58 protein-coding genes (2 of these 58 cut by a window edge) are annotated in these 57,671 nt (G+C 32.6%); 36 read left to right on the forward strand and 22 right to left on the reverse strand.

Annotated features, from left to right (window positions below; genetic code table 11):
• Positions 1-129, forward strand: the 3' portion of a protein-coding gene (locus tag F1Z66_RS02440; RefSeq protein ID WP_149862014.1) for a hypothetical protein. It extends 126 nt beyond the left edge of the window; 129 of the gene's 255 nt are visible here — the last part of the coding sequence; its start codon lies beyond the left edge, outside the window; the stop codon is at positions 127-129.
• Positions 130-201: 72 nt separating this feature from the next.
• On the opposite strand, the gene F1Z66_RS02445 is transcribed toward F1Z66_RS02440, so the two are convergent.
• The 3 genes from F1Z66_RS02445 to F1Z66_RS02450 all read right to left on the reverse strand — a co-directional run bounded on the left by F1Z66_RS02445 (position 202) and on the right by F1Z66_RS02450 (position 1,356).
• Positions 202-519 carry a hypothetical protein gene (locus F1Z66_RS02445; protein ID WP_149862015.1) on the reverse strand — a complete coding sequence of 106 codons (318 nt, stop codon included), beginning with the start codon at positions 517-519 and terminating at the stop codon, positions 202-204.
• Entirely contained in the window at positions 519-665 is a 147-nt protein-coding gene (locus tag F1Z66_RS15190; RefSeq protein ID WP_154670471.1) for a hypothetical protein, read from the reverse strand. The genes F1Z66_RS02445 and F1Z66_RS15190 overlap by 1 nt, the downstream gene beginning before the upstream one ends.
• Positions 666-1,170: 505 nt before the next feature.
• Entirely contained in the window at positions 1,171-1,356 is a 186-nt protein-coding gene (locus tag F1Z66_RS02450) for a hypothetical protein (protein WP_149862016.1), read from the reverse strand.
• 59 nt (positions 1,357-1,415) lie between these two features.
• Between F1Z66_RS02450 and F1Z66_RS02455 the strand changes: the two genes are divergently transcribed.
• Together F1Z66_RS02455 and F1Z66_RS02465 are read left to right on the forward strand one after the other, a co-directional pair.
• Complete coding sequence (locus tag F1Z66_RS02455) at positions 1,416-1,739, forward strand: hypothetical protein (protein WP_149862017.1); 324 nt, start codon at positions 1,416-1,418, stop codon at positions 1,737-1,739.
• A 575-nt stretch (positions 1,740-2,314) separates the two neighbouring features.
• Positions 2,315-2,710: a hypothetical protein gene (locus tag F1Z66_RS02465; protein WP_149862018.1), complete on the forward strand. Its 396-nt coding sequence runs from the start codon at positions 2,315-2,317 to the stop codon at positions 2,708-2,710.
• A gap of 61 nt (positions 2,711-2,771) precedes the next feature.
• On the opposite strand, the gene F1Z66_RS02470 is transcribed toward F1Z66_RS02465, so the two are convergent.
• The 3 genes from F1Z66_RS02470 to F1Z66_RS15195 form a co-directional block, all read right to left on the reverse strand.
• Complete coding sequence (locus tag F1Z66_RS02470) at positions 2,772-3,248, reverse strand: hypothetical protein (RefSeq protein ID WP_149862019.1); 477 nt, start codon at positions 3,246-3,248, stop codon at positions 2,772-2,774.
• Between the two features lie 42 nt (positions 3,249-3,290).
• Positions 3,291-5,105 (reverse strand): hypothetical protein, encoded by a 1,815-nt coding sequence (locus F1Z66_RS02475; RefSeq protein WP_149862020.1) that lies wholly within the window; start codon positions 5,103-5,105, stop codon positions 3,291-3,293.
• A 105-nt stretch (positions 5,106-5,210) separates the two neighbouring features.
• On the reverse strand, positions 5,211-5,387 hold the full coding sequence (locus F1Z66_RS15195) for a hypothetical protein (protein ID WP_154670472.1): 177 nt from the start codon (positions 5,385-5,387) through the stop codon (positions 5,211-5,213).
• A gap of 233 nt (positions 5,388-5,620) precedes the next feature.
• Here F1Z66_RS15195 and F1Z66_RS02480 point away from each other — a divergent pair, with 233 nt between their 5' ends.
• Entirely contained in the window at positions 5,621-5,908 is a 288-nt protein-coding gene (locus F1Z66_RS02480) for an AbrB/MazE/SpoVT family DNA-binding domain-containing protein (protein ID WP_149862021.1), read from the forward strand.
• Positions 5,909-5,943: 35 nt separating this feature from the next.
• On the opposite strand, the gene F1Z66_RS02485 is transcribed toward F1Z66_RS02480, so the two are convergent.
• A complete protein-coding gene (locus F1Z66_RS02485; RefSeq protein WP_149862022.1) occupies positions 5,944-6,879 on the reverse strand; it encodes an integrase in 936 nt (311 codons plus the stop codon).
• Between the two features lie 346 nt (positions 6,880-7,225).
• Between F1Z66_RS02485 and F1Z66_RS02490 the strand changes: the two genes are divergently transcribed.
• Together F1Z66_RS02490 and F1Z66_RS02495 are read left to right on the forward strand one after the other, a co-directional pair.
• On the forward strand, positions 7,226-7,504 hold the full coding sequence (locus F1Z66_RS02490; RefSeq protein ID WP_149862023.1) for a hypothetical protein: 279 nt from the start codon (positions 7,226-7,228) through the stop codon (positions 7,502-7,504).
• Positions 7,505-8,076: 572 nt separating this feature from the next.
• A complete protein-coding gene (locus F1Z66_RS02495; protein ID WP_159357508.1) occupies positions 8,077-8,406 on the forward strand; it encodes a hypothetical protein in 330 nt (109 codons plus the stop codon).
• Between the two features lie 297 nt (positions 8,407-8,703).
• On the opposite strand, the gene F1Z66_RS02500 is transcribed toward F1Z66_RS02495, so the two are convergent.
• Both F1Z66_RS02500 and F1Z66_RS02505 read right to left on the reverse strand, forming a co-directional pair.
• On the reverse strand, positions 8,704-8,967 hold the full coding sequence (locus tag F1Z66_RS02500) for a hypothetical protein (RefSeq protein WP_149862025.1): 264 nt from the start codon (positions 8,965-8,967) through the stop codon (positions 8,704-8,706).
• Positions 8,968-9,024: 57 nt separating this feature from the next.
• Positions 9,025-9,597, reverse strand: coding sequence for a winged helix-turn-helix transcriptional regulator (locus tag F1Z66_RS02505; protein WP_149862026.1), 573 nt, complete (start codon positions 9,595-9,597; stop codon positions 9,025-9,027).
• A 177-nt stretch (positions 9,598-9,774) separates the two neighbouring features.
• Here F1Z66_RS02505 and F1Z66_RS02510 point away from each other — a divergent pair, with 177 nt between their 5' ends.
• The 3 genes from F1Z66_RS02510 to F1Z66_RS02520 all read left to right on the forward strand — a co-directional run bounded on the left by F1Z66_RS02510 (position 9,775) and on the right by F1Z66_RS02520 (position 11,779).
• Entirely contained in the window at positions 9,775-10,047 is a 273-nt protein-coding gene (locus tag F1Z66_RS02510) for a winged helix-turn-helix domain-containing protein (RefSeq protein WP_149862027.1), read from the forward strand.
• A 214-nt stretch (positions 10,048-10,261) separates the two neighbouring features.
• Positions 10,262-10,840, forward strand: coding sequence for a DDE-type integrase/transposase/recombinase (locus F1Z66_RS02515; protein ID WP_195907451.1), 579 nt, complete (start codon positions 10,262-10,264; stop codon positions 10,838-10,840).
• Positions 10,841-11,248: 408 nt separating this feature from the next.
• Positions 11,249-11,779, forward strand: coding sequence for a hypothetical protein (locus tag F1Z66_RS02520; protein ID WP_149862029.1), 531 nt, complete (start codon positions 11,249-11,251; stop codon positions 11,777-11,779).
• Positions 11,780-12,346: 567 nt separating this feature from the next.
• On the opposite strand, the gene F1Z66_RS02525 is transcribed toward F1Z66_RS02520, so the two are convergent.
• Entirely contained in the window at positions 12,347-12,760 is a 414-nt protein-coding gene (locus F1Z66_RS02525; RefSeq protein WP_149862030.1) for a hypothetical protein, read from the reverse strand.
• A 103-nt stretch (positions 12,761-12,863) separates the two neighbouring features.
• On the reverse strand, positions 12,864-13,433 hold the full coding sequence (locus tag F1Z66_RS02530) for a hypothetical protein (RefSeq protein ID WP_149862031.1): 570 nt from the start codon (positions 13,431-13,433) through the stop codon (positions 12,864-12,866).
• Positions 13,434-13,814: 381 nt separating this feature from the next.
• Between F1Z66_RS02530 and F1Z66_RS02535 the strand changes: the two genes are divergently transcribed.
• Together F1Z66_RS02535 and F1Z66_RS02540 are read left to right on the forward strand one after the other, a co-directional pair.
• A complete protein-coding gene (locus tag F1Z66_RS02535; RefSeq protein ID WP_149862032.1) occupies positions 13,815-14,039 on the forward strand; it encodes a hypothetical protein in 225 nt (74 codons plus the stop codon).
• 265 nt (positions 14,040-14,304) lie between these two features.
• Positions 14,305-15,315, forward strand: coding sequence for a UDP-3-O-(3-hydroxymyristoyl)glucosamine N-acyltransferase (locus tag F1Z66_RS02540; protein WP_149862033.1), 1,011 nt, complete (start codon positions 14,305-14,307; stop codon positions 15,313-15,315).
• 158 nt (positions 15,316-15,473) lie between these two features.
• On the opposite strand, the gene F1Z66_RS02545 is transcribed toward F1Z66_RS02540, so the two are convergent.
• Positions 15,474-15,944 (reverse strand): MgtC/SapB family protein, encoded by a 471-nt coding sequence (locus F1Z66_RS02545; RefSeq protein ID WP_149862034.1) that lies wholly within the window; start codon positions 15,942-15,944, stop codon positions 15,474-15,476.
• Between the two features lie 228 nt (positions 15,945-16,172).
• On the opposite strand from F1Z66_RS02545, the gene F1Z66_RS02550 reads away from it, so the two are divergent.
• Positions 16,173-16,598, forward strand: a complete 426-nt coding sequence (locus tag F1Z66_RS02550; RefSeq protein WP_149862035.1) for a hypothetical protein — start codon at positions 16,173-16,175, stop codon at positions 16,596-16,598.
• Positions 16,599-16,684: 86 nt separating this feature from the next.
• On the opposite strand, the gene F1Z66_RS02555 is transcribed toward F1Z66_RS02550, so the two are convergent.
• Entirely contained in the window at positions 16,685-17,311 is a 627-nt protein-coding gene (locus F1Z66_RS02555; RefSeq protein ID WP_149862036.1) for an HNH endonuclease, read from the reverse strand.
• Positions 17,312-17,654: 343 nt separating this feature from the next.
• Here F1Z66_RS02555 and F1Z66_RS02560 point away from each other — a divergent pair, with 343 nt between their 5' ends.
• A complete protein-coding gene (locus F1Z66_RS02560; RefSeq protein ID WP_149862037.1) occupies positions 17,655-17,921 on the forward strand; it encodes a hypothetical protein in 267 nt (88 codons plus the stop codon).
• Between the two features lie 269 nt (positions 17,922-18,190).
• On the opposite strand, the gene F1Z66_RS02565 is transcribed toward F1Z66_RS02560, so the two are convergent.
• Positions 18,191-18,739, reverse strand: a complete 549-nt coding sequence (locus F1Z66_RS02565) for a hypothetical protein (RefSeq protein ID WP_149862038.1) — start codon at positions 18,737-18,739, stop codon at positions 18,191-18,193.
• Between the two features lie 1,085 nt (positions 18,740-19,824).
• Between F1Z66_RS02565 and F1Z66_RS02570 the strand changes: the two genes are divergently transcribed.
• From F1Z66_RS02570 to F1Z66_RS02590, 5 genes are all read left to right on the forward strand, one after another.
• The gene (locus F1Z66_RS02570; protein ID WP_195907452.1) at positions 19,825-20,535 is read left to right on the forward strand and encodes a hypothetical protein; all 711 of its coding nucleotides are present in this window, start codon (positions 19,825-19,827) and stop codon (positions 20,533-20,535) included.
• 235 nt (positions 20,536-20,770) lie between these two features.
• The gene (locus F1Z66_RS02575; protein ID WP_149862040.1) at positions 20,771-21,100 is read left to right on the forward strand and encodes a hypothetical protein; all 330 of its coding nucleotides are present in this window, start codon (positions 20,771-20,773) and stop codon (positions 21,098-21,100) included.
• 620 nt (positions 21,101-21,720) lie between these two features.
• On the forward strand, positions 21,721-22,899 hold the full coding sequence (locus tag F1Z66_RS02580) for a response regulator (RefSeq protein ID WP_149862041.1): 1,179 nt from the start codon (positions 21,721-21,723) through the stop codon (positions 22,897-22,899).
• A gap of 201 nt (positions 22,900-23,100) precedes the next feature.
• The gene (locus F1Z66_RS02585) at positions 23,101-24,789 is read left to right on the forward strand and encodes a sensor histidine kinase (protein WP_149862042.1); all 1,689 of its coding nucleotides are present in this window, start codon (positions 23,101-23,103) and stop codon (positions 24,787-24,789) included.
• Positions 24,790-24,954: 165 nt separating this feature from the next.
• Entirely contained in the window at positions 24,955-25,161 is a 207-nt protein-coding gene (locus F1Z66_RS02590) for a hypothetical protein (protein ID WP_195907453.1), read from the forward strand.
• Positions 25,162-25,435: 274 nt separating this feature from the next.
• Here F1Z66_RS02590 and F1Z66_RS02595 read toward each other — a convergent pair whose 3' ends face one another.
• Positions 25,436-25,771, reverse strand: a complete 336-nt coding sequence (locus tag F1Z66_RS02595; protein WP_149862044.1) for a hypothetical protein — start codon at positions 25,769-25,771, stop codon at positions 25,436-25,438.
• 490 nt (positions 25,772-26,261) lie between these two features.
• Between F1Z66_RS02595 and F1Z66_RS02600 the strand changes: the two genes are divergently transcribed.
• Positions 26,262-28,133, forward strand: coding sequence for a hypothetical protein (locus F1Z66_RS02600; RefSeq protein ID WP_149862045.1), 1,872 nt, complete (start codon positions 26,262-26,264; stop codon positions 28,131-28,133).
• A 614-nt stretch (positions 28,134-28,747) separates the two neighbouring features.
• Here the strand turns inward: F1Z66_RS02600 and F1Z66_RS02610 are convergent.
• Positions 28,748-29,401 carry a matrixin family metalloprotease gene (locus F1Z66_RS02610; RefSeq protein WP_149862047.1) on the reverse strand — a complete coding sequence of 218 codons (654 nt, stop codon included), beginning with the start codon at positions 29,399-29,401 and terminating at the stop codon, positions 28,748-28,750.
• A 329-nt stretch (positions 29,402-29,730) separates the two neighbouring features.
• Positions 29,731-30,534, reverse strand: coding sequence for an alpha/beta fold hydrolase (locus F1Z66_RS02615; RefSeq protein WP_159357504.1), 804 nt, complete (start codon positions 30,532-30,534; stop codon positions 29,731-29,733).
• A 426-nt stretch (positions 30,535-30,960) separates the two neighbouring features.
• On the opposite strand from F1Z66_RS02615, the gene F1Z66_RS02620 reads away from it, so the two are divergent.
• The 7 genes from F1Z66_RS02620 to trxA all read left to right on the forward strand — a co-directional run bounded on the left by F1Z66_RS02620 (position 30,961) and on the right by trxA (position 37,766).
• Positions 30,961-31,221: a hypothetical protein gene (locus F1Z66_RS02620; protein WP_149862049.1), complete on the forward strand. Its 261-nt coding sequence runs from the start codon at positions 30,961-30,963 to the stop codon at positions 31,219-31,221.
• A gap of 97 nt (positions 31,222-31,318) precedes the next feature.
• Positions 31,319-31,933: a hypothetical protein gene (locus F1Z66_RS02625; protein WP_149862050.1), complete on the forward strand. Its 615-nt coding sequence runs from the start codon at positions 31,319-31,321 to the stop codon at positions 31,931-31,933.
• 124 nt (positions 31,934-32,057) lie between these two features.
• A complete protein-coding gene (locus F1Z66_RS02630) occupies positions 32,058-33,035 on the forward strand; it encodes an NAD(P)-dependent oxidoreductase (protein WP_149862051.1) in 978 nt (325 codons plus the stop codon).
• A gap of 141 nt (positions 33,036-33,176) precedes the next feature.
• On the forward strand, positions 33,177-34,796 hold the full coding sequence (locus F1Z66_RS02635) for a cation diffusion facilitator family transporter (protein WP_149862052.1): 1,620 nt from the start codon (positions 33,177-33,179) through the stop codon (positions 34,794-34,796).
• 354 nt (positions 34,797-35,150) lie between these two features.
• Positions 35,151-35,765, forward strand: coding sequence for a DDE-type integrase/transposase/recombinase (locus F1Z66_RS02640; RefSeq protein WP_149862053.1), 615 nt, complete (start codon positions 35,151-35,153; stop codon positions 35,763-35,765).
• A gap of 159 nt (positions 35,766-35,924) precedes the next feature.
• Positions 35,925-37,100, forward strand: a complete 1,176-nt coding sequence (locus tag F1Z66_RS02645; RefSeq protein WP_149862054.1) for a hypothetical protein — start codon at positions 35,925-35,927, stop codon at positions 37,098-37,100.
• Between the two features lie 231 nt (positions 37,101-37,331).
• The gene (gene trxA / locus F1Z66_RS02650; protein WP_149862055.1) at positions 37,332-37,766 is read left to right on the forward strand and encodes a thioredoxin; all 435 of its coding nucleotides are present in this window, start codon (positions 37,332-37,334) and stop codon (positions 37,764-37,766) included.
• Between the two features lie 298 nt (positions 37,767-38,064).
• On the opposite strand, the gene F1Z66_RS02655 is transcribed toward trxA, so the two are convergent.
• Positions 38,065-39,285, reverse strand: coding sequence for a CBS domain-containing protein (locus tag F1Z66_RS02655; protein ID WP_149862056.1), 1,221 nt, complete (start codon positions 39,283-39,285; stop codon positions 38,065-38,067).
• Between the two features lie 1,247 nt (positions 39,286-40,532).
• Here F1Z66_RS02655 and F1Z66_RS02665 point away from each other — a divergent pair.
• Positions 40,533-40,847 carry a P-II family nitrogen regulator gene (locus F1Z66_RS02665; protein ID WP_159357502.1) on the forward strand — a complete coding sequence of 105 codons (315 nt, stop codon included), beginning with the start codon at positions 40,533-40,535 and terminating at the stop codon, positions 40,845-40,847.
• Between the two features lie 423 nt (positions 40,848-41,270).
• Positions 41,271-41,816, forward strand: a complete 546-nt coding sequence (locus F1Z66_RS02670; protein ID WP_149862059.1) for an RDD family protein — start codon at positions 41,271-41,273, stop codon at positions 41,814-41,816.
• 56 nt (positions 41,817-41,872) lie between these two features.
• Here F1Z66_RS02670 and F1Z66_RS02675 read toward each other — a convergent pair whose 3' ends face one another.
• Positions 41,873-42,409 (reverse strand): hypothetical protein, encoded by a 537-nt coding sequence (locus tag F1Z66_RS02675; protein ID WP_149862060.1) that lies wholly within the window; start codon positions 42,407-42,409, stop codon positions 41,873-41,875.
• 150 nt (positions 42,410-42,559) lie between these two features.
• Here F1Z66_RS02675 and F1Z66_RS02680 point away from each other — a divergent pair, with 150 nt between their 5' ends.
• Positions 42,560-42,868, forward strand: a complete 309-nt coding sequence (locus tag F1Z66_RS02680; protein WP_149862061.1) for a hypothetical protein — start codon at positions 42,560-42,562, stop codon at positions 42,866-42,868.
• A gap of 1,177 nt (positions 42,869-44,045) precedes the next feature.
• On the opposite strand, the gene F1Z66_RS02685 is transcribed toward F1Z66_RS02680, so the two are convergent.
• Entirely contained in the window at positions 44,046-44,420 is a 375-nt protein-coding gene (locus F1Z66_RS02685) for a hypothetical protein (RefSeq protein ID WP_149862062.1), read from the reverse strand.
• Positions 44,421-45,063: 643 nt separating this feature from the next.
• On the opposite strand from F1Z66_RS02685, the gene wecB reads away from it, so the two are divergent.
• The 7 genes from wecB to F1Z66_RS02720 all read left to right on the forward strand — a co-directional run bounded on the left by wecB (position 45,064) and on the right by F1Z66_RS02720 (position 55,046).
• Positions 45,064-46,098, forward strand: coding sequence for a non-hydrolyzing UDP-N-acetylglucosamine 2-epimerase (gene wecB, locus F1Z66_RS02690; protein ID WP_149862063.1), 1,035 nt, complete (start codon positions 45,064-45,066; stop codon positions 46,096-46,098).
• 976 nt (positions 46,099-47,074) lie between these two features.
• Positions 47,075-48,178 (forward strand): Vgb family protein, encoded by a 1,104-nt coding sequence (locus F1Z66_RS02695; RefSeq protein WP_149862064.1) that lies wholly within the window; start codon positions 47,075-47,077, stop codon positions 48,176-48,178.
• 6 nt (positions 48,179-48,184) lie between these two features.
• Complete coding sequence (locus tag F1Z66_RS02700; RefSeq protein ID WP_149862065.1) at positions 48,185-48,589, forward strand: hypothetical protein; 405 nt, start codon at positions 48,185-48,187, stop codon at positions 48,587-48,589.
• Positions 48,590-49,370: 781 nt separating this feature from the next.
• Positions 49,371-50,552: a N,N-dimethylformamidase beta subunit family domain-containing protein gene (locus F1Z66_RS02705; RefSeq protein ID WP_149862066.1), complete on the forward strand. Its 1,182-nt coding sequence runs from the start codon at positions 49,371-49,373 to the stop codon at positions 50,550-50,552.
• Between the two features lie 457 nt (positions 50,553-51,009).
• Positions 51,010-51,525 (forward strand): hypothetical protein, encoded by a 516-nt coding sequence (locus F1Z66_RS02710; RefSeq protein WP_149862067.1) that lies wholly within the window; start codon positions 51,010-51,012, stop codon positions 51,523-51,525.
• Complete coding sequence (locus F1Z66_RS02715; RefSeq protein ID WP_149862068.1) at positions 51,522-52,844, forward strand: glycosyltransferase; 1,323 nt, start codon at positions 51,522-51,524, stop codon at positions 52,842-52,844. Before F1Z66_RS02710 ends, F1Z66_RS02715 begins: the two co-directional genes overlap by 4 nt.
• Before the next feature lie 1,098 nt (positions 52,845-53,942).
• Positions 53,943-55,046: a N,N-dimethylformamidase beta subunit family domain-containing protein gene (locus tag F1Z66_RS02720; protein WP_159357500.1), complete on the forward strand. Its 1,104-nt coding sequence runs from the start codon at positions 53,943-53,945 to the stop codon at positions 55,044-55,046.
• Positions 55,047-56,064: 1,018 nt separating this feature from the next.
• Here the strand turns inward: F1Z66_RS02720 and F1Z66_RS02725 are convergent.
• Positions 56,065-56,811 (reverse strand): hypothetical protein, encoded by a 747-nt coding sequence (locus F1Z66_RS02725; RefSeq protein WP_149862070.1) that lies wholly within the window; start codon positions 56,809-56,811, stop codon positions 56,065-56,067.
• Positions 56,812-57,621: 810 nt separating this feature from the next.
• On the reverse strand, positions 57,622-57,671 hold the 3' portion of the coding sequence (locus tag F1Z66_RS02730; protein ID WP_159357498.1) for a glycoside hydrolase family 26 protein. The gene runs 1,078 nt beyond the window's last position; only the last 50 of its 1,128 coding nucleotides appear in the window; the start codon falls outside the window, past its right edge — the gene reads right to left on this strand; it ends in the stop codon at positions 57,622-57,624.

Below are 57,671 nucleotides of genomic sequence, written 5' to 3' on the forward strand. Positions count from 1 at the left end.
GAATTAATCTTGGCCGAAATTCAAGCATGTGAGAGGTTATTAAAGTATTCAAAGGACGAGGAAGAAATGCAGCTTCTCAAGGATGAAATAACTAAATTAAGGATAGCATTGGATCTAGTACGATACTAAGATAAGAAATGGAATATCAAATAAGTACTGCTTAAGATATTATACTCATCGACGCACTAAAAAGACTACCACTTATCTTAAATTTTTTGATTCACCAATTGCTTCTTCAATCTTGTCAACATAATCCTTGACATAAAATTTGATATTATCAATTTGTTTTGGAGATAGTTCAGTTTCTAGTAGTAAGGCCTTTTCAATTGCGTTTGGAAGTTCTTCTATTTTTCTAGGATAAGGAATTCTAACACTAATCTCTCCTCTTATAAAATCAATTTCTAAATAAGTTTTTGTTCCTGTTATTTGTGAGATTCCTCTGCTTCTCAGGTAACCGTTAATTCGTAGTCTAAAAGATTTACCTGAATCGCTTACTATAATATTGTCTAATTCGGACATTACTGGTTTCCTCCATCTTTAAAGTTCTTTACCAGTTTACCAATTATCAAATTAAACGTATCACCAGTTTTACCCATTTCTTTTAATATCTCGTAGTTGTCAGAGTCAATCAGAATTTGTTTGTATCTTTTGTTACCTATTCTCATAACATAATTAATACATCGATGATATTTAAATGTTACTTATATGAAGTAATAGTTTAACTATACTCAGTTTTTGTCCAAAAGAATGTTATTAAAAAATGAGAAATGGTTAATAAAAAAGGAGAGACATCTACCTCCCGTATGAGACTCTTTTTGGTTTTTTTAATTTGAAGATACCTAAATCATCTTAGATAGTCATCGCAGTTCCTCCCAAATGAAACATGTCCGATATTTATGACAGATTAATTTATTATCTTGATTTTTTTCATATTGAATTCAAATTCTTTTTAAAAATACAAAAATTACACGAATAGAAGGTAAGAGTATTATATATTCAATTGTAAATTGACATGATAATAAAATATTTCTGTTTGTAGATAAGTTTAATATAAATTATTTAATTTTTTCATATATAGAATTATCGAAATACAGAATGAGTCATAGCGAATTTGATAGATGGAGAAATTCATTATGCAATCCAACTTGTATTTGCTTTTTATCTTAAAGCCTATCCTAAAATTAACTTTCTATAGATTATTATACAACATGAGAACTGTATCGGACTAAGATAGTTTTCATCCTTCTTTTCATATCTTGCGGAGTTTCGTAAACCTGTTATGCCATGAGTTTGTCCTTTCCACAACCCATTTTTTAGGGAAGTGTATCTTACGATTTGGTACTGCAATTTCTTCACTATCATCGCCTTTCTTCTTTTTCTTCTTCTTGATTGGTACGTGTAAGATGTAGTCTCGTTTGATTAATTCCTGTTCTGCTTCTGCAGAATTATATCATTTATCAAGACATAGATGTTGCAATCATCCTCGTCGTCTAGATCTGGATAACGATTTCGGCCTTTTGATGACTGTATTATCAACTACCTCTGTTACGCATTTGGTGTCATGGGTGCTAGCTGGTAATAATACAACAGAAAAGAGGATACCATGCTTATTGGTTAAAATATGTCTTTTTGTTCAGCCTTGTTTGCTCCTATCTGCAGTGGGATTATTTCCTGCGGTCTTTTCTCGGCCTAAAGGTGATTTTATTGATATAGAATCTATTGATTCTATGACCAGTTGATACCATTTGTAGCATCATAGATTTTCAATGGTCTGCTCCACATCTTTTCAAAGACATCCAGTTTATTCCATGCCTGGAATCTCCTATGACGAGTAGATCCAGAACAGCATTCTTTTGGAAGCCGTCTCCACTAGCATCCTGTTCTCAGGATGTAGATGATACCGTCAAGAGGCCTTCTGTATTGTTAAACTGGTCGACCAACAGTCTTTGGAGGCTTTTCTTTAGACATTATCCTCTTAAACTCATCTCCTAACCTTTCTGGAATCCTTGTAATGGCAGGATGAGCGATATTTATTGCTTCCACTTCTTTCTTCCTTCTGAATGCAGATACCGTCTACAAGGAAAGAAAAGTAGGTAAAACCCAATCGTATTTTAGGATAGGCTCTTGGAATGTCTGACATGATTCATAGAAAAATGAGATGAATTTGACATATTATAATTCACAATTAAATTTGTAATATAAATAATATGTAAAATTGTATTTCATTTTGAAATATTTGCAACTTATCTACATTATCTCTTTTTCTTCTTGCTCTTATCAATATAGTTATATGAAACTGCGAAGTTAACTTTTCATGAAATTATTAACCAATCCAAATAATAAAAAGTATAAAAACAAACAAGTTTACAATCAAGTATTTTATGTGACCTTGATAGCATTTTTGTCATTTGTTCTTATTTCAGGGATTACAACGTCGCATGCATTTGCATTAAAAAGCGTTTCAGACTTGGGAGGTGTTAACCAAAATCCAACTAAGCTAGAAAGAGGTGGTTCAGACTTGGGAGGTGTTAACCAAAATCCAACTAAACAAGGAGGAGAAGGCGAAGGAGGTTCTTCTAACTTTCAATGTGATAGTAAAACCCATACATGCTCATGTGATCTAACCAAGGAAGATTGCTTTGATTTAGGTGCATCGGGTCTATGTAAGGATAGAATAGATAACAACGGAGAATGTACATTTAAATATTAAAAGTTTAATTTTGATTGATTTTTAACTATTATTTTGGTTACTACTGTTCTAATCCATATTTTCAAGTGTTTAAAACAGTTTGTGGATTAGAACAGGTAGTTGGAAAGATGATATCGTTTGATAGAGGAATCATGTCACTAAATATCTTATTTTTTTCCTGCTCTTCAGTAAACTGAAAAAGGCTCCCTAGCTTTGTATTGCTTTCATACCTCTTTATGAATTTGCATATACAGATCTTACTATCCTCATCATCTGCCTCATAGTCTATTAATTGGAATACTTTTGTTTCTCCAATCCCGTATTTTAACAGCTCTAAAATTTCAACTTTTAACCATTCTTCAGCAATTAACTTGAATTTTTTTGGTAAATTCAGCTTAATGAAATGTAAATTATTATCATTTTCTTCTGTATTCGTGTAATTTTTGTATTTAGTCTGTTGGAATAAAGAAACATCCACAATAGGGTAGTATGCTTTTTTACGTCTATCAATTTTAGATTCAAATTCATCTATTAATCCGTTATTTCGTAATTCTTCCAAGTACGTCTTTTTAATTGCATCAACTGTTATTGATTTTCCCTTTCATTCTTTGAATGAATCGGCCAGTTCATTAGTATATACTGCCACCCTGTCCTCTCTAGTTGTACCATCTTCCTTTTCTTCTGGACCCTCTTTTGATTGAAACAGAGGGACAAACACTTCCCTAAAGAAATCTAATTTGTAAGAGGGGATTCCAGTGATATTTTGAGTTAGTTTCAAGACCTCTCTTAAATCTTCTAGTGAGGATATAGACATTATTTCATTTCCGAATTTTAATTTAAAACGGTTAAAGGAGTTACTCTTTGTGACTATATTCAATAAGGAAAATATCCTGTTTGCTATCCTAACATCAGTTCCTTTCTCTGATGGCAAAGAATGAGTGAGTATCTTCTGATATGGTATCCATACCCCATTTTCATAGCTTGCTAACAGTTCATCTTTAATTATACTTATGCAATCTTTGGCAATCTGCGTCTCATCTTGGGAAACTATGAGCTGTTCCTGCACCAATGAAGGTAACCCAGATCTCTGTCCAATCAGGATGGTAGATTCAAGATATTTTTGCTTTATCATGTTAGGAGGAGTTATAAGAAACCTACTTTGAATCTCAGGCCACATCGGCCAATTGGACTCATCTTTAGCACTGCAAAAGATACAGGCAGGCCATCCTCTTGTTACAATGTGTTTTACCTCCATTCCCTTAGTTTCTGTTTTGTATACGTATGGATGTTCGATTTCATATGTATAGTGTGAAAGTATTGGTTTTAAAATATCCCAAGTTTCTTTATGTGGAGGTTCAAGAAAAACTAAGACTTTTCCTGACAAATCTATCAAAACTTTGGAATTTTTATGTATTTCTTTGAGCTGCTGAGTTAAATTGCTTTCTTCATCTTTGTTACTATTTTTTTGTGATTTCTTTAACTGTTCTGTCAAATCTTGCACTTTCTGCTCAATTGGTTTATTATTTTCATCTACCAGGATTCCTCTATCTCGTATTATTACCTTGGGAGACATGCTTCCAATCATCCAGACATCTTTTGTTGGGAGAAACTTTGTCATCTCCGTTACTGGATAGGTTTTGCCTTCGCTTGTCGGAGCAATTATTCCTAAGTTGAGTGGGTTTTTTGTATAGGTGCTTAATCCTGTATAAAGTAATAGATTGACAAGTGAATGCTCTTGCTTTATTGTTTTTTTGGCTATTTTATTTACATATTCTACCAAGTTCTTGCCAGCTATTTTTTCAAAGATTACTTGTTTATCTAAATCTTCTCCGTTAAACACATTTTCCGAATATGAATTTACATCGCTCTTACTCAGTTTACTTCCTGTATTAGTAATAGAATTCGATTTCAAAGTCATAGACTGTTTCGTTATTCCTGGTTCAAGAACGTGAGGTCCGTTAGAATCATACTCATTTTTTAAAAATTCTTTGATAGAGTCCAGAGCATAATTATTAGATATACCGTTTATGAAAATCCGCATTCTATCTTCATTTGAATATAGGATTGAGAATAAGGTTTGTTTAATTAGCCTTGCTTCTTCCGATGTTCGGTCTTTTATCTGTGAATCTATTTCTCTTTCTAAAATACTCCAGTCGATCTCTATTTCCCCATTTTTATCCTTATATTGAATTCTGGATTTGATTATTCCATGTCTTCTAGTCTCAATAATAGTATCAAATCGGTTTGTTATATCCACGGAAAAAATTATATCTAGACTGGACCTTGGAATAGGAAGCCATAATATTACACTAGGTGGTATATATTCAATATCATGGTTGATAAGTTCATTATCAGGTGAACTGGCTTCTATGGTCAATCCCTCAAATAGTTCGTCAAAAGATTTTTTTATTGACATCTTTATTCATGGCCTCCGTTTGGTCCAAAGGTAATGTATACATCGAAATGGTTATTAGTGAACTTTGTGTTAATTACAATATTAGTAGTTAAAATCGTTCAACTCCTAATTCGTCACAGCTGAGGAGATTGCACTCTCCTCAACTGCATTTGCTATTACCATGTTCTTTCTAATGCTTACCGATGTTTTAGATACGATACAAGAAGTTGCAAAGTTGTTGCTACCAGTATGGATCCAATTATTCCTGCCCTTAGCGCAGGATAAAATAATGCTACTCGTCATTAGTTTTATCATGTTGGCTAACTAAAATAATCGTTACTAATACTATAAAGTAGTATTAATATAGTTACCACTACAAATTAAATATATATAGCTAATTCTAACATTATTAGAATTAAGCGCCTTAATAAATGCTTCTTTGTTTTTGACTGGCCGTAAAAAATTTATTAGTTTGTGATACTGTGTCGTGAATCTTGATTAACTTCATATTTTTCTGCCTTCTTTTATTATCTGTTATGATTAGAGGCAAAGTAATAGGAGACTCCAGGATTTTAAAGAGAGGCATGGTTACAATTCCAGTTAAAGTGCGAGAAAAATTACGAGTTAAGGAAGGAGATTTCCTAACATATATTGAGACAAGTAATGGACAGATTAGAATAATCAAGTCCGAGTTTGATATTGATGAGATGGTAAAACAGATAGAGCAATTAAGAAAAAAGAACTTATTATCAATTGACGAGAAAGTCGATATAAGAAAGTCATTTGAAAACTTTATGCGCAACCTTCCAGATAAGTATGATTAGACCTAAGTTGGGTAATACAGATAGTGATTTTTCAATTAGTCTATTAACTCTTTCATCAACTCATCCAATAGTGGCCTTATCCTCTTTGTAATTATTTCGTTTATGTCTGGCCTGTAATAATGTCTGAGAAACATGGATTTTGGAATTCTTCCCTGTGACAAATCTATTATTTCAGGCTCGATTCCCTTGTCTCTTAAGTAAGTAGCAAAAATTTTTCTGCAGTAATACATATTCATCGAAAGATTCATAGCTCTAAAAATTTTACACAATTGAGGATACGGCTTTTTAATATCTGCTCTCTCTGCAATTACAATAATCTGTTCTGAGACCAAACTGATGAAAACCTTTTTAGTTCTTCTTAGGAAGGTGTCTGGATATTGATAGTGAAGGAGCTTGTCCTTGCTAACATAATGGTCTTTATTATTCTGAATTAATCTTATACTATGCCAGCATTCAGAAGGTCTTAATCCGGTTAATGTAGCAAACAATAGAATATTGCTATACTTATTGGGTAACTGTCTAATCGTGTCTTTTAACCAGTGAATCATTTTATTCATGTCTGCCGCTTCAGGGTTAAAGATCTTAAAGAAAGTGTTATTTGTGTAGTTGCTGTTGGTCCATTTTAGGTCAAACTTCTCAATTAGTTTTTTCCATTCGTCGTGAGTTCCATGAAACTTGGATAATGATGATAAAGCTTTCATTACATGAATACTTTTTTCCTGAGTTAGTAGTTGAAGATCAGATGCATTTTTTGTCTCTAAAATGTAATGATATTGCTTAGCATATCTGAATAGATTGGAAGCAGTAGTCTTGCTGACTCTTGATAACAAATATTTCTTGTAGCTGTCCCATTTCACTTCATTTTCTTGGGACTTTTTAGATTCTTTGTTTTCTGTAGATATTTGATTTGCTGGTAATGTTTGTTTATCAAATTCTTTATCAATTATATTAAGATCGTTACCATTGTCCATGTCAAGGCGGTATCTTAACCAGGCTAGACCACCGGCCCCAATTTGATATTTAGTGAGTTCTTCTTTGTCTTTTATATATAATTGTTGATTATGATTTGTCTCTCGATATTACATTTACATTACTTTGCTCTTGATTAATTGTAGTGATGTCTAACATATATTGATTTTATTTTTATCTTCTAATCTATAATTATGGATTACATATATCCTTTGGAAATTTATATAACGAAATTAATTCAATAAATTTAATAATTCGACATAACATATTACTCGAACAAAATCTTCTCAGATATTTTTGTGCAATAGTAACATAATCTCGATATAACATACTGCAATTTGATAATTAATGTTCAGTAAGTCTCTAAAAAAACCTACTATAGGATATTCAATAGCAATGCTCCTTTTGATTACTGTTGCACTTTCCGCAAACGGTATGTCGTATGGGTTTATGGGTTTCAATTTAGGTGGAAGTGATACTAGCCAAGACCGCTCAATCACCAGCACACAAAGTTCTTCTCAAGGTTCATATTGTTATGCCCCTCCTAATGCAACGATAATCAATTCTTGCAATTCAGGTGATCTCTCGACAAGCCAAAATACTGGACTTAATCTGTTAGGGCAATAATACAATCAACTTTTTTATCCTAATCTTAAAGTATTTGCTCTGTTACTTCATTGCTATTTCAAAAACCATTATTTTTTTTACACATACTATATTCTAATCGTATGCCTGTTTGCTCCTGACATCTTTAAAGTATTTTGCTTAGTTAAATGAAATGTTGTTATTCTTTAATTAAATCATAATTATCAAAAGAAGATGGTATAGCGTATTTTCTTTGTGATACTTTCAAATAGTGAAAGTAACTTGAATTCAAATAGGATTAATGTTATTATAACCTTCTTTGATGTGTTTAGAATGTGCAAAAACATGTCGCTGTAATTTTTGATTCTTATTTTGTAGTTTTTTACTTATAGACTTTATGATAATGATATTCTCCTCGTGAGTCATAGGATTAATGTGTATAGTTTTTATACTATTAATTTATTTGTTTGAAATAATAATGCCAATATATAGTTACTTTTAGAATTAGTTCTCTTATGGAGGAATATTAATACTTAATTATGGCGCAGAAAAATATTATAGTTAGAACTTAACAAATTCTAATATATTTATACTCCATATTTTCAATGAAATAAATGTTATCTGAGAAAAGGAATACATCAATAATGGTAACAATTGCTATTGCATCACTAGTGGTAGCAATTATCCCTGCAATCGTCACCTCTGATTCCTATTTTGCATTCGCACATTCATGTCATAATCATGATCACGATGATGATGATGACGACCATGATCACGATGACGACAATAGTAAATCTAATGAAGCAGAACAAAGTATATCTCAAGGGCAATTTTCAGTTCAAAGTAGTCAAGTCGTATCCGGCGGAGATTCAATTGGATCCGGAAATAACGTTGGCTTATTCTTTAACGACAACATTGGCAATTTGGCATTAGGCCAACAATAAACTTTTTTTGTGTCAAATTTCTCTTTTCAATCCATTCGTTCTTGCAAATCTTAATATTTAATTAATAATTTTATTTTTGTAGTTGCATTCTTCTGCTGTAGGAACAAAGGAATTATGGCCTAAGAGGTTGTGCCTGTAATATGGGGAAAATTTTGAGGAAATGATTTGTAAGAAAACTACATTTCATAAATGATTCAAATAAACTTGGATTACTTTTATTTACACAGGCTCCTAACATTGAGTCAAGCATAAGAAATTAATAAAATGTTCAAAAGTGATGACTTTACTAAAAAAAGTTTATTGTTGGCCTAATGCCAAATTGCCTAATTGTTCTTGCAATTGCAAGTTAAAGTTATTTCCACATAATGCAGTAAATTCTCCAGAAACACATTGGCCGTTTTGTTCATTACCTTGTCCCTGTTCAATTTCTTGTTCTGCATCATTGTGTTTGCCTGTGGCAAATGCCATGTTATCTCCAAATGAGACAATCGATCCGACGAGTGCAGCTGCAACAAAAATTGCAACTATCCCAACCTTATAGTTCTTTGTTATGTAACTCATTATAATCATTATGTATTATCGAAATTAATCATATCAAAGTTTGGATACTTGTTACTGTTATTCTTTTTCAGAGTTATTTTTAGGATCATAATTAGTAAACTTGATCCTGTTATTTAATTTGTTATGGTTTTTATACTCTAAAGTAGCGTTACCAAAATCTAGCCTGTTTCCATACTCACAAATCATTGCCTCGGCCTCACCCTCAGAAAACATCTCATCCAGTTTCCTTGGCTTTTTATCTTCAAATACATAGTGGGCGTACCACTTTGATCCAAAAGCCGTTAACATTAGTAGAATTGGTAAAATGTCTTTTCCTTTTTCGGTCAGACTCCAAATAACCATCAACTGGTCGCCTTTGATTTGCTTGCATTTAATCATGCCCTCTTTTTCAAGTTCCCTTAGACGCATTGATAAAACTCTAGGTGTTAATCCGGGTATAGATTCTAATATTCTATTAAACCTGTTAATTTTAAGAAATCCAATATCTCTTATTATAAGCATTGTCCATTTTTTACCAAGCACTCCTAAAGTAGTTCTTATTGGACAATTCAATATCTTGACTCGTGGTTTTATTGAAGTCCCTTCTTTTTCATTTTGGTTCTCCACCATCCGATTGTTCTTAGGGTTCAACTATACTTTTATTCCCTTACTTGCTCTTATACTGTTTTTTCTTTACTTAACCTACTGTAGTACAGACACATCAAGTCTCATAGAATGAATACAACCAACAATCCCTACTACGAAATAAGATGGGGATTTATCCTATACAATGTAGCGGTTATATACTAGTAACTATATATTAATAATATGAAGTATAGAAGTCGGACCGAAATTGTAGCCATGATTTTGGATGCAGCTAATGGTGGAGCTACAAAAACCAAGATTATGTACAAGGCTTTCCTTAGCTACGCACAACTCAAGGAATACCTTTCGGTGTTGATTGAAAACGATTTGATAGAATATATAGAAGGTTCAGAATACAAGACTACTCAAAAAGGATTGGTATTCTTAAAGATGAATAATGAAATAGAGGAATTACTGGCAACACCTACAAGAAATTATAAAACTACCAGTAATTAAAATCATTTTTTATTTCACCCAAGTTATATATTCACCTTAAGACAATACTGTTTGTTTTTAGATTCGACCCATGTATGAATGTGAATCGTTATTGATGTGTTAGAATTATAATTATATTCAATTGGCTAATTAGGCTCTGTAAAGTTAACGAAAAATCCATAGCTTTGATTTGCACTTACTATTCATGATTTACCAAATAAGACATAGAACTTCTATGGAAGATATCGTATTTGCTGTTAATCTATATTTTGACGGTTTGTCCTTAAGAAAAACTTCCAAAGCATTGTCCAGATTCGTCAGCAGAAGCCATACCACAGCAATAAGGGATTGGATAGAAAAGTACAAACCACAGCGATTATTATCAAAAAGCAAAAAGATTGCAGAATTCATTGTCGATGAAACTCTGATAAAGGTAGGATCAGAATATGTGTGGCTATGGATTGCAATAGAGCCTGAAACTAGGCAAATTCTCGCAGTAACCGTATCCAGAGAAAGAAACATGCTGATAACAGAGAGATTCTTGTCAGGCTTGATTAAAGACTATGGGAAACATCCGGTATCCACTGATGGTGGTACATGGTATCCACAAGGTTGTGAATTCCTTAAACTCAAACACCATATTCATTCTTCTCTGGAAAAAAGCCTGATAGAAAGAACAATTCAATACGTCAAGGACCGAACCGAAAGCTTTGATGATTACTTTCCCTGTAGAAAACAAAACTGCAAACTAGAACATATCAAACAATGGATTACGGTATTCGCTTGGCATCATAACAATAACATTAGAGATTAACTTTACAGAGCCGCTAATTAATCGGACGTTGTTATAATTTTGTATAATAATTGCCTTACTGTTGATATGTGTTCTGTCTAACCTTAATTTTATAATTATTTGTATTTCCAACTTTAACATGTGATTGATATCATTAAATAATCCAGCTTTAGTAATCTAAAAACAAGAAGAAATTTTGAAGCCTTGATTAATCCATGTTTTAGGCAAAAGATGCTTGATATTGTTGTGTTTTCATATTCAAAAATATCCTATTAAACCTAATTGGGTAACACTGTCTGACTAAATTTTTCTTTCATGTTAAAAAATTTTTTAAAAAATTATTCTGAAATTAAGTAGTAGAACTAAATATGCTAATTATCTTGATAAATTGTTATAACGTATTTCCATATTATAAAAAATAAGACAAAAATGTACAAGTATAATAACACCAAAAATGCTGCAGTAATATTAGCAGCTGCGATTGCAACCGCTATAGTAATGGGTCCAATAATAAACAATATTGGAGAAGTTCTCGCAAAACAAAAGTATGATGACTGGGATGATTGCAGAGATGATCACAGCAAGAACTGGTGTAAAAAATACTTTAAGCATCACCATGATAACGATGATGACTATGATGATGATGGCAACAGAGCATCTCAAGGAATTGGACAGTCACAATCATCGAGTCAAAATAGTCAAGTAGTATCAGGTGGCGACAGCATTGGTTCAGGTAACAACTTTAGTTTCCAAAACCAAGTAAATACAGGAAATAACGCCTTAGCACAAGATGACGATGATGACGATGATGGCAACAGAGCATCTCAAGGAATTGGACAGTCACAATCATCGAGTCAAAATAGTCAAGTAGTATCAGGTGGCGACAGCATTGGTTCAGGTAACAACTTTAGTTTCCAAAACCAAGTAAATACAGGAAATAACGCCTTAGCACAGCAGTAAGTCAACAAACCTTAATTTCTATATCTTTTTTAGTGTATTTACATTATCAGCGATCAAGAAATTTAATCACTTCAATCATAGGTTTCAGTATTAAGAATATCTAAAAATGTTATAACTTTCAACTTGCTAAAGAATCCCTGAAAACAACAAAATATCCATTTCTTCAGAAATAAAGAGAGAAATGAATTAAACGTCTTAAATTAAAGACAAATCAATCACTAACCGCAATAAAGAATGAAAAACATCATAATTGAGCCAAAATTGAATTCTTATGTGAATCCATGTATTTTTCCTAAAAATGTTGCCAGAAGATTTCTTCTTGACTGCGAAAAGATTAGTTATAATTTTATCAAAAAAAGTGGTCGTACTATTTGTGCATTTATTTTTATATACAAGCAATCATTCTATCTTCCTGCAAAATTATTGCCAAACCTGTATAATTTTGATATCATTTTGCTTTCGCTTTAATTTAGTCCAATTAAACTGATTTATTTCGCTGATGAAAGAAAAAAAATGCATAAATTACAAACGTGAGTTCAAGGAAATTTTTTCTACAAAATTATATTATTAAATTCCTTTTCTCATTTTAAAGATCCCAAGACCCATTATGACATAACCTATTACAACAATAGCGATGAATTGTGGTAAAGGAGGGGTTACCACCTTTACTCCTTCATAACTATTTAGTAATTGGGGGCTTATGAAAGTTGAAAACAAAACTGCTGTTCCAATAACCGCTCCCCCTATTATGAGTAATGTGGATAAGACCTTTGAAGGCATGCGTATGGCTACAACAAACGATATTAAGAAAAGTGAAATAGATGCACCGCCAAAAATCCATCCCCTATCTTTTGAGGAGAGTGGTAATAAACTTGATTGACCTAATACAATGGCTGTAAGAACGTCTATGATATATATGACAAGTAATATTATTGCAATTGAAGCTATAATTTCAGAGATTGTTTTTCTAGCTTGATTCATAGTGTAAGTTGCCTTACAAAGTTAATAACGATAATATATGCTGATACAATAAATAAAGTGCTAAAACAGTAAGTATTTAAAATAATCTTGGGGTTAAAAAAAATTAAGCTGTGGATTTGTTGTCTGTATCTACTGAATCATAGATACTGACACTTCTTTTTCCAATTTCTGCAAGTTGTTTTGATTGTTCTTTTGTGTTGCTAATTACGTTTTTGAACAATTCTACATTTGAGAATGCAATATTGTTTATTATTCTACTTACAGCTACGCTATTTTCAGCATAGTTATTGGCAAATTTTGAATAGATTTCAGGCAATTTTCTGTACAAATCTTGATTGTTCCACAGTTGGTTGTTTGCATTTTCCACATATGGTCTAAAAGCAGATTGGAATGAATCGATTGCCTGTTTTTGATATTCTAGATAGTTTTCTGCGATATCTCTTGTTGCTTGAACTGCTTGCTCTTGAACTTCATTTATGGTTTGGGTGTATCGAGGAATTTGACTTCTTGCTTCTGTTATGTTCTTTTCAATATTTTTCTTTGATTCGTTGAATACCTGGTTTAATGCTTGTGTGGTTTCTTGAATGGCTTTATTGAATAACTGGTTATTGTTATTAACTACCTGATCGAAACTTTCTTTGGTTAAATTTTCTTTTTTATCTTGTTTAGACATTATCCATAGTTAACCATCGCCTTATATAAACATTGGTATAAAATGGTATGTATTACCATGCAATGAATTTGACATGTTCGTTTTAACGGTAGTGATTCTAATAGGTGATTACAATGCAACTTAGACTTCACAGTATTTATCTATGTCGACTTTACATAAATCGATTAAATTATTTTTATCTTTCTTAACCAGCATTTCAGTCTGGTCCGTTTAGTCAATGCTGGTGCAGTAAATCGAGAGCAGATACAATTCGTATTTGTAATAAAATGAATTATTTTCCCAATAGAGTTAGATTTGATCCAATATGATCAAAACTTCATCAAAAAACTTCCGTAACAATTGTCGAATAAGTTTTTTTACATCATTGGCTTTATATTTAATGTGTCTGATAACAATAATTATACATACAAGACACATTTTAGGCAAGTACCAGGTTTAGGCTTAACCGCAGTGGTTCCAAGGGAATGGTTAAATAAAAAAGTAAAATTTGAATATGCTGAAAGAGAGTTTGAAAGTTTAGTTATGTACCGCGGAAAAAGATCCATAATAAGGTTAGAGCAAAAATCCCTAAGTGGTGGTCCTGTAACTATTAAACTGATGGAATAACGCTGTAAATTTCTGGATTTTCTCAAAATTTATCATAATGCAACATTAATCGTGTTCAGTATTTACAACCATTTGTGGCAGGATAACTGAGAACTAATAAAAAGTCACTAGATCAGTGGTACATACATCCATTTTTGCAATTGATTTTTGTAGAATCCATATAAGCAGTTCATATTGAATTGAAATTTTCTGTCATCTACAATATAACCAGTTGAAACTGCGTATATTCTCAAATAAATTCTGATAAAAAAACAGTTATATTAAAATGAAATCTAAAATTGATGTGGTTCAATGGACTATTGAATCCATATTGAGATTCTTAAATGATTCAGACTATGTAGTTGAGGGTCACCAATCTAAAACAAAGTCTAAATCGATAAGTGATATATCTTCATTAAATTCTGCTATGGAATCTGATATTTCATTCTGTTCGGCCGATGAATATAAAGGCCTATTTTCAATTTCACATTCTAATGCAGGTGTAATACTTTGTAAGAAAAGCCTGGAAGGACAGGTTTACCCAAATCAAAAGAAAGATCAATATTTAATCTTTGTCGAAAATCCTCGCCTCGAATTTACCCGGATTGCAAAGAAGATCAAAGTAATACCTCCTAAAGTGGGAATATCTTCAAAATCCGTAATTTCTGAATCAGCAAAATTAGGTAGGGATTGCTACATTGGAGACTTTGTTGTTATCGGAGACGATTGCAAAATTGGTGACAATACATTCATTGATTCTAAAGTAAATTTGCAGAATTGTAAAATAGGGGATAACTGTATCATTCAACCAAACGTCGTCATTGGCTCTGATGGATTCGCATATGAGCGCGAAAATGAAAATCTGAAATTAGAAAAATTTCCACACTTTGGCAAGGTAATCATAGAAAATGATGTTGAGATATGTTCGAATTGTTCAATAGCAAGGGGCTCTTTAAGCGATACAGTAATAGAACAAGGAACAAAAATAGATGCTCTCTGTCATGTGGCACACAACGTACACGTAGGAAAAAATACCGAACTCACTGCTGGAACAATAATAGGTGGAAGCACCAATATTGGCGAGAACTGTTGGTTAGGACTAAATAGTACTGTAAAAAACAAGCTCCATATAGGCAATAACGTGATTGTAGGCTCTGGAAGTTCAGTGATTTATAATATCGATGACGAAGATATTGTCGCAGGTGTTCCTGCTAGGTCAATAAAGAAAAAAATCACGGCAAATAAAGAGAAATTATCCTTGATGGCAGGACAAGTGAATCATGATTTGACAAATTAGGTTTTCCGTGCAATACATTGTCATCAAAGTGGGAAATCCAACCATATCTAAGTTTCTATTTTATCACAATGCAGTTTGAAAGGGATTTTCCTTTGTTTAGGGTACAGTTATTGTATGCCAACTTTTAGAAATGTATAATATTTATAATTTGAAAACGTTTACTCATAAGAGTCTTCTTGACGCCTTTTCCCGACCTTTGGAATACGCGGTACAACCAATGCAAATATTATTGATATTATTGCAATAAAATACAAATTAAACCCTATTGCCATCCCAATAGACCCTGAAAACCAGATACTGGCCGCAGTAGTGAGATTGACTACCTTTTTTTTCGTCGGATCATTTGATTCCTTATTATCAAATAACTCGCCTTTTAGGATTATTCCTGCTCCAAGAAATCCGATTCCAGTAACAATTTGAGCAGCTATTCTTGATGTTGAATTAGGATCAACCAAAGCTGAAATATAAGTAAAAATCATGGAGCCTCCAATGACAAAACAATGTGTACCTATTCCAGCAGCTTTGCCTTTGGATTCTCTCTCTGCTCCTATCAGAAAGCCTGCCAATAGGGACAAACCCGTGCCAATAGAAAAATCAATTTCATCGATATTAAATACCCCTGGAATCATGTGTCTTATTTTTTAAGATACAGCATCAAATATAGGCTTGTGATTTTTATATTTATAAACAAGTTCCTTTTCTTAAATTAAGTTAAATAAAATTTGATTCGATGTAGTTTGATTAGTTCCTGTACATCGCAGTCTTTAGTCCGTCACATTAATCTAAAGTTCGTCATTATTTTCAATTCTTTGCACATAAAAAAAACAATATATGATTTATTAAAATAAATAAAATCTGTGGTTTTTGATAGTCCAAATAATAAATATCTAAAATATACTGACATTTTACATTGTGCCTTTGAATATTATAGGGATAGGATTAGAAAAGAAGTCAAACACGAACGCGAAAATAACAATAATTTTGTAATCATTGATTTTTTCGATAGACTTGATAAATCACTTAATAAAACAAAGGACTATTATATTCAGCAGATAGGCAAACTGATGGAAAATTCAGATCCAAATAGCCTACCCCATATTGCTGTTCTTAGAAGTGTACTTTTTGTTTATGATAAAGATTTAAATCGATGCAGGGAATTATTAAACAATCAATTCAATTTATATCCTGTAGGCGAAGGATCTGTTAAAGAAAAGTCTGACCTCGTAAAAGATCTGATAAGTAGAGTTTCAATAAAGACCAGATCAGAAACCAAAGTAAATTGATTGGCTAGTTTAAAGCCCTGTTTTTACAGATAGAAAAATTGCCACATATCTGAACCCTTGTATTTGAATTGAACAATCTTTGACCTTCAAATCTTGCTTTCAATTGTTCTTTGTCGAGTCTTGATGGCATGACAGTTTGGGCATAGCGCTTGACAATTGACTTGCCTGTTGTCTGCCCTATTTCCATTCTTGTGATCAAAATCTACTACCACAAGAATTCTATTACAATGCGCACATCTGTTTTTCTGCTTTGTTAAAATGCGTTTTCTAGTTAATTGTGTGAAACTCTTTCTTTGGTTTTTGATCTTCCAAAATTTTTTCTCAAGAATTGCTGCGATTGGTCCAAATACTGTAATAACAAAAAGGAAAGTTGTTGATGTTATAGTTAAGTGAGATTTGAATATATTTGAAACCAAATACAATGATTCTTGATAAATATCTGAAGCTACTAGATTATTGCTCGAAGCAAAATATGTCCCAAGAGCGTTTGCTATGGAGATAGGGACACAATCAGATGGATATCTATGATTTAAATCGTTTGCAAAATGGGTCGGATTGTTAATGCTATTATAAATGTAGTTCAAATAATCTGATATATGATAATTTGACTCATTGTTGTTGCATACCTTGTAATAATCATTTGATAGTTCAAACTGGTTGTTGTCATCTATCAAAATACCATCTAATGCCAAGAACAATGTAATTATGCCCAAAATGACATATTTTTTTAGTTCTGGATTTTCACCTTTGCTTTGTATGAATATTTATTACAAATAATTACTAATATTGGTTGTACTACAACTTATCATAATATTTTACCATTACAAGATTTTTCTGGAAATGCGTTTAAATTGTAAATCAAAATTTGCTCTATGGCTTTTTAACTAAATACCATATAAACAGGGAAAAAAGTTCAATCGATTGGAATAAAAAAACTTTTTGAATAAAATTGGATCATAGAAAGTCGACGCTATGAAAAGTATTTTCATCTCTTTCTTATTAGAAGGTAGTTTTAATTGAGACTTATAAATACAATGAGTCTATTACATATCATACATGGGTAGATTATCGTCTTCTGGTACCAATAATGATGATCAAAAAGAAATTGAAAAACAAATACTTGCAACATTGTTCGAAAGGTATTCTCAGGATATTGCTTTGACAAATACAGAAGAATTAAAAAGTATTCTCAAAAGTTTTTCAGAATCAAGTCTATATGAGGAAGCACTAAATAACTTGATAATTCAAAACCTAGTCTCGAGAATAGGGGTTGACGAAATTAAGATCACAGAGTCAGGTATAGAGGAATACGAGAACAGATAGAACTTATCTGTTTTTTTTGGTATAGTTAGTACAATTCGTTCTTATTTTTGATTTTGTATTGCCATACACTGCGAAGATTAGTTAACTCTTTTTTCACTGCATTGTCCAAAACTTGAATGGATCACTTCTCATTGAATTCAAACCATGTGATATAGTCATTTAATAATAATTGGTCGTTATCAAAATGCAATATAAATATGATTATAGTATGGGAAGATTCATCTTTTTTTTAATAGGTTTAAACGGGCCAGTAAGTTGAAAAAAATGATTTATGGTTCTTCTGGTGAAGATCCCTCAGTAACACTTAGTGTATTTATGATTTCACACACTTGAGTTTGACCTTGCTCTATTGAACCCGTTGCTGTTTCAAAATCATCAACCTGGTTGAACTGTCCTACGCAATCTCCATTTGCATCAGTGTCAATTGTAACAATTGCGGTTTCACCTAATTGATTTTCAATATCCATTGTGTTAAAGGAATTTTCTTTCACCGTATAGTTTCCTTTATTTAAACTAATGATAGTACCATTTGAAGATCCTTGGAATGAATTTGTTTGTGATTGATTATCCGTAACTATCAAGTCGAACTGATTGGCATCAACATTATCTAAGACAAATTTACAAACAGATTCATCAGAAGGAATGCCCAAAGAAGAATCACATAGTACAGTCTTTGTCACATTTAATCTTGCTGTAGATTCTTTTGTATCAGTCGAATTAACCGACTTCCTATCGGATTCATTGGTAGAATTAATTTGGGCATACGATTCCATGCTCATTTGACCATAAGCTCCGATAGACACTGTATTGATTAACAAAAATATTGCAGTTAAAATACCTACTAATTTGATCAATTGTCTTTATATTTTAGGTTGGGGTTAATTAATTTTAATGTTTTAATTCAAACAGCCCTTTTTTGAGGCTATGAATTTACTTAGCACAATTATTGGGCATTAGAATCAGGTCTCTTTGCATTTAAGAAAAATTTTTTGGAAACTCCAACAACGCAGTTCTTTTGATTAGAAATGCTGAAATATGTTTCAAATCTGGAATATTTAAAATCTAAAGTGATATCTTGATTGTGCTTTAGTCGCTTAGTATACATCTTTTTTGAGCCGGTTAATGTAACACATTATTAATCTTAAGAAATCAATTTCGATTTGGATGGATTGGTTGCACCTGTAATCTTGAACTTCTAACGCTATTGCAATCGGTGTCCTAAAATATGTGTCACTAATGGATAGGATTTGAAAGTTTAATTATTTTGTTATGATTCGATGGTTGGTTACTTTAGCCTTTCATTAATTTATATATCTTTTTTTTGGATACATTTCATAATTTCGATAATTTATTATAAATGGTATATGTAAGCATTAATTATTTTGTCAAATACTGTCTTGCTAATTTGTCCTATATTTTTTCTTAAAAAAAATCCAAGTGCAATTAATCCTTGCAATTATGTCTGAGGTGCTACATTTATTTTCTAAATTCTTACAGGATTTGGCGACCGCCTTGGCTTTTTGACATCTAAGGTCTTCGGCTAACAAAAAACATAGGAAAGAGGTACATAGAATCAAAAACTGTTATGAATATCATCATTTGAACATTTTTTAAATTAAAATTTTATGGACTTAATGAATATTATGAATGTCTAATGCTAGATTTGACGATCAGTGCAATGGTCCACACCCCTGCATGTTAGAGGTAGAGTGGTGTGAATATTGCAATAATATTTAATACAATATTCTTTCTAAAGATGTGACCTAGATGAATCATAACCAAGACATACACTTTTAAGCCCATTGATGAGATTCTAGGAATGGCTATTTTGATCCTGAACACTTTATTGAAAGTGGGTAATAGCATTAAATTTCAGTATTTAGGGACCATCATAATTTTGATAATGTCATTTGTTTGTAACCTTGACGTTAAGCAGGGTCATTCGCATAATTTCGACACTGATGATAATTCCACTTTTTTGACATTGATAAATCAAATTTTAATAGAAACTAGATTGCTAAATAATAGCATCAATGGCCCACATTTCAACTTGACTAATTCAGAACTATCAGTAAATAATATCCTTGATTTAATTGATGAAATTACAATTAGCGAGGATTCTTTTATTGTCGATAGCGACCAGTTTTATAATAATACTATAATGGCTACTGTGGTTGCAAATTTGGCAGATGAAATACTACGAAGTTATGGATCTGCTCATGGTGTTCCATCTAACATTATGCTCAGTATGGATTTTGGAAATGTAATTAACCATTCAATGCACAATGTCAATCAATCCGTCATTCAGAATTCTTCTTTAACTGAGGATAAGACTAGTTTAAGCCCCAACAATCTTGATTACTCTAATATGAAACTAGTCGATCATAATAAGGCAAAAGCAATCTCTGAACGGATGGTAGAGATTTACCACAGGGAGTTGATAGGGCCCAAATCCAATTCAAGCGATATGACTCTAACGAATCTAGGGACTTCCTTGTTGGAATTGAATAACGCAGTAGGAAATATCACTTCACCTGTCGACATAATGAAAATAGTACACACAAAGATTCATCCTTATTTACAACTTGCATTCAATCTAACATTAAAAAGGTAAAGTCAGTTTAGTTGTTTTATAGTCTCTTCTTTTATTTTACAATGTGGATTTTTTGACGAGATTTTTTTCGCCGGGGATCTCCTATCATTCATGGAAAAATTTGGATAATTCTATCTAGATAGGCAAAAAAAGCAAAATAAAATTTCATTAATTTAATTGATTCAACTTGTTTAACTAATGGTGGAATTTATTTACATATTTGATTTATATAATACAAATAACACCGTAGGTACATATGAAGGAATCTTTACAATCTATATCCATTACTTTTGTTATTTCAATTTTAATAATTTCTATTTCGTCTCAAACTACATTTGCATCACCTCTTTCAGGAAATGAAACCCCAGATGACAGCAAAAATACAGCAAGTAAAGACTCTGCAATAGAAAAACTGGCACAGGCTCTGCAAAAGGATAAAGACAAAGGAGACGACAACGGAGGCAAAAATTGGGAAAAAGCTATAGATTCATTAGGCAAGGAAATGGGGTTCCCTGTGGATGAAGATGTCGAAGATGCTCTGCGCAATATCACTGAACTACATTTAGGTAACGTCATAAATGAGTAAATTATACGATCATGTGTTCAAATTTGCTCGAGAATCATCTGGAATTTCCTTCTCATTTTTTGAATCCTTCTTTTACAAATCTGAACTTTTTGGAAAACAAGACTACTAGTTTAATCAATATTTGTGCAGTTTCTCGCTTAACCAAAAGAAAGAATCAAGAAAATTCATAATATTTTCATGTAAATTTAGTATATCTCTTTATAGCTATCCTTTGAATCCGTACATATTTGTACATTCTCCTCAGATAAAAGAAGCAAATATTTTTGAAATCGTTTTAATAAATATTTACGTGAAGTTTGCATTATAGACTACAAATTTGAAAAAAAATTCTTTTTGACCATTTAAATGAAAAATATTCGAAAAAAAGTGGTTAGATAAAACTTATCTCTATAGTTAAAGAAGAGATTAGATTTTTAAAGAATTGTTAGAAAGAGTTAAATATGTTAATTGTATAGTATTGCCAATGTCAAACAATATCATGATATTGTGTGATAGGGATGAAGAATACATAGCCAATACAATATCGATGCACTTTACGACTTATCATTGTATCAGGTATTTTTGTCGCATTACTATCGCCATTTCTAATACACAATTCTATTATAAAGGAGGACTCTTGATTGAATAGACCAAATTTTGACTCACCTATTTATTATAAAAATATCGTCAGGAGAAATGAGATTCTTTCTGCTGACAAAAATACCGACAGACTAAATTCGAATCAAATTACCTTTATCAATCAAAGTCATGACTATTGTGTTTGTTTCGTAGATATGGTTGACTCTACCAAAAATATTAATGACATGATTAGCCCTGACAAAATTCAAGGTTTTTATTCGGTTTTCTTAAATACCATGTCTCGAATAATTAAACTTCATAGAGGGCGAGTTATAAAAAATTCTGGGGATGGATTGTTATATTACTTTCCAAGAACTAAGGATCCAGATGATTTCTCCGCATTCGCAGATGTTGTTGAATGTGGTTTGGCAATGATTGATACATATGATTCATTGAATTTGAATTTCCGAAGCAAGGGAATTTCGCCAGTCAATTATAGAGTCAGTGCTAATTATGGTAAAGTTGAATTGGCTATATCTCTAGATTCACAAAATGTTGATCTTTTCGGACCAACGGTTAATATCTGTTCCAAAATCAATCATTTGGCACAATCAAATCGCCTTATTATTCATGAAAATCTCTTTGCAAAAATCGAGGAAATTCCTGGTTATGCTGATCGTTATGAATTTAAGAATATCGATACCTCAAAATATAATGACTTAAATACCAAAAGTGGACCTGAATTCAAGACATATGTAGTTAGCCGTTCTAATAACAGTGGTGTAGAATCAAAGGGTCCAAATATTAGTAAGCATAAAAACCATGGTGATGCCAAGGATGCAGTATTTAACATACCCAAATCTTCATACAATATATTACTAATAGACGATGACGAAGACATACTCTTTGCATTCAATTCAATTCTCTCTAGTGAAGGATATAATGTTACTGTCTTCTCAAATGCAACATATGCTCTGGCAGACATTTTAGAAAAGAATACTCATTTCTACCATCTTATAATCATGGATATTAGAATGCCTGAAATAAATGGAATTAAATTGTATTCTCACTTGCGTGTATTAACCCCAGATACTAAAGTAATATTCCTATCTGCTTTGAATGCTTTGGATGAAGTCTTGAGCATATTTCCCGAAATCGAACATAATGATATCATTAGAAAGCCAGTCGAACCAGAGCATTTACTTTCAAGCATAAAAATGATTCTTCCAAGTACAAAATAATAAAGGAGTAGGTGAATAACCTGATTATCGAAATTAAGCGAAATGAACTTCGCAATTTATTTCGAATGGCATGTATGTTCACTTGTGTTGAGGTGAAGAGATTATTTTGTTGCGTCTATTATAAAATAAATATAAAAAAATTTTTAACGTTTCTAATATATCATAATGTTTCCAAAGAATTATTGGTGAAGGATCAATAAAATGATCTCGAATCATTCGCAGACTTCATTAGATGTTATATGTAATTTACTTGAATTTTTTACCAACAAGATTTTTGTAAAATATACTCTCATTCCTTGTATTCCACTGATCTTTCTAGTTATAGTATCAATCGATCCTTTCCTTTGGACTGGCTCAGAACTTCATCATTTTTATATTGAATTAATCGCTGTGATCCTCTCAGGAGTCATAGCTTTCTATTATATTCTACATGCTAGAAATCTTAATGATCGTTTTAGTCTCTTTATTGGACTCGGATTTTCAGTAAGCGCATGTATTGATCTTCTCCATGTTATAGTTTCATTCGGTTTAATGGAGAACATGGATTTTCTTAAATATTTTATCCCACAGACATGGTTTGCGGGAAGGATTTTTCTCAGTAGCATGCTGTTAATTGCAATTGCAAAATATTCTCATTTTTTTCCGGGTGAAAATACCTCGCAGGTTACAAAAAATGAAAGTGATTATCCATATCGGCCGAATGCAGTATCTGAATTGGATAAAAGTATTCAGAAAAAGAAAATTGGGATAAAGGTTCAGAGAAATCTTATTGTATATTTGATAGTCCTAGGCGGAGCTGCTTGTGGAATTGCAATTGGATCATTTTTTATTGTTTTTCCTGCTAGTGTGTTAGATGACTATACCATACACAGACCATATGAAATCCCGCCGTTAATATTGTTCTCTTTAGCATTATTATTCTTCTACAAAAAAAAATTGTATCTTAAAAATGACGTCATATACAAAGGGATTTTAATCTATTTGATAGTGGATATATTTTCTCAAATCATAATGTCTTACTCTTCTCAGTCCTTTGATACTGCACACAATATGGCACACGTACTTAAAGATGTGGGATATTTCGTTAATATAATTGCTCTTGCAATTTCAGGCATTAGATATACTATGAATCTCAGAGACAGGAATAAATTAATTCAAACCCAGTATGAAAAAATAAAAGCATCAGAAAAACTTAAAGACGAATTTATCAATATAGCTGCACATGAACTACGTACCCCGATCCAACCCATATTAGCTCTTTCTATTTTCTTATACAACAAGAACGGTCCTATTAAAGAGTACAGAGAACATATTGAAATCATAATAAAGAATTCGAAAAGACTTCAAAAATTATCTGAGGAGATTCTCGATGCGGCTCGAATAGAAAGTCATTCTCTTACCTTAAACACCGAACGTTTTGATATTATATCTGTAATCCGGGGAATAATTTTTGACTATGCTAATCAGTTGTACCCTGATCGCGTTAAATTACGCCTTATTTTCGAAGGCAATGAGATTGATATGATTCATAAATTTAAAGGGCATGAAATTACTCAATTTGTAAACGCAGATAAAAATAGAATAGTTCAGGTATTATCAAATATTTTGATCAACTCTATAAAATTTACTAAAAGTGGGGAAATTTGTGTTACTATTACGAAAGATATGAAATATTTATTGATCAAAGTGATTGATTCCGGCCCTGGAATTGATCAAGAGATTTTGCCAAGATTATTTGACAAATTTATTACTGGATCACCTTCAGGTACTGGTCTTGGGTTATATATCAGTCGGAATATAATCGAAGCACATGGTGGCAATATTTGGGCGGAAAACAATGAAGGAAAAAGTGGAGCTACCTTTGGCTTCGCTTTGCCACTGCCCGATTAGCAAGTGATTGTTTTTGAAACTTTAATCAATCAGTTGGGAAATTTGTTGAAACGTATCTATAATAATGCAAATTAAAATCCATCACTGCCCAATTCCGACAGACTTTTGCAAAATAAATTTTCCTAAACTGCTTTCCAATAAATGGTATTTAAATTGCCACACATCTTGCATTCTATCGTTTCCGGTATGGTGTCTCTATCTGGATATCTTACCGACCTTTTATGGGTGGAATCGGGAGGTTTTGAGGTAAATGATTCACCACATTTAGGACATGCAAATAATGCCATACTCTATACTATAAGACAACTATCCTATGTAAATATTTATGAAAATAAGAATGATATGGATATCTTATTGCAATTCAATAATTAATTGAAATTGATAGTATGTTATGACCATAGTCATGTTCTAGTTTTAAGCCGAACTATTTTCTTGTTACCTTATTACTTAATCTTTCTTTTATTCTTGTCGTAGTCATGATTAATGCACACAATGGTTGTGTATCAATGTCAATATTACAAGTCATTTTTCTTTTGTATATTATTTTATATTTTTAGCATTAATTTACCTGCGTTCATTTCTAAAATAAAAAAAATTTTAGTTAATTAAAATGAAATAAAGATTCAGACTTTTCCAAATCTTATATCTAATTTCCTTCGTTTGATTCGTCCCAGATCAATGAATTTGAGTTGTTAGATATCTGTACTAGCTCATTATAAATCTGATTCAGATTATTTTCTGCTTCTGCTGTATTGTTGTTTTCCAAAGAGTTCTGTGTTTCATTAACGAGTGATTTCATTTTTAGAATCGAATCGTCGAGTTGGAAGAACTCGTCACTTGCCATTCCAGAATTATTGCCGATATTTATCTGTGGATCTGTTTGGGCAGCCACGAATGTGGGACCAATGGACATGTATGCAAGCCCAGTGGTTGCGGCTATAACAATAGCGACAGCATAAAATTTTAGATTGATTTTATTCATTGGTTTTGTATATCTTTATCAGAGATGTTTTTAAATTTTCGCCTAGAGATAATATATGCTTCCATCCTCCCTAGACTAAAATTGCCATGGCTTTATCTTCTTTCGTTAAAATTTTGCTTATTTGGTTATTTCAAATTGGATGTAATAAAAAAACATTGCCTTACATAATTTTGATACAATCTGTTAGTCAGATCAAACTATATTGATAAATGAATTTATCGTATTGTTACCTTATTAAGATATTTTGTTATTTGTGGTAATGATAAGGCTGAAATTAATAAGGCAAAAGTTTCAATTAATTTTAAAACAATATTCTGATTGAAAGTAATGGTATGCGAATGCAATTTTCCCTAAATAACGATAATAATTGTTTTCCGAGAATATGCGAACAAATTATAATAAAATTTTTAACTACGAATGTTCTTGAATATTTTTGCGAATTATTTGAACAAAGTTTAAATAATGAAAATAAATATAGAAAACCACAATAATGAAATACCTAATAGCTATTTTACCAATATTCATTATGTTAACTTTGGCTCCGGCTTTAATGGCTGTGCCAAATAATGCATATGCTCAAAATAAAGCAATACAGTCAATAAGTCAAATACAGGGGGCAACTCAACTCGGTATTTGTTTATCGGGAATTGATACTTTTATTTCTTGTAATAATCTGAACTTACAAAACCAAATCAACACCGGTGATAATGCTTTGGCCCAAGATGGTGGCAATGGCAAGTACAGTGGTAACTCTGCAGTCCAAGCAATTGGTCAAGAGCAATCATCTGATCAAGTTGCAGTTTGTATAAGTGCTGAAGGTACTTTTCTCTCTTGTAACAACCTAAACTTACAAAACCAAATCAACACCGGTAGCAATCTCGCGTTACAAAACGGTGGCAATGGCAAGTACAGTGGTAACTCTGCAGTCCAAGCAATTGGTCAAGAGCAATCATCTTCTCAACGTGCATTAGTCCTTTCTGGCGGTGACATAGACCTTTCTGGAAATAATCTAAATGTACAAAACCAAATCAACACCGGTAGCAATGCTTTGGCCCAAGACGGTGGCAATAGCAAAGGTAGTGGTAATTCCGCAGCTCAAGGTATCGGCCAATCACAATCTTCAAGCCAAAGCGCTGGCTGTGTCTCTGGTGGCGATGTCAGCCAATCATGTAACAACTTGAACATTCAGAACCAAATCAACACCGGTAGCAATGCTTTGGCCCAAGACGGTGGCAATGGCAAAGGTAGTGGTAATTCCGCAGCTCAAGGTATCGGCCAATCACAATCTTCAAGCCAAAGAAGCCAATGTGTTGCAGGTGGCTCCTTAGATAATTCTTGCAATAACCTTAGCTTCCAAAACCAAGTAAATACTGGAAGTAACGCAGCAGCACAAAGTGGTGGCAATGGCAAAGGTAGTGGTAATTCCGCAGCTCAAGGTATCGGCCAATCACAATCTTCAAGCCAAAGAAGCCAATGTGTCTCTGGTGGCGATGTTAGTGATTCTTGCAATAACTTGAACATTCAGAACCAAATCAACACCGGTAGCAATGCTTTGGCCCAAGACGGTGGCAATGGCAAAGGTAGTGGTAATTCCGCAGCTCAAGGTATCGGCCAATCACAATCTTCAAGCCAAAGAAGCCAATGTGTTGCAGGTGGCTCCTTAGATAATTCTTGCAATAACCTTAGCTTCCAAAACCAAGTAAATACTGGAAGTAACGCAGCAGCACAAAGTGGTGGCAATAGCAAAGGTAGTGGTAATTCCGCAGCTCAAGGTATCGGCCAATCACAATCTTCAAGCCAGAACGCACAATGTGTCTCTGGTGAGGATGCAATAGTATCATGCAACAATGTAGAATTCCAAAACCAAGTAAATAGTGGAAGCAACGCCTTGGCACAATTTGGCCTTGATAATAATGGCAACCAAGGGGGAGCAAGACATGGTGGCAACAGCGAAGGTAGTGGTAATTCCGCAGCTCAAGGTATCGGACAATCTCAAGACTCTAGCCAAAGAAGCAGCGTATTCTCAGCAGGAGACTCCTTCCTATCTGGAAATAATCTGAACTTACAAAACCAAAATAACGAAGGTGACAACCTAGCAGCACAAAGTAGCGAAGGAAATGGTGATAGCACTGAAAATACAGGTGCCCAAAACTTAGCACAAACACAAGGTTCAGGTGATGATGATGAAGAAGGAGATGATGACCAAGATGTAAAGAACAGCAATAGCAACGAACCGAGCGGCAACAACAATAACCACAACAATAATAATCACCATGACGATGACGATGACGATGACGAAGATGATGATAAGAATGGTGAGGGAAACAATAACCAAGACCAAAACAACAGTGTTGTAGAGTAAACAAACGGTTTTTACCTCCACTTTTTATATTTTAGTTTGTTTAATTAAATTTTAGAAAAATTTTAAGGGTTATAATCTATTTACATAAAACTTGTGCACTAATTATTGATAAACATTACAGTGATAAAACTGATGGTGTTTGTTAATAATTGTAGCTAAATAAAAAGAACTAGTAGGTAACTGGTTTTTTACATTGTTCTCTCACATGATGGAGCCTTTCTTTTTCACTGATAAATAATTTTCTACACTTGTTGCATTTCAATACTACACTGTGATGAACCTTTCTACTATGTTCTATGAACTCGTCATATTTATCAAACTTTATGCCATCCTTTTCACATTTGAATTTTTTCTGGAGTATATTCACAAAATAACTAATTTTAAGATATTATTAAATTCATTGATATCTTTCCCAAAATATTGTTTATTATAATTTTTTTACAAAATACTTTGATAATTTTGTAAACACAGGTATAATTATTTTAAATTTTTTCTTTGCATAACCCAAGCTGTTTTTAAATGTAATAAAAATAGCTTTAGTCTAACCTAGCAATTTCTAAAGTGTACGTTTCGCTGAATTAATAATATGAAAAATGTTTCTAATTTGAAACCAGTTAGCATTCGATGTATTGTTTTTCAGGCAAATACATTGTATTTCCTCCATTTACCTTCCAGGCATTTGCAATATTTACGCCTTCGATCTCACAAGAGGAAATAGTGGGACTGCCTATATCTACTCTTTCTGTCATCAAATTACCTCTAAAATTTGCATGATCCAAACCCAAAACGTGACCTAGTTCATGCAAGGCAATCTGTTCTATCTGTGAAGAACTAAAATCTCTGTCGTATGATTCCTCAGATACCGTGATGTGAGACTGTCTGATAAAACCGTATCCATCAAAATAGTTAACTGTTTTTCCTGCAATTTTTTTTCCATCGTTTTTAAAAGATATTTTAATGTCCTCGTTGCCATCGTCGGTTTCCACCATCCTAATACCTGTCAAATCATCATTCCAAGAAGAAACTGCACTTCTTACAGCATCCTTAAGATCATCATCATCATCATCATCATCAAAGGCAAAGGTCAATACTCCATCTGCTAGTTCGTATCCCCAAGTACAACAGATCTGTATTATATCTTTGTCAGAAAAATCATCATCATCATCATCATCATCACCTCTTGCAACCATTGAATTTGTGTAGCCCACTGACACAATAAGAATAAATGCGAAAAATAATACAAATGGTAGATTCAGAGAACCCTTCATACTATACTATAACATAGTTGTTGTAGTATTTAACATATTTTTAGGTAAAAAATTGTAATAGTTTTATCTTATAGTAATTTCTTATGTAATAATTATCTCTTTTGTTTATTATATGAGCTGAATCGAATGGATGTTTGTGGGCACATAATTGAAATTGTAGATAATATGAATATTTTGTCTTCATATATATGGAAGAATTTCAAAAAGGATTTTAGCATTAACGAGAAAAGGGTGAGCAAGCGGAATTAGATAGCAGGCAACGCCTACTTTTAAACAACGCTAATTGTTTTTGTTTCTACAATTGATCAATCAAATTAAACCCTGTGAAATTAGGAAAGAAAATCTAATAATTTTTGATAAACAATAGCGGGTTTTTCTACAAAAGGTGAATGACCTGAATCCCTAATGGTAATTATTTGAGCATGGGGCAATATCTTTTTGAATTTGTCTAGGTAGGAAGGAGGAATTAGCTTATCACTTTCGCCCCAAACAATAAGCGTAGGTATTTTTGCTAATTTTGCTGCCTCTGCAGCGTTGATAGTGCTAGAAGTGCTGTTTTTAAATGCAGATTCAAATGCTTCTTTTGCTCCTTTGATTTCTATCACTGAAACAAAAATGTCTACAACAACCAATAGCAACCTGGTTGGATTTGCAAGTAGTGACCCAAACACTTGTACAAGTTTTTCTCTTCTTGATTGAGGTTCAGCAATTTTAACTGCATTCATATAATCATTAAGCAAAGGCGTCGGTTCATTTAACAATCCAGATGAATCAAACAAAATCATTTTTTTTACCCTATTCTTATTCTTAATTGCGAAATCTATTGATATGTAACCACCCAATGAATGGCCTACCAAAATGATTTTATCGTCCTTGTTTATGCCAACTTTGTCCAAGAAATCGCTCAAAAATTGACTAAAAAAACTGATTGTATAATCATATTCTGGTTTGTCGCTTCCTCCAAATCCTATCAAATCTACAACAATTGTGTGATACTTGCTTGACAATGCTTCTGGGATATCTCTCCATGCTATTGCGGAAGTTCCTAATCCGTGTATAAATAATACATGATCCTTATTATCAGTTCCGTATTCATCATATCTTATAGCATGGCCGTTTACATTTTGATACAAATTGACAATTAAAACGCCCTGATTCCTTAAATTATTTTGATTCTTTTTCTTTGCTTGAATTAAACATTATGGAATTTTATAGAAATAGTGATCAAATAGAATACCTATTGAGCATTATATCCCGTTTGTATGTGAAGCTTGATAAAATTACACTATATAAAAAGGTCAACCTGCGACGCTAAAATTAGCTAAAATACTCTGCTCTATAAAATAAAATATATTTAAACCTTTACTAGAATTTTGTAGTTTTTCATCGCTTTTGAGCCAATTCTTACTGATAATCAAAATGTCGTCCTATGCCAGGGACCACAAGTAGCCAGAAGGTCTTAGATACTAACCAACCAACCAATTAAATTCAGAGAGAAGGATATTTTGTATTAATATAATACATATATTTAATGGAATGAGAATATATTACATATTATCTTGACAGATAAACCTAGCTGCGATCCTCGAACAAGGGCTTACAAGAATGGTAAAACCTTTGATCAATGTAGAACAGAAGCTCAATTATTAGTTGAAAAGTTAGCAAATGAGACAGAACCGGGTCAAGAAATAACCTGGAATCAGATATTAAAAATCGCAAATCATGATGAAATTGTTTACAAACTCATTTTAAAATATTTTAGGCAGAGAGGATATGATATAGGCAACCATTTGATCCCTCGGGTCGTCAAGGCTAGCTGAATCAAAAATATAAAAAACAAGTTAATTCTAGACAAAACATACCTAAAAAAAGAATTAGCGACTCCCTTAAGTATTACTGGAAAGTGAATTATTATGAATGGGTATAACAAAATCAAAAAGTTTCTTTATTCTTGTTTCTCTTATTATTGGAGTATTTTTAACTCCTTTAATTCTTTCATATGATATAGTCCAAGGAACAGTTATTTCCGCGGGTGATGACTCGATTGATAGCTCAAATACTGATAGCAACAATTCTGGAGATAACGTTAATTCCGATACTTCATCATCAGATACTTCAAACTCTATTATGAAATCCGCAGCTAAAGGTTCGCACAGTCACGTACAGGCAAAAAACACTCAACAATCTATTTATAATTGTGCCACAGGTCAAAAAGGTGTAATTATTAATCCCGGGAGTTTTAAAATGAGTGCCGACAAGAAAAACGGAAAGTGGCATGGGATCATTTCTATTAAAGGGTCAACTGGCGAAAAAAGTGGCCATATTATAAGCGGTAAAAATAGTGGAGTTACCTACTCCTTTAAAGGCAATTTGGATACCAAAAATACTTTGTGTCATTTCCCTGGCCTTCAGCTGAGTGGAACTTCTTTTGATTTGGGTTCACTAACATGTGGAACTTTAAAAAATATTAAATACACAGAACTATCCTCTGGAAATGCCAATTACTTTAAGGTTCTCATAACGTGCAGTTAATATACCCATTTATTTTACACACATCGATATCTCTAAAGGTAATACTATTATTTGGTAAAAGTATTTCCTCAAAGGATCTGATTTAGAGATAAATAAAAACATAAGTAAATACAAGTAAGAGATCTTGAAGATAGCCGCCCTAGTTCAGAATGTTGAATTTAAACAGCGTATCGAAGAAAAAATGAGAAAAACCAATATTTTCATTGATTTTATAAAAAATGACGAACCACTAATTCCTCAAATAATGGATGCTGAGATCATAATAAACAGTTTTAACAAGATTGACAGAAACTTGATTGATTCTTGTCCCAAGCTGAAATTAGTACAGCAGTCTGGGATTGGAGTTGACGGCATTGACATCGATTATTGCACCGAGAAGGATATTTATGTTGCAAATGTTCCTCTGGCAAATGCAATTTCTGTAGCCGAACATACATTTCTGTTGATGCTTTATCTATGTAAGAATATTAAATTAGATCCTCTTCAATCTGTTTCAAGCACCGGAAGATTTGTTAGGAGAGAACCTGATAAGATTGGATTTGAACTTCAAGGTAAGAATCTATTAATAATTGGGCTTGGGGTAACTGGGATTGAAGTTGCCAAAAGAGCTAAAGCATTTGGAATGAAAGTCACTGCTATAACAAAACATCCATTTACTAAAACTGTAGGCGGTGATAAAAAGTATTTTGTAGATTACTTGTATGGAATCGATAAATTAGTCGATGTTCTCCCAAAAGCTGACATTGTATCTATACATACACCACTCAATCAAGAGACCGAAAATATGATAGGCAAAAAAGAGCTGGATTTGATGAAAAAAAGCGCATATCTTGTTAACGTGGCAAGAGCCCCAATAGTATCTAGGGAGGCTCTGCTAGGATCACTTGTGAATAAAAATATAGCTGGCGCTGCGTTTGATGTTTTTTGGGAAGAACCCGCAGACACTGATGACCCATTGTTAAAACTTGAAAATTTTGTTCTTACTCCACATTTGGCAGGTTGGACCTACGAGGCAATTGATTCAATAACTGATATAATGTTTATGAATTTTGAAAGAATATTACGTGGACAAATACCAATGACCATGGTAAATAAAGGTTAATCATTCTTTAGGTTCTAATTCTAAATGGGAATTTAGAAAAGACACAATACAATTTTTTTTGAAATTTTATCTCTGGATCGTACTTCTTTTTTTTATAATTTCATATCTATTATATATCACTTTGATTAAAATCACTTATTTGTGGTAAGAAGTAAAAAAGGCACCGATGATTCTTACTTTAGATCTGAGAAAGATGATTTTAAGAATAGCCACCTTACCGATGAGCGAGGTGATTCATTAAGCTCAACATCAATTCACAGTGAGGCCTATAGGGAGAAAATTGGGATTGCAATAACCTCCATAATTGCCTCGCTGGGTTTGACTGTTTCAAAGTTTGTTATAGCCTTTTTGACAAACAGCTTGGGTTTGCTCTCAGAGGGCATGCATTCTGGTTTAGATGTGTTTGCCGCCTTAATGACTTTATATGCAGTAAGGATGTCTAGGAAACCTCCAGACCCCGAGCATACCTATGGATATGCAAAGTTCGAAAGTCTTACGAGCTTAGGTGCGGTATTATTATTGTTTATTGTTGCTGGCTGGATTTTTTACGAGGGATTGGAGAGAATTCTATTCACACATGAGGCTCCAGAAGTCACATGGGTTTCATTTGGGGTCCTTGCTGTATCAATCCTTGTTGATTTCGGAAGGTCACGCGCACTCTATCGCGTTGCTAACAAATACGGAAGTCAGGCTATTGAAGCCGATGCCTTGCATTTCAGAGTGGACATGCTTACATCTTCTGTAGTTTTTATTGGATTAGCAATAGTATATTTTGGCAATGTGCCAAATGCTGATTCATTCGCTGCAATTGCTGTCGCTGGACTTATTGTTTACACTTCTCTTGGTTTAGGTAGGAGAACTCTAGACGTATTATTGGATAAAGCTCCCAAAGGTATACAGGGACAAATTCATGAGTCTATAACTGGATTTGAAGGAATTAGAAAGGCACACAGCATCAGAGTACGCAAGGTGGGAAAAAACACTTTTGTGGATCTACATATTGAAGTTCCAAGAATGTACACTCATGATAAGGCTCATAGAATCGCAACTAATGTGGAAAACAAGATAAGAAATGAAATACTTCCAGAGTCAGACGTTGTTGTTCACGTAGATGCGATTGAGGATGAGATGACCGAAACCATTAAAGATAAGATAAGGTTGATCTCTGAAGACTTTCCTTCAATCAAGAATATCCACTCTATTTATTTTTCAAATATAGGTGCCTCTGATGTAAAGAACAAATTACAAGATCAGTCTATAAATGTCAGACATTTTCAGTTATTGCATTTATACCTGGATGTCCAGATGGATGATAAATTAGATTTTAAAATAGCTCACGGTGTTGTAGATGAATTTGAAGCAAAAATTAAAGAACAAATCAAAAACATAGTGCGTATTACAACTCACATCGAAACTGATCTCGACTCAGAGTCTGCAGTGGGCCATGAAGAATTTGCAGATCAGGTATTCTTAGATAGAATTAAAGAAATGGCTTTATCAATTAAAGGTGTTTCTGACTGCAACGATATATCGCTCGTATACGTGAAGTCAGAACTACACATTACTTTAACTATAAAAATAAACCCGGATAGTTTATCTCAAGATAACGAAATTAAAAATGGTTTAGAGGGTGATTCTAAGCAAGACGAGTCTGTTGGATTTTCAGTTGAAAAAGCTCATGCGATTTCAACCCGTGTTCAGAATTTGTTATTGGAAAACACTAGCGCCTCTCGGGTAATTGTGCATGCTGAACCCGTATAACTTAACTTAACATTCATGATTAATTCATCAATCAATCAATCAATAAATCAATTAATTATTCTAATATTTACTATTTTGATTAATCATTACGGATGATTAATTACCTTGAGATTTTTTTTAGTACTGATAATGTTATGATGCATTTATGAGTAACAGGCTAATATGACAAAACACTCTAATCATTGGTTTAAAAACAACTAGGAATGACATCATTATTTAAAAAAAATAATTATCATGTGCGACAAACAGCATTGCGAAAAATATGGAATAGGGGCGAGTATAAAGGTGATGATTATCTATTTGGCTCTGTTAACTTAAGAAAATGTTATAGCTTGAAGATGTTCTATCTCGATTATGTTGGATAAAAGAAACAGAACACCTTCTTTAGATATTGACCATGCTTTGTATTTGTACTTTCTTGGTTTATCAACTAGAAGTGTTTCTAAAGCAATATTTTGTCTACGCAAGGTAAAGAGAAGTCATGTTGCAGTATGGAAGTGGATTCAGAAATACCATCCAAGAAAGGTATTCTCAAAAAGAAAAAGGATTTCAGAATACATAGTTGACGAGACATTGCTTAAGGTTGGTTCGGAATATTTGTGGCTATGGGTTGCAATAGAGCCAGAAAACAGGCAAATTCTCGCAGTAACTGTATCCAGAGAAAGGAATATGCTTATCGCAGAGAGATTCATATCAAGGATAGTCAAGATTCATGGGAAACATACCGTTTCTACTGATGGTGGTACATGGTACCCGATGGCATGTAAATTCCTAAAACTAAAACACCATATCCATTCCTCATACGAGAAAAGTCTGATTGAAAGAACTATGCAGTATATCAAGGACAGGACAGAAATCTTTGACGACTACTTTCCATGTAAAAAGATAGGTTGTAAACTAAAACATGTATTGAACTGGTTAAATCTATTTGTTAATCGTCACAATGAAGATATGATATGCTTAAGTTAACAGTGCCCATCTATTTATTATAAATATATATATATATAATAATTTGACCACTGGAATGTTATTAATCCAAAGTCGAGTATTCATAAGAACTAACTATTAGGGATACCATGCTTGAGATTATGCCAAAACTATTAAAATGAAAGATCGCTTCTGCCTATTGTGCAACCACTGAAGGTAAGTTTCTGGAATGTAAATAATTTATTTGATACTAATCTTTCAAACTTTGGTTCTGATATTGAATTTACTCCATCTCGGGGTTGGAGTAATGCTGTAAAAAATAAGAAAATTGAAAATTTAGCATCCTTGATAAATTCGTTACATAATAATGAGGGTCCTGATTTGTTGGGTGTCGCCGAGGTAGAGACTGAGGAACTTCTTTCTGATTTAGTCAAGAGACTTTTGCCAAAAAAGGAATACGCTGTGGCCAAGTATTTGAGTGGCCCAGATATAAGGGGGATTGATACAGCGCTAATATATTCTAAAAAGAGATTACGATTAAATGAGGTAAAATCTTTTGGGATTAATATACGTTATCCTACAAGGGACATATACTCTGCTAATTTTACCGTGATAGATAACGGAGCAGAGCTGAATGTCCTGGTAAATCACTGGCCATCTCGAGCGGGAGGGCGATATGAAACTGAGCCTCTGAGAATAGCTGTGGCTGAAAACTGTGCAAGGGCGGTTGAGGATTTGTTAAAATTTAGCGGCGAAGATTTGGAAAAATTGCCAATTGATATTAAAAATAATAACAAAGTACTTAATAGGATCAATTGTAAATGGAATAGAAATATATTATTGATGGGCGACTTTAACGACAATCCTTATGATAAAAGTGTCTTAAACTATTTACACGCTACACCTGATAGGAACAAGCTATTAAACTGGGATGAGATATTTGATCATCCAAGTACTAAAAGATGGCCAATGAATAAACAAACAGACAAACATAATTATCTTTTCTATCAAGGGTATTTGTTTAACTGCATGTGGCCAATTATACCCGATGGGACGATATATTATAATGATGGTTTTGATCTTTTCGATCAATTTATTGTATCTAGAGGTTTATTAAACGGAGAACAACGGTTGAAAATAAATTTAGAATCTGTAAGAGTAAACAAGAAAATCCAATTAGATAATAATATTTCAGATTACAATTTTGATGCTAGGGATAAAAGCAAGATACATCCGTCTTTAAGACACACCCCTATGAGATTTGAGTATCAACGCTTAAAACCAAACGGTGAATTTGAAGAAGTCTCTGCGGGACGTTCTATATTAACAGGATATAGTGATCACTTTCCCATAGAAGCTATGATCAAGATCTTGTAGATTATATTATTGGTATATGAATGGTTGTAGATCGCTATTACTAGAAAGCAAGCACCAAACGGTGAATTTCGCATTTTGATGTCTTTTTTTGGGTACATTCATATGAACAGTTGTTTAATCATAAATTAAATTTATTTTGAAATCATATAATTTGAAAGTTGAAATACTGAATTAAAGTCCACTTTTCTTGCCAATATTTATTATCCTCAATTGTGTTAGAAAAGATATAGTATGCAAAATTGGGATGAGGACCTCAGTAAAATAATGGAGAAAAAACTTAAACAATATCAAAACATGGCTGACATAAAAAATACTTTTGGTAATAATCGTATGGAGCCTACTTTAAATACTCCTATAACAATGACTGATTACAACTTTGACGAAATGTCCAAAAAATATAATAATCTAGTTGTTGATTTTTGGGCTCCATGGTGTGGTCCGTGCAAAATGGTATCACCAATCATAGATCAGTTAGCTCGTGAATTTAGTGGAAAGATTGTATTTGGTAAAGTAAATGTGGATGAGAATCCAACAGTTGCAAACATTTTTGGAATACAGAGCATCCCTACATTAATAATATTCAAGAACGGGAATGCGGTAGATGGGATAATGGGGGCAGCTTCAAAAGCCCAATTAGTTGCTACCTTGTCTAAATATTTCGCCTAGCCTTTGAGTCCAAATACTCTATTTTATTATTTTTCCTAGTAACACTTGTACAAATACAATTATCAAATATAAAATCCAACAATATTATTTCATTTTTAAATTTCTGAAATTCATGATAATGAAGTGTGAAGCAGGATCGATTAGTCCGGCTGCCTGAAAACTGCCTGAAAAGATTCTCTGGTTGTCTATTTGTAAATGCTTTTTAGTGCAAATATGTGTCTATAAGAGTTATGTCATCGAGGAACAGCAAAAATAAAAAAAAGTGTAGGTATGTATAAAAAATATGTAAAGTATATTCTTATTCTTTGGGTGAGTATCTTACAGAATCTTTTTGTTTGTCCGTAGACTTTCTTCGGGAAATTTGATTCTTTAAGCTATCACTCATTTCATCAAAAATCTTCGCAATATCGTACTCGTTAGTAGAAGTATATGAATATCTCTTATAGGGTGATATTATACTGGCTGAAATTTCATATCTTTTTCTTTCACCTGTTACGTCTTTTATCTTTATTTTACATCTTGCTTCAACAATGTCTGGAGATATTTTATGCATAAGCTTTATTGTATTTGTAAATTTTGATTTTACTAATTCTGACTCGAAAGGATCTTCCGGTAAGCCAATTATATATGCTGGTATTTCAGTTTCCACTTGCTCTCCTAGCAGAGTAATGATATCTCTAAAGGTAATAATACCCAAAATACTGTCTAAAGATTTTACAAGGACATAAGTTGAATTTGATTTTAGCATTAGATCTATAACTGAAATCATCGTTTCATCTGGATCAATTGTTATTAGATTTTTTTCCGAGATACCAATAACATCTAATTCCAATCTATGTTTCTCATGATCAGAAATAATGGCATCTCTTGCTATCCTGTCTGATGGAATTAAGGTTTGCATGACATCAATTGATGTAATAATCCCTATCACCATATCTTTTCCTTCTTGCCTATGCTCTATGATGGGGAGATGATCTATCATGTCTTTTACCATGATATTTCTTGCGGTTGCTACTTTATCTTTTGGCTCCAATGTTATTAATTCAGGAGTCATCAGATCTGAGGCAATTAGTTTTTTGTCAAAGTTAATTTTCTTGCCAACAAAAGTTGTAAGAATGTGCTGCAAAATTTTTTTGGAAGAAAGTTGGCCTACTATTTCATGAGTATTTGAACTGACAATAGGTAAAGAACGAAGGCGATGTAAACTCATAATTCGAGCAGCATCACCTATGGAATCGTTTTCAGTAAGGGTTGGTATTCTTTTCCCTATATGGGATGATTTCATCATGCTTATATCCTTGGCGACTAGTGTATCTCGTGTGTTGACACAAATTATGCTCTTATCAGCCATTTGAACAAATACTTCGTGAGAATTTTCTTTGGACATGATTCCAATGATTTTGGAAATATGGACATCTTCTTTGACTGAATTTGGCTTTTCCATTAGATCTTTAATTATTTGTGTGCGAATGTCCTTTAAGTGACCGTATAACTGTCTACTGACCTCTCGTGAAAGCATAGTATGATAATTATCTTATGTTATTTTATACTTATGCAATTATACTGTAAAGATGTTCACTAGATATTCAAAAATCTTGGAGAATGAGTGTCTGGGTAGGTTAAAATTCTGGATTTTGTCAAGTAGCAACTTTATTAATATCCCAAAGAAATTGCAAGTTCTGAAAATGTTAATTAAGTTTGGTGCAGTAAATGAAAAAAATAAGTGTAAATTTTAACAGACAATAAACAATCAGAATGGTTATTTGATTAAAAAAAATAATATCTGAGTATAGTTATCAATAACTTTTATGATCGAATTGCTAATAGAGTATTACAATTGAAATACTCATTAGTTAATCCTTGTTTTCTGGCCGTCTTGGTATTGTCAACGATACTTACTGCCGTCTTAATACAAAGCCCTGTTGCTCATGCTCAGAATATTATTAATGCGACTACGGGTAATAGTGTCTACAACCAAGCCAAGAACACATCCATGAGCATTGCTAATCAAGCGCCAGATGCCTTGAAAGGTGCTTACAACCAAGCCAAGAACACATCCATGAGCATTGCTAATCAAGCGCCAGATGCCTTGAAAGGTGCTTACAACCAAGCCAAGAACACATCCATGAGCATTGCTAATCAAGCGCCAGATGCCTTGAAAGGTGCTTACAACCAAGCCAAGAACACATCCATGAGCATTGCTANTGCTAATCAAGCGCCAGATGCCTTGAAAGGTGCTTACAACCAAGCCAAGAACACATCCATGAGCATTGCTAATCAAGCGCCAGATGCCTTGAAAGGTGCTTACAACCAAGCCAAGAACACATCCATGGATTTCATAAGCCAGGCAAAGAATTTCATCAAAAACGATACCAATTCAAGTAAATTGTTGGATCAGTTGGAGCAAGACTTTGGAAAATTAGTTGGTGAATTTTCTAACTTCCTTTCCAAATGAGTTTAATTTTTTATTCATTTTGTTTAGAATCTGAAATAAAGTATTGACCTCTATAGATTTGGAATCTATGTGAAGATCAAACGGTCTTTATAAATCCTGTTGATTAAGGGTTGAATTTTTTTTGATGCTTTTTTAATATTTGCTATTGATTTTTGATGACACTATATTAGTTACCTGACGAAGGATATTTATTTTTGGTAAGAACAGTGGCTAAATAGTTCCTAGCAGTTTAATTATCCTAAATACTTGCTTTGCAAATTAATCATTTAGATTTATTTATGCTTAAATAAATCTGAATCAAAAACATAGTATTGAAAGGTTTGATCATTTACGTTAAGGAAAATAATTTTAATGCAGTTAAACAAATTCTAATCGACAATCAGGTGGGTGGAATCACACATTTTGATATTATGGGACAAGGACCTTTGGACAGGGAAGCAACTGAGAGAATTGTACAAGGTTATAAAACCGGAGAAAAATATACTCCCGAATTTGCCAGACGTACAAGGATTGAAACTATTGTTGATGATGCTAAAGCAGAAGTTATCATTGATGCTTTAAAAAAAGATGAACATATCAAAGGAAAAATATTCACTTTTAATGTAGGAGAGTCTCATGATTTATGAGTAAACTCTAGATCCTGTATTAGATTTTGATTAGGGATACTTAATTTAAGTTAGTCGATGTCGACACATTGGTTTATTTTCATTTTCTTTAGCTTCAAGTTTTCATATGCAGGAAAGGCGAGAGTGAATTTGAACCCTTGAAATTTGGTCATACTTCATTACAAAGTAGGGCAAAACGCATTTAATTTTAATAATTTATTTTACAAGCATAATTGTCCTAGTATATTTTTGTCAAATGTTTGTAAATTAACATAACTTTATAGTTTATTAATTTCAAATTAAACGAGTTTATTCAGATATTTCCAAATAACTCTTATCCTTAAAAATGTACCCAGGTAAAGTTAATTTTAATTTGGACACAGTTTGACGCAATCCAGACACAAATATATAACTTTTTATAATTTATTGATAGTTCTTGAATCTATGAGTGATAATAAAGATGGGGCTAAGAATGACTCCAAGTCCAGTAAGGGGTTTACAAGGGAATTGTTGCTAGCTAAATGGGAAGATAGGTTTGTTGCTTGGCTAATAGATTTTGTAATCATATCCATCATAACCAACATAATTTTCTACATTTTCTCTGCACACTATTCTTTTCCTTTTTGGGGAGTCTATTTTGACGGCGAAAGGGGTATTGGCATCAAGGAGCCAGTCGAATATATCCTTGCAAGTTCGATATTTTTTGTATATTGGATAGTCTTGGAATTTCTCACCGGACAAACCATTGGCAAGCGAGTGGTACATATCAAAACCACTAATTTATTTGGAGAACGGGCAAATATTGTCAATATTGCAATTGAAGTATTTGGCAAGTCATTTCTTTTGCCTGTAGATATTATTCTGGGATTAATCTTTGCAAGTAAGAGGCGTCAAAGAATCTTCAATAAAGTAAGTGGTACGGTTGTTATAAAGCTAAAGAGATCGGAAGAAGATGAAAATGAAACGATAAAATATGTCAAGGATCAGTGAGATTTAATCACTGGTAATAATTTAAAGAAAGACCATTTTTTTTAATTGAAAAAAATTTATTTTGTGGTTTGATTGGTCACATTAATACTTATTATTGCATTGTTCTGAAGTGTAATGTCTTTGGCGTTTTCTGCAGTATTTACATTTGATCCATTTGCAAATAATATGGATATGGTATCATTTGTGTTATTTTTTAAAAGTGCTTCAGTAATGGGAGAATTATAGAAATTATCCCACACTTGTAAAAATTGTCCTAAAGTAAAGGATGTTTGAGAAGGGGACTCTACATGAATTATGCCTGAATCATCATGAGTGTGTAACCAAAATATGCAATTGTTAGGAATAATGCCGATGCCGGCTGGAATTGTAACATTTTGATTATTATTTTTGAGCACCAACATAGTATGATTGTGATAAACCAAATGTTCAGTTTTGTCACATGTAATACCCGAAATGTTCTTTGAGACGTTGTTATACTTGTCATCGTTAGATGGACCACCCTGTCCAAAGGTAGAGGTAGCAAAATCTTGACTAAAGATGACGGAGGCTTGTATCAAAAATAGAATCGAAATAGTGATACCTAAAAGTTTCATTATACAATTTATAAACTGCTGTATTATTTAGATTTATTAAAGCATGAATTTTGGTTATTTTTTTTTATTTTTTAGCATTCAGTCTTTATTAATGTACCAATAAGATGTGAATACGAAAAAATAAAAGACTCAATTACAAAATAATACACTTTGAGTAAGAATTATCCATTTTGGCCCTTTTGGAGTGGTATTGGGTTTGCACTATTTGGCATATTGCTGGTGGCTGTGAGGGTTAATCCAAGGGTATCTCTTGTTTTCTTTGGAGTCGGTTTGTTTCTGTTTGTCTTTTGGGTGTATCTTATTTTAAAAACGGATAGGAAAAAGAAAGCAAAAACTCTTTCACTTCAAAAATGTCTATGCCCTATATGCAAACATGAAGCCACGGATTTGTGCGTAAAACAAAAGTGTCCCTGTTGTGTAGAAATGAAAGACAATACTGTAATGGGTCACTCCAACTAACTGTATTACTTAATTGGGACCATTATGATATTATTATTAATTTTATTCTGTCAATGTGTTACATATTAGTCCTAAATAATAATTGATTGTCAACTTCAATAAATGGAAGACAAACTTCGAGAAGTTAAATAAACCTAACTTCTCGAAGGGATGAAATACCTACTAATTACATTTGAATCAATTCAAATGTAATTAAATATTAAATTGCAATTCCAATATTTAAGTCTTATTTGAATAAATGAAAATAAATTATTAATTCCTATGATCCATTATTAGATGTTAGGAATTATGAAGTCTACATTTGTCATTTTACTTAGGGAAACATACAGAAATCAATATAATTGCCTTTCCTATATACCAGGCAAGAAAAAGCCTTGCTAGGGCAAAGTTCGCAAGTTCAATTCTCGCCCAAGGCTTTCTTTTGGACTTTGTTCATCAAATAAGGCTGTTTTGAGCTTTGTTGGATAATATCCTGTTATTGCATTACAGTATTCTGTTTTTGAAAGTCAGGAGGTTAATAAACATCACCGGTGATGCAGTATTGAGACCTACCTTCAGGAAAGATTGCTTGGCATCCAATCTAATGCAGTTTGAGTTCAAGTCCTTGTGACATATGGAGGATTTAGTCAATGTTTTACTATTGGAAAATTGCTATTTGATCTTTGAATATTACCAGAATCTTTGCAAAACAGCCGAATGCGTGGTTATTCAGAGAAAGTGCTAGGCGCGGGATGAGTCTGTCAAGCATATGGGAATTAGCTTTTGGAGCTAATGCTTATTTTCATTTATCTCTATATCTAGAGCATCAGTCGCATATGTCACATTAAATTTGACAATGTTAATACAGTGAGATACTAATTGATCAATAGCTAAATCTGTGCTTCCAAAATTTTATTGAGGAGTGGAAGATGTCAGATTTATAGAGGTAAAAATAGTGTCACTTGTATTGCTTACCTTTAGTGTTTCTACTTTTCTATGCTCATGATCTTTTGCACTTTGATTATGTCCAATTAAGAAACCCTCCTCAATATAGATATTTAAAATGATAAGGATTAACTCAATCTTTTTTTATCAATCTGAATTGTCCATGATAATAATAAAATACAGTTACCAATTATGCTTGGAATGTTAAAAATTTGGATTAAAGAAAATTTGGGTGGAATGTACAGGGTATTGTCTATTCGCTGTTTTTGATGGTAATTGGAATTTCTTCCAATTGATTAATGCATATATTATCGTGGATCTTCTGACAAGGGCTTAAGACACTGACAGTATAGTTGCCGTCCTCTGTCCCATCGGGGATGGATAAAGTCGCAGAAAAGTTTCCATTTGCATTACTTGTAACATTCTTTGATGTCAATGTATTGAGTTGCTTTTCAAGCGACACCTGCACCCACACATCTGAGGCGTGTTCCCTGTCATACTTGATCCAGCCTTGCAAATCTATCGTTTCGTTGGACAGAAACTCCGTTTTTTTCAAGTATGGTATAGGTTTTGAAATATGTATAGCAAAAACATTTAACGGGTTTGAAAAACTGAATATTATAGTCATTAATAATATCATCGATAAAATGGGCTTTTTAGAACCAATAGAATTTGCGAAATTTGTCATTACCGTATGATAGAGTTTAAGACACATTTTTACTTTGATGTATGCATAATGTTATAGCTAAAATTAATGTTTATAATTAGCTGTGTCCACTTAGTTCAAACCAAACTCTATTATCATCATTCAAATCGTGGTGAGAGAAACTCTTCAGGTGTTAATGTAATGACCTTGTGCATCAATCGAAAATATGGTCAAAGCTCGGGCTCCGATAATTTATAAATTTTTTAAAATATTTTGCCATTTTTGATGTAAAAGTCTTTTATATTTCTTATCCATACCTTTTCAAAAATCATAACAACGCTTAACCGTATTTATTACAAAAGTGGATATTAACTAAGATTGCTGTTATTTCTTTGAGTAGTCTTTTATGTGGAAAAAATTATTTTGTTTACGTTTTTATTAATAAATAGGCACATTTTTTTGTGTTTTAAAAGGGAATACATCTAATCAAATTTTTTAAAAAAAGTAAGAATAGATACGCTATTTCTCTTATTGGAATTGGATTTAAATTCCATTAAAAACCTCGATAAGGTAGTTGAATTCTAATAAAGATAAATTTTTATAAAACTTAATTCCATCTAGAAAAATGAAATTAGTTACTGTAGCAGGGACTAGGCCAGAGATTATCAAATTGGCCAATCTAGTTCCACTTTTAAATAATAATTTTGACCACAAATTTGTTTATACTGGACAACATTACTCGCCAAATATGAGTGATATTTTTATTGATGAACTAAAAATTCAACCTGATTATGACCTTCAATCAAATACCTCTGATATAGATGTCATTAAAGAAAAGATGTTGCCTATTCTGAAGCAATTGCAACCAAATTGGGTAGTAGTCTATGGAGACACGAACTCAAGCATGGCTGCGGCCTTAGCTGCAAGTGAAATTGGCAGTAAAATAATTCATGTCGAGGCTGGGGTAAGAGATTTCGATTCACATGTTCCGGAAGAACCCCTCCGGATTCGTATAGATGAAATGTCAGAATATCTCTTTTCACCTTCGAGTTTTTGCACTACTGTTTTATCATATGAAAATATTAAAGGCAAGGTATTTACTTCTGGCAATTTGGTGGTCGATGTATGCAAGAATTTGTCAAAGATTGCGTCAGATAAACCATTGCCGCAATCAATCCCAAATGAATTTCTGTTATTGACCTTGCATCGGCCAGAAAATGTTGACAATCCACGCAATCTTGAACTGTTGATGAATCATATGCGTTCAACTGTTAGAAATATCGTATTTCCAGTTCATCCTAGGACAAAAAAGAATCTTCAAAAGTATGGGATAAAGGTTCCGCCAAATGTTCATTTAATCGACCCCCTCGGATATCTTGAATTCTTGTCTCTCATGCTCAAGTCCAATCTAATCTTGACAGATTCGGGGGGCATTCAGGAAGAATCAATAACCATAAAGAAACCATGCATAACGTTGCGTCATACATCTGCTCGATGGGAAACAATACTCTTGGGATCCAATATACTATTCCCACCCGATAGAGAAGATTCACTTGACGACGTAATTATGAAGATGATTGACAAAAAGGTATTTAAAAATCCATATGGTGAAAATGTAGCGGACAAAATCATTGAAGTTTTAAAAAATGAATTAAAATAATATAACTAAATCCTTTTTTTTTATTTTTGATATTAAATGAACGCTGCCAAAAATCATGTAATATGATGCACATGTTTTTGATGTGGCTAGATTACCTATGTTTTGACACGTCTTGTTGTCCATACATCCATTCGTTGACCATACTATGATATCATTATCGATAAATAAATTATAAATAATTCGTACATTTGTCGTGTTCACTGCCTTTTTGGGAACAAGAGTAATGTTTTAAATTCTATCGTTAATATGTTAAAGACTAGGTAAAATACTCAATAAGTGAGTTCATTTGTGGACAAAGAGTGCTCTATCTAGGATAGTTACTACACTAGTGATATACTTGTTAAATGTTTAGCTTGCACAGGGGGGTAAAACATAGTCTACAGAATAGCCTGGGATCTGTGAGTTACTAAACGTGAAACAAAACATAAATTCTCGGTTTTGGAAAATCCATTGGAATGGTTAACAGAGTATATCAAACATAAAACGAATAACATGAGAAATATTTTTCTTATCGCAAATAAAAAATTTAAAGTACAGAATTTCAAGTAGTGAATTATAATATTTGGATAACGTAGAATCAAGATAGATCTTCGTTTTGCAGAAACCTTTTCATCTTGTTTGTAGCATTCTTTAGGTGACCATAAAGCATCTGATTTGTCGTAAAGTTGACCTTGTATGGACAGATATTATGGGAATTTGGAATATAATAAATTACAATTATTGCCTTGAGACAACATATTTGTTTATCGCAACTAAAAGTTGCGTTAGACAATGAAATTAATGAAAATCAAAAACTCTACAACTTCAATTTAAATGATTAATTGCTCTGAAATTTTTGGAACAGAATATGACTCGTCCATGCATAAACAAAACCTCCATTTCAAAATGGAATGGGCAATTCATTAGTCAGTTTTTCTAATGTATTTAGAAATTAAAGTATACAAATATATAAAATAATTTGTCATTGTCTTGACAATTGAAAACGTTGTTAATTTATGGCTTGCTTGTGTTTGTTCTCTTTTTTTATCTTAATCCAATTGAGGCAGTAGCCATCCCTGCTGATCAGGTTGCTGTTTTGATTAAAAGTTGGGCTATCCCAATGACTAGCAATCAGAATAGTAGTTTTGCTCTTACTAGTTCTTTCAGTGGTAATGAAATTTATTATGTAGATAGTGATTCAAATAAGATCGGCAGACTCGTTCCAGAAACCAATACAATTACTGAATGGGATATACCTACCGCTAACAGTTTCCCAATTTCAATAGCATATCATCCCTCTGGAAATGTATATTTTATAGAAGGTAATTCAAATAAGATCGGCAGACTCGTTCCAGAAACCAATACAATTACTGAATGGACCATACAATCAAATTCTTCTTCTGGTTTGTCTGCGGGCAATAATTCAGGCATAGGAAACAACACTACCCAATCCGCTGCATTGGCTGTAGATTCTTCAACCGGAAATGTATATTTTATAGAAGGTAATTCAAATAAGATCGGCAGACTCGTTCCAGAAACCAATACAATTACTGAATGGACCATACAATCAAATTCTTCTTCTGGTTTGTCTGCGGGCAATAATTCAGGCATAGGAAACAACACTACCCAATCCGCTGCATTGGCTGTAGATTCTTCAACCGGAAATGTATATTTTATAGAAGGTAATTCAAATAAGATCGGCAGACTCGTTCCAGAAACCAATACAATTACTGAATGGACCATACAATCTAACTCCACCAATATAAAATCTATGGCTTTGGGCTTCGCTGGGAATGAGGAAATTTATTATGTAGATAGTGATTCAAATAAGATCGGCAGAATTGCACCCGCTACTAATCTTGTTACTGAATGGGATATACCTACCGCTAACAGTTTCCCAACTTCAGTGAAATTTGATCGGGCTACAGGTAACGTATATTTCTTGGAAAGTAATTCAAATACAATTGGCAGACTCGGCCCTTTTTCTAGTCAAATTACTGAATGGAAATTACCTGAAAAGCCATTTGATATTGAGGTTGACTCTGCTGGCAGTATACATTACATTGATGTCAAAGGCACTAAAATTGTTAGAATGGATTAATCCGACATGACCAAAATCAGGTATGGATCAGTCGATAAAGGATTTGTATTTGTGGCATGCATCATATTAATTTCATTGTTATTTGTCAAGTCTCCAGTTGATGTAGGTTATTCTCAAAGTTTCTCATTGTCCAAAACTTTCCAGGTACAAAACTCTTCATATATAACAATTCCTTCTTCTGGTGAAAAGCAAATTCAAGAATATAAATTTACATCTAAAGATTTCATTCTAACAAATACTTCTACAGTATTAAAACCAATTACCACTAGTCCAAATTATGATATCACAAATGCTACAATAACTGTTAAGACAGGCGTTCTAGATGGATTAAAGAGTAACAAATTAGTTCTCGATAACCAATCTATTATATTACCAAAAGTAGGTATAATTAATGGTACTTCAAATAAGTAGTTAATATAAAAGTTTAGAATTTTTTGGCATCAGATATTTGAGTCAGATACCTGTTATGAAAGAATTTGGCTTCACCCTGATCTAATAAAATGTACACTCATCCAATATTCATTTAATAAATTAATTAGGCATCTTGCTATTTTAAAATGAAATTAAATCAAACTTTTCTTGAATATTTTCTTTTATAACATGTTATATTTTTTTAGATATCTGGTAATTGCAATTAATTGATTCGAGAACAAATAAACTCTATTAATTTGAAAATCTAAAAAAACGGTCTTTGTACTCTTCATGATAGTTTCTAACGTGTTTTTATCTTTATTCTTCTATTTTTTACCCTCTTGTTGACATCTTTTAGGTATTTGAAATACTTTTATAAATTATATTTAACCACAACATCAAGTGTGGGAAATTCTATATTGTTTCAGATTAATCATTTGGACCTTCGGACTACGGGCTTACTTGAGTTAGAACGGGTTTGTAAAATCTTTAGGTTTTTCTGGTAAGTCAGCGATCTTAGCCATATACTATGATGCAGTATTAAAGTAATAATTAGTAATAAGATAAGATATTACCTATGGGATTATTTTTCTTACCGTCATTTATAGGATCCGTTTTCAATCCGGAGAAAAAGCGATAATTTTTAATATGTCTTTTTTTAAAATTCAAGTCATTGCTCTTTTTTATCTACAAATTTGAAAAGTTATTGACAAATTTATTTCTGCCACATCAACTTTATAATGGCATTAAAAAGAGCTCTAGTGATATGAAAAATCATTATATGAGTATCAAATTTTGTTTGTACTCTGCTATTATCTTTATCTTTACTATTAGTTTGTATGTTGTTCCAACATATTCTTTTAATAGTGCTATTGCCACAAATGACATAAACACATTACAAGCCATTGAGGGATCAAATGACACTAGTTCTGTTGCAGATGAGGCTATACAGAAAATTGCATTAATAAAAAATAAATTTACTTATGCAGCTTATCAGAATGGGTCATTTTACAATTTTTATGGCATGTATAGTCCTGGAATGTTTGATAGACTCGATGATGATCTTAATACGACCATAACAAATAATCTTAATTTATTGACCGCTAGATCTATACCAGAGGGAGAGTTCCCTTTCTACTTACATCCAGCGTATAAAGATGAACCATACATTCAATATTACTATTTGATCCATGATTTGGCAAAAAGAAATAACACTATTGTTGAAAATTTGACTGACATGGATGTAGATCAAGGCAAAATATTTCGAGAAAATGGAGAAAACGCATACGATGTGTTGATATTGTTTCATAATGAATATGTTAGCCAGTCAGAGTACAACAACTTGAAAAGGTTTGTCGAAAACGGAGGTACAATTTTATTCACCGAGGGCAATGTATTATATGCCGAGATTGATTACGATCCAGTAAATGAGACAATAACGCTAGTTGATGGTCATAACTGGAAATTTAATGGAACTGCAGCTGTGAACAGTGTGGCAGAAAGATGGCTCGATGAAAATCGTGATTGGATGGGCAGCAATTTTCTAAATGTTCCTTCGGGAAAACCTTTTCCCTTTAAATTTAACCCGTTTAATTATACTCATACGGAGGAGCAGCATCTCACAAATTCTAAGGCAAAAATACTATTAAATTATGAAGCATACAATTTACCTGAAGAGTATTCTAACGCAACGGTAGCAACTTATGAAATGCAATACGGAAAAGGGAAAATAGTTCATTTGGGATTATGGGGTCACATGGTGAAGGATAATCCTTTATTTATAGATTATATGGATCGAGTTCTGATTCCGTTGGCTCTTGGTCAGAATGTGACTAAGTTGAATAATAGTTTTATTAAGGGTGCTTTAAATATGGCTAATTTGACCAAATCTGTATCAGACGATAGTGAACAACGATTTAATGACACTCAGTTAGTTGTCGATTCTCAAAATCCCCGATCATAGGACCGAATGAGGTTACCAGAAACACTTGAAGCATCTGATTTATTATCTTCAAGATTGATAGTCGGCCGTACACAAGGACTGGCTCTCATAGAAATGTTGTAAATCAACGACGTTACATTTTTTTATATTCTTAAAGATTTTGCCTTCCTATTTGTTTAATATCAATTACTTTCTTTTGTATTTTTAGTTCCATAGAGTAGAACATCTTAGACGCTTTTTTATTTTATCGGGGGAACAGTCGTCAGGATCATGAAATATGTTGAAAAACCTCCAAAATCCTCATCATTCAATATTTCATACAAAAAAATCTAATAAAAAAAGTTACATTATATGGTATTTATGAAAGGAATGTCAGTAAAGATATTGCGATGGTAATTCTTTTCCAAATTTTTGAGGTTTCTATTTAGAAAAGTTACCTAAATATATGACTCTCTCATTTCCTTAGTCGGATGAAATATTGCTGGAGAATTATTATATTATTATAGCTTTTTGTATTTGCATTTATTTATTAGCTTTTATATATAATGCTCGTTCAGCTTATGCTCAATGGATACTTCAACCTCTGCCTCTTCCAGGTCCGCCAACACAAGATTGTTGTTATAGTAATGTAAAAAATGATACTACTCCTCCGAAAATAACAATAACTTCTAATTTATTGTATGAAGGCAATAATGTTTTAAAGTTAAAAATTGAAGACGAGTCTCCATTAAAAATTAGAGGAATAAATTTCACACAAGGTAATAAAAGTATAGAGACATATTTGGCAAAAGAACAGAACCAAGAATATATAGCACTTGTTAAAGCTATTCCTCCATTTACAGAAGTACAGGTAAAAGCAGTGGATGTAAACGATAACGCAGCTAGAGTAGTCCAGCAAATCAAGGTAGAAAATTGGTTTGACATGGTCATGTCATCCATTACAAACAATCCATTTTGGAAAAATGCGGCATCTTTGTTTGGGGTGAAAAATTGAAAGATAAAAGATGGAAATTTATGTACTCTATATTGTTGCTTATATGGGTTACGGTAATTTGTAGTACTATTTATTATTTATACACCGGAAACGAAATTCTGATTGATACCGATGTAAATCTTTATTACATAACTTTGCCGCCATTGATTATTATTTTATTATATACAGGATTAACATGTTTTATACTGCTCACATATCTGTTTACGGACAAAAAGGTAAGGTCATTACAAGAAAAAGCATATGAGAGCTTTCATGAAAGCGTTCTCAAAAGAAATAGTTTATGCTCAATAATAATAGCAGCACATAATGAAGAACCAGTGATAAGAAAGACAGTAACAGAGTTATTGAAACAAACCTATGATAACATTGAAATTATCATTGTGTGCCATAACTGTACCGACAATACATTTAAAGAATCTTCTATCGACGATCCCAGGGCAAAGCCTTTTGATTATAAAACTAGTGCATCTGGAAAAGGAGTAGCATTGAATTTTGGTGTCCTAAAATCTCAGGGACAATATATATTAGTTCTTGATGCAGATGGACTACTCAGTACTGATTTTATAGAGAAAGGACTTCCGTTGTTAGAGAAGTATGCAGCGGTACAGGGAAGATATGTACCAAGCAATAGGAATTACAGCTTCATTACTCGATTGCTGTCAATTGAAGGTGATTTATGGTCAACGCCATACATGACCACCAGAACCATATTAGATCAAAGGGGTGGGCTTGGTGGAACCGGTTATATCCTAAAAAAAGAAGTTCTTCAAAACGTTGGAGGTTTTACAAATCATTTGGTAGATGATTACGAACTTACTACTAGATTGCTGAGAAAAGGATATAGAATAGTCTTTGCTCCTCATTGTATTAATTATGATGAAAAGCCGCCATCTGTAGAAATTTTGTTAAAACAACGAGCCAGGTGGGCAAGGGGATTTATCGATCTATTGAGAAACCGGGTCTGTGAACCGAGCGATATACTAGGCATTATTTTTTGGCTCAGCCCTTTAGTTATACTAGGTGCTCTTGGATTCTTTTTAACTATTGGATTTGGGATGATATTTAATTTATTATTTGGTTACTTTCCTTTTAACTATGCCGCAATAACAATTAATCAATGGCTTTTGCTTACAGGCTTTATTTGGATAGTGCAAATATCTGTATTGACGAAAGAATATGGTAAAATGGGGCTAAAATATGCCATCTTAATACCTGTTTACAATTCATTTGTTTTGTATGTTTTTGTGGCTTTCGTAAGAGCATGGACAGTAAAATCATGGGGTGCCACTAAAACAACTCATGGATTTACATCAAAATAGAATATATTTCATAGAGGTTAGCAGGTGATATCAAATTTTCACCTCAGTCATAAAATCTGTTATATATCTGTGCATACACATTAGTAATTTGTTTCCCCAAAATGACCTCGCCATTAATGAAGTAATCGTTAAATCGATTAAATCAAATGGTAAATGTCTTTGATTTCCATTTCTCGAGAAGTTATTTTTTTATATTGCTACTATAATTCTAAATATTTTATGATTTCATATAGAAAATAGTGATTATTAAGTATCTATAATCCTTTCATGTGCTTTTGAAATTTCCTAATGATTGGAATGATATTTATTTTTTAATGTAAACAAATCTGTCACTTGAATCTGTAACGACAGTATACATTATATTCATTACTTCTGTTACGATTAAATCCTTTTTTTCTGGTTACCAAAAACTTTTACATAAGTCATACAATTGACCTTAACTCATTCAACTTGTAGGGAATTTTGGTCGGTAATCATTACAATATTTCCATTTGACAAAATTCTCGATGAAATATAGCCTGCATAATTTAATTGATAAATTCATTTGAATTCCTGTTCTTCAAAGCAGGTCACTTGATGATTATGGTTTTACGCAAACATAATTGTAAATTTATTGATGATATCGCGTCGACATCTGAGGGAAATATTCAAAGGTTAGATCTATACATAATATCGGGATTCTTTTTCAGATATTGGCAAATTTCATCAATTTGATAATTTTGTGTGGAATAAGTCGTATATTACTTTTAAACTTGTAATTATGCCTCAATATTGAGGGTATCATGATTTTGATATTGTAATGATACGCACATGATCCTGCCTTGGTTCAAAAATTTATCAATTTAATTATAGTGATGATCCCTTGCAGGGAACATTCATTTAATTTCATTTTGTTGAATGTCATTGTTAGTTCAAATTGCGTGTTGTAAGAATATCTGTGGAATTTTGTTGTCTGTGTGTTGAATATTGGACCACTTCAGAGATTCTTATTATACAGTTCATAACTTATAAATCCTGATCGACTTTAATGTGGCACTGGCAAATTCTGCTATATGAGAATACTAGTAAAACTTATTAGACTCTCATAGATTCGTTTTGATGATGCTTGATGTGGGATATCCAATTGATTATGTAAAAAATTTTAAAATTATTGTCTCTGGAATTACTTTTCCTAAAAGAATATTGCCGTTATTTGCTCTTTTTGTCATAGTCGGGATTTTGTTTTTCATATCATCATTAAACTGTATTGCTTTAGGAAGTTCAGCCAGTTATGTAAATAATGATACATTAGCCAGTTCAGCCAATAAGAAAGTGGCACTTGTATTACCATCTTTTACCTGGGCAGCCTATCAAAATGATTCATTCTATAATTTCTATTCATTGTATAGTTATATCCAATTTGCCAATAGGGAAGTTAATATTTCAATCACAAATAACACCTATTTGTTACAGGATAGACCTATTCCTCAAGGACCATTTGTATATTATTCAGATCTTGAGGAAGAGCCATACATCCCATATATTAATTATATAAATCTTGCCAAAGACCTTTACAGAAACCATGGTATTAATCCCGTTAACATAACCGATGGGGATGTAGATCAAGGCAAAATTTTTAATCCTGATGGTACCAACGCATACGATATTTTGTTTTTGTTCCATAATGAGTATGTCACACAAGCAGAATATGACAATTTAAAAAAATTTGTTACTAATGGTGGAACGATTGTGTTCGGTGATGGAAATGTATTATACGCAGAAGTCGAATATCATGAAAACAATAATACTATATCACTTGTCCGCGGACATAATTGGAATTTTGATCAGAACCGGACCGCTTGGAAAGGTCCTGCAGAAAGATGGTTGGATGAAACTAGAGAGTGGGTAGGAAGCAATTTCTTGGATATTCCTGCAAATTATCCTTTGCGCTTTAACAATAATCCATTTAATTATACGCATTCAGAGGAAAATTATGTTGCTAACCCAAATGCCAAGATACTAATTGATTACGGGCTCACAGGTGTCCCTAGATACTCGGGTCAATATTTGGGCGCCATTGTGGCAACTTATGAAATGGATTACGGTAAAGGTCGTATCATTCATATGGGATTATGGGGGCACATGTTGGCACAAAATAATGAATTTGTAAACTTCCTTAACAACGAAATTATACCCTTGTCACTTAATGGCACCTTGAAATAAAGGTCAAATTTTTAATATTCATTCCTACACAATGGTAATTTCGTTCTTCAAAGATAATTGCTCTTGATATCTTCACATGGGTATATACCTTTGGTGTAGGATGAAGTCTTTTTAAATAAGCAAAATATCTTTTACGGTAATCTAATTTTCCTTTATTTACCTATGCCTTTTAAAACCTTTTATAATTTAAATTAATTTATGATAGAACAAATCAATCCATTCTGTATTTTTATCCATAATTATTAATGCAAATAAAAAATTTCATTCTTTAACTCTATAATAAATTATATTGTCTCCTTAATACGGCTATACGTAACGATACTCAATAAGATATCATTTGTACCTCTTACAATTCATAGCAAACATCCGTTACGTATTTCAGGATCCGAATATGGAAATGTTCTTAGGGTGATACCTAATAAGAATCCGATCCTCTGTGAATAAGAATGAATCATCCAATAGAAGCGCTTGGTGCACAATTATAGTTGTTACTTACTTTGAGTTTATTATTATTAAATTGGATCCTATCCAAAAAAATTTTATATTTCAATGATATAAGTTGAATAATTCTGTGAGGAATTGTATAATTTTTGATATGGTGAAAAAAACATAATGTTGAATTATTTGGAGATAGCGGGCTGGCATATAGGCATATGAGGTAGTCATAAAATTGGAAATAGGGGTGTCGGATCCAGGTACCGAGATCATCATATATACAATAACCTTACCTAATTTCTGAATTCTTAACTTGAAAAAGAGCCAAAAACCAATAAATACATAATTCATCTTTAAAATTTATAATATTCGTCCATTATGAAATCGGTCAACAGAAATAAATTTTTGTTATATGTGGATTCTGTAATTCTATTGTGTATTTGGGATGAACGCCGTAACTTATTTAATAACTGTACATTCGGGTACAAAATTAATTCCAACTGCAGTTAAATTTGGATAAAACTTTTATCAATTCCTACATTATCGAGTTCACCAATAACTAATAGGTTAAATGACAAAATCACTAATCCGCTGAAACCCCTAGCTTACTTAATAGTGTAAGCTTATCCGTATTAACGAGTAAAGAAATTTTTGAAAATATGCTATCAATTGATAAATATATTTCTTCAGGAGTTGACACCTTTTCTATTGCGGCATTAAGAGAGTTTACAAGAGGCCACAAACCAGAAGAGTCAATTGAAGCTTCTGAATCAGAATAGAAGGTAGACATCAATTTTTCGGCCTGTTGTATGAACGCCTTGCTATCTTGGTATTCAAATATAGCTGTTATAGTGTCATTAGTGACACCTGCTTGGTACTCATGACCTGCAAGATCCAAGAGATTGACTACAACGAATGAATTAAATAATTTGTCATTTTGCAAATTCTTAGGAATTACCTCATTTATTATATCTTTTAAAAGATTTTGGGTTGACTGAATAACACTTAGATATTCTTCATTCGTAGAGTTTTTGGAATATTCTGGAATATCCATTAATATCGAATAAAGTGATTGATTCAGTGATTGATTGGTGATTGCGATTTGAGGTCCGACAAATGGATATAATTCACCAATAGGATGTTCAGCGTGAGCAAGTGCTAAAGATTCGTTTCCATCATATTTGTTTAATAGGGATGCATTCAAATGTCCATCAATTTGTTTGATTTTTGAAGTGAAGTTTACCAAGTTAGAATAACGAAAATCTAAAACATCTCTCGATGATATCTCCTTTGAATTTCCTATGCTAGTAGTAGTAGTGCTGTTAACCATTTGTCCATTACTCGACTGAAAAATAATAAAGGATGTAATAAAAAGAATCAGCAGTGGGATAATGAGTATGACTACCTTTACACATTCCCTAGAAGTAGTGTTATTATAACAATTATGTGGTTTTCCCACATTTGCCTTACAATATTTTTCATATATAACTATGATGATGTTTTTCTGAAAGGAGAATGAATTCGCACTAGAAACACTTGGAAAATTTGTCAATTGAGTGTCTGTATGACACTTTGCAAAAACACTATTCTGAACACCTACGAAATGGATTTATTGAGTCTGAATATATTGATCTTTTTTGAGAGCGAAAGAACGTCAATTTAAAATATACAAAGAATTAGAAGATCATTTACCTAAATGAAAAAGGGGGAGGAAAAATATTATTTCAAGGGGCCTCTATGATCTCTTATTTTTAAACTGCCTTTCTGTTTAGAGATATATATTATGGTAACATGGACTATTCCTTATGGAGATCCTTTTTTTCTCTATATTAATTTCATAACCTACCATTATTTCATTCAATTATTGTTTTACAATTCTTGTCAGATTATTGAATTTTCTTAATGAAATTTTTTCTGCAAGTTTATCTTTTAGTTTGTTATTTCCCTAAATCACATTTCAAATTGTCTATAAACTCATGTAGTGACTGTGTAGTTCCAGTCAGTGATGCAAAATACTATATTCTTTTATCAGATCATCCCTCTTGTAGATGGACTTTACACCATGTCTAAATTCATTTTAGTATATTACATTTAAATAAAATGCGCAAGAGATCTGAAAGTCATTGATCATGACCTATCATCATACCTCTTTGAATTCGTAGTTTGCAGTTGACTTAAAGAATGGTGACG

Origin of the sequence: Candidatus Nitrosocosmicus agrestis, from assembly GCF_008389435.1 — an archaeon.
GTDB lineage: Archaea > Thermoproteota > Nitrososphaeria > Nitrososphaerales > Nitrososphaeraceae > Nitrosocosmicus > Nitrosocosmicus agrestis.

Coding starts and splice junctions, on each gene's coding strand:
- F1Z66_RS02475 (WP_149862020.1), bottom strand. CDS start 5,105: ATGTCAATAAAAAAATCTTTTGACGAACTATTTGAGGGATTGACCATA.
- F1Z66_RS02570 (WP_195907452.1), top strand. CDS start 19,825: ATGTCATTTGTTTGTAACCTTGACGTTAAGCAGGGTCATTCGCATAAT.
- F1Z66_RS02725 (WP_149862070.1), bottom strand. CDS start 56,811: ATGGTTAACAGCACTACTACTACTAGCATAGGAAATTCAAAGGAGATA.
- F1Z66_RS02490 (WP_149862023.1), top strand. CDS start 7,226: ATGTTCAGTAAGTCTCTAAAAAAACCTACTATAGGATATTCAATAGCA.
- F1Z66_RS02655 (WP_149862056.1), bottom strand. CDS start 39,285: ATGCTTTCACGAGAGGTCAGTAGACAGTTATACGGTCACTTAAAGGAC.
- F1Z66_RS15190 (WP_154670471.1), bottom strand. CDS start 665: ATGAGAATAGGTAACAAAAGATACAAACAAATTCTGATTGACTCTGAC.
- F1Z66_RS02675 (WP_149862060.1), bottom strand. CDS start 42,409: ATGAAACTTTTAGGTATCACTATTTCGATTCTATTTTTGATACAAGCC.
- F1Z66_RS02525 (WP_149862030.1), bottom strand. CDS start 12,760: ATGAATCAAGCTAGAAAAACAATCTCTGAAATTATAGCTTCAATTGCA.
- F1Z66_RS02485 (WP_149862022.1), bottom strand. CDS start 6,879: ATGGACAATGGTAACGATCTTAATATAATTGATAAAGAATTTGATAAA.
- F1Z66_RS02515 (WP_195907451.1), top strand. CDS start 10,262: ATGGAAGATATCGTATTTGCTGTTAATCTATATTTTGACGGTTTGTCC.
- F1Z66_RS02575 (WP_149862040.1), top strand. CDS start 20,771: ATGAAGGAATCTTTACAATCTATATCCATTACTTTTGTTATTTCAATT.
- F1Z66_RS02500 (WP_149862025.1), bottom strand. CDS start 8,967: ATGAGTTACATAACAAAGAACTATAAGGTTGGGATAGTTGCAATTTTT.
- F1Z66_RS02465 (WP_149862018.1), top strand. CDS start 2,315: ATGAAATTATTAACCAATCCAAATAATAAAAAGTATAAAAACAAACAA.
- F1Z66_RS02670 (WP_149862059.1), top strand. CDS start 41,271: ATGAGTGATAATAAAGATGGGGCTAAGAATGACTCCAAGTCCAGTAAG.
- F1Z66_RS02560 (WP_149862037.1), top strand. CDS start 17,655: ATGGGTAGATTATCGTCTTCTGGTACCAATAATGATGATCAAAAAGAA.
- trxA (WP_149862055.1), top strand. CDS start 37,332: ATGCAAAATTGGGATGAGGACCTCAGTAAAATAATGGAGAAAAAACTT.
- wecB (WP_149862063.1), top strand. CDS start 45,064: ATGAAATTAGTTACTGTAGCAGGGACTAGGCCAGAGATTATCAAATTG.
- F1Z66_RS02595 (WP_149862044.1), bottom strand. CDS start 25,771: ATGAATAAAATCAATCTAAAATTTTATGCTGTCGCTATTGTTATAGCC.
- F1Z66_RS02685 (WP_149862062.1), bottom strand. CDS start 44,420: ATGACTATAATATTCAGTTTTTCAAACCCGTTAAATGTTTTTGCTATA.
- F1Z66_RS02480 (WP_149862021.1), top strand. CDS start 5,621: ATGATTAGAGGCAAAGTAATAGGAGACTCCAGGATTTTAAAGAGAGGC.
- F1Z66_RS02530 (WP_149862031.1), bottom strand. CDS start 13,433: ATGTCTAAACAAGATAAAAAAGAAAATTTAACCAAAGAAAGTTTCGAT.
- F1Z66_RS02705 (WP_149862066.1), top strand. CDS start 49,371: ATGAGTATCAAATTTTGTTTGTACTCTGCTATTATCTTTATCTTTACT.
- F1Z66_RS02510 (WP_149862027.1), top strand. CDS start 9,775: ATGAAGTATAGAAGTCGGACCGAAATTGTAGCCATGATTTTGGATGCA.
- F1Z66_RS02540 (WP_149862033.1), top strand. CDS start 14,305: ATGAAATCTAAAATTGATGTGGTTCAATGGACTATTGAATCCATATTG.
- F1Z66_RS02720 (WP_159357500.1), top strand. CDS start 53,943: ATGATGCTTGATGTGGGATATCCAATTGATTATGTAAAAAATTTTAAA.
- F1Z66_RS02625 (WP_149862050.1), top strand. CDS start 31,319: ATGGGTATAACAAAATCAAAAAGTTTCTTTATTCTTGTTTCTCTTATT.
- F1Z66_RS02445 (WP_149862015.1), bottom strand. CDS start 519: ATGTCCGAATTAGACAATATTATAGTAAGCGATTCAGGTAAATCTTTT.
- F1Z66_RS02640 (WP_149862053.1), top strand. CDS start 35,151: ATGTTGGATAAAAGAAACAGAACACCTTCTTTAGATATTGACCATGCT.
- F1Z66_RS02545 (WP_149862034.1), bottom strand. CDS start 15,944: ATGATTCCAGGGGTATTTAATATCGATGAAATTGATTTTTCTATTGGC.
- F1Z66_RS02610 (WP_149862047.1), bottom strand. CDS start 29,401: ATGAAGGGTTCTCTGAATCTACCATTTGTATTATTTTTCGCATTTATT.
- F1Z66_RS02585 (WP_149862042.1), top strand. CDS start 23,101: ATGATCTCGAATCATTCGCAGACTTCATTAGATGTTATATGTAATTTA.
- F1Z66_RS02700 (WP_149862065.1), top strand. CDS start 48,185: ATGACCAAAATCAGGTATGGATCAGTCGATAAAGGATTTGTATTTGTG.
- F1Z66_RS02495 (WP_159357508.1), top strand. CDS start 8,077: ATGTTATCTGAGAAAAGGAATACATCAATAATGGTAACAATTGCTATT.
- F1Z66_RS02520 (WP_149862029.1), top strand. CDS start 11,249: ATGTACAAGTATAATAACACCAAAAATGCTGCAGTAATATTAGCAGCT.
- F1Z66_RS15195 (WP_154670472.1), bottom strand. CDS start 5,387: ATGACGAGTAGCATTATTTTATCCTGCGCTAAGGGCAGGAATAATTGG.
- F1Z66_RS02600 (WP_149862045.1), top strand. CDS start 26,262: ATGAAATACCTAATAGCTATTTTACCAATATTCATTATGTTAACTTTG.